The sequence below is a fragment of the Cupriavidus pinatubonensis genome (assembly GCF_019602855.1).
Taxonomy (GTDB): Bacteria; Pseudomonadota; Gammaproteobacteria; order Burkholderiales; family Burkholderiaceae; genus Cupriavidus; species Cupriavidus pinatubonensis.
Map to the genome: position 1 here is coordinate 2,990,623 of NZ_CP080767.1, position 56,673 is coordinate 3,047,295.

51 protein-coding genes and 2 pseudogenes (1 of these 53 only partly in view) are annotated in these 56,673 nt (G+C 63.6%); 37 read left to right on the forward strand and 16 right to left on the reverse strand.

Annotation, left to right across the window (positions count from 1 at the left end; all coding sequences use genetic code 11):
• Window positions 1-9 precede the first annotated feature (9 nt).
• Window positions 10-969, forward strand: coding sequence for a PDR/VanB family oxidoreductase (locus tag K2O51_RS26550; protein ID WP_220630988.1), 960 nt, complete (start codon window positions 10-12; stop codon window positions 967-969).
• Window positions 970-1,013: 44 nt separating this feature from the next.
• The gene (locus K2O51_RS26555; protein WP_220630989.1) at window positions 1,014-1,859 is read left to right on the forward strand and encodes a cupin domain-containing protein; all 846 of its coding nucleotides are present in this window, start codon (window positions 1,014-1,016) and stop codon (window positions 1,857-1,859) included.
• 241 nt (window positions 1,860-2,100) lie between these two features.
• Here the strand turns inward: K2O51_RS26555 and mhpT are convergent, their stop codons facing one another.
• Window positions 2,101-3,318, reverse strand: a complete 1,218-nt coding sequence (gene mhpT / locus K2O51_RS26560; RefSeq protein ID WP_220630990.1) for a 3-(3-hydroxy-phenyl)propionate transporter MhpT — start codon at window positions 3,316-3,318, stop codon at window positions 2,101-2,103.
• 234 nt (window positions 3,319-3,552) lie between these two features.
• Here mhpT and K2O51_RS26565 point away from each other — a divergent pair, with 234 nt between their 5' ends.
• From K2O51_RS26565 to K2O51_RS26575, 3 genes are all read left to right on the forward strand, one after another.
• A complete protein-coding gene (locus K2O51_RS26565) occupies window positions 3,553-3,981 on the forward strand; it encodes a cupin domain-containing protein (RefSeq protein ID WP_220630991.1) in 429 nt (142 codons plus the stop codon).
• A gap of 77 nt (window positions 3,982-4,058) precedes the next feature.
• The gene (locus tag K2O51_RS26570) at window positions 4,059-4,853 is read left to right on the forward strand and encodes an aspartate dehydrogenase (RefSeq protein WP_245001882.1); all 795 of its coding nucleotides are present in this window, start codon (window positions 4,059-4,061) and stop codon (window positions 4,851-4,853) included.
• 488 nt (window positions 4,854-5,341) lie between these two features.
• Window positions 5,342-6,898: a methyl-accepting chemotaxis protein gene (locus K2O51_RS26575; protein WP_220630992.1), complete on the forward strand. Its 1,557-nt coding sequence runs from the start codon at window positions 5,342-5,344 to the stop codon at window positions 6,896-6,898.
• Window positions 6,899-7,359: 461 nt separating this feature from the next.
• On the opposite strand, the gene K2O51_RS26580 is transcribed toward K2O51_RS26575, so the two are convergent.
• Complete coding sequence (locus K2O51_RS26580; RefSeq protein WP_220630993.1) at window positions 7,360-7,818, reverse strand: Rrf2 family transcriptional regulator; 459 nt, start codon at window positions 7,816-7,818, stop codon at window positions 7,360-7,362.
• Window positions 7,819-7,902: 84 nt separating this feature from the next.
• Here K2O51_RS26580 and K2O51_RS26585 point away from each other — a divergent pair, with 84 nt between their 5' ends.
• The 10 genes and pseudogenes from K2O51_RS26585 to K2O51_RS26620 all read left to right on the forward strand — a co-directional run bounded on the left by K2O51_RS26585 (window position 7,903) and on the right by K2O51_RS26620 (window position 17,723).
• On the forward strand, window positions 7,903-8,877 hold the full coding sequence (locus K2O51_RS26585; RefSeq protein WP_220630994.1) for an alpha/beta fold hydrolase: 975 nt from the start codon (window positions 7,903-7,905) through the stop codon (window positions 8,875-8,877).
• Between the two features lie 701 nt (window positions 8,878-9,578).
• Window positions 9,579-9,995: a helix-turn-helix domain-containing protein gene (locus K2O51_RS26590; protein WP_220630995.1), complete on the forward strand. Its 417-nt coding sequence runs from the start codon at window positions 9,579-9,581 to the stop codon at window positions 9,993-9,995.
• A 161-nt stretch (window positions 9,996-10,156) separates the two neighbouring features.
• Entirely contained in the window at window positions 10,157-10,789 is a 633-nt protein-coding gene (locus K2O51_RS26595) for a TnsA endonuclease N-terminal domain-containing protein (protein ID WP_220630996.1), read from the forward strand.
• Complete coding sequence (locus tag K2O51_RS26600) at window positions 10,770-12,725, forward strand: Mu transposase C-terminal domain-containing protein (RefSeq protein ID WP_220630997.1); 1,956 nt, start codon at window positions 10,770-10,772, stop codon at window positions 12,723-12,725. The genes K2O51_RS26595 and K2O51_RS26600 overlap by 20 nt, the downstream gene beginning before the upstream one ends.
• Entirely contained in the window at window positions 12,722-13,582 is an 861-nt protein-coding gene (locus K2O51_RS26605) for a TniB family NTP-binding protein (protein ID WP_220630998.1), read from the forward strand. The genes K2O51_RS26600 and K2O51_RS26605 overlap by 4 nt, the downstream gene beginning before the upstream one ends.
• 89 nt (window positions 13,583-13,671) lie before the next feature.
• A pseudogene (locus tag K2O51_RS35275) lies at window positions 13,672-13,929 on the forward strand (TniQ family protein); the annotation flags it as partial.
• A gap of 231 nt (window positions 13,930-14,160) precedes the next feature.
• Window positions 14,161-14,571 (forward strand): hypothetical protein, encoded by a 411-nt coding sequence (locus K2O51_RS35280; RefSeq protein ID WP_245001966.1) that lies wholly within the window; start codon window positions 14,161-14,163, stop codon window positions 14,569-14,571.
• Window positions 14,555-14,947, forward strand: a pseudogene (locus K2O51_RS35815) (TniQ family protein); the annotation flags it as partial. The gene K2O51_RS35280 and the pseudogene K2O51_RS35815, both read left to right, overlap by 17 nt.
• Window positions 14,948-15,094: 147 nt before the next feature.
• Window positions 15,095-15,661, forward strand: a complete 567-nt coding sequence (locus tag K2O51_RS35285) for a hypothetical protein (RefSeq protein WP_245001883.1) — start codon at window positions 15,095-15,097, stop codon at window positions 15,659-15,661.
• A 49-nt stretch (window positions 15,662-15,710) separates the two neighbouring features.
• Window positions 15,711-17,723 carry a phage integrase family protein gene (locus K2O51_RS26620; RefSeq protein ID WP_220631001.1) on the forward strand — a complete coding sequence of 671 codons (2,013 nt, stop codon included), beginning with the start codon at window positions 15,711-15,713 and terminating at the stop codon, window positions 17,721-17,723.
• Between the two features lie 350 nt (window positions 17,724-18,073).
• Here the strand turns inward: K2O51_RS26620 and K2O51_RS26625 are convergent, their stop codons facing one another.
• Both K2O51_RS26625 and K2O51_RS26630 read right to left on the reverse strand, forming a co-directional pair.
• The gene (locus K2O51_RS26625) at window positions 18,074-18,406 is read right to left on the reverse strand and encodes a hypothetical protein (RefSeq protein WP_220631002.1); all 333 of its coding nucleotides are present in this window, start codon (window positions 18,404-18,406) and stop codon (window positions 18,074-18,076) included.
• Between the two features lie 161 nt (window positions 18,407-18,567).
• Complete coding sequence (locus K2O51_RS26630) at window positions 18,568-18,816, reverse strand: hypothetical protein (protein ID WP_220631003.1); 249 nt, start codon at window positions 18,814-18,816, stop codon at window positions 18,568-18,570.
• 557 nt (window positions 18,817-19,373) lie between these two features.
• Between K2O51_RS26630 and K2O51_RS26635 the strand changes: the two genes are divergently transcribed.
• Window positions 19,374-19,778, forward strand: a complete 405-nt coding sequence (locus tag K2O51_RS26635; RefSeq protein ID WP_220631004.1) for a hypothetical protein — start codon at window positions 19,374-19,376, stop codon at window positions 19,776-19,778.
• 173 nt (window positions 19,779-19,951) lie between these two features.
• Window positions 19,952-21,478, forward strand: a complete 1,527-nt coding sequence (locus K2O51_RS26640) for an MltF family protein (RefSeq protein WP_011298807.1) — start codon at window positions 19,952-19,954, stop codon at window positions 21,476-21,478.
• A gap of 50 nt (window positions 21,479-21,528) precedes the next feature.
• Here K2O51_RS26640 and K2O51_RS26645 read toward each other — a convergent pair whose 3' ends face one another.
• The 3 genes from K2O51_RS26645 to K2O51_RS26655 form a co-directional block, all read right to left on the reverse strand.
• A complete protein-coding gene (locus K2O51_RS26645) occupies window positions 21,529-21,816 on the reverse strand; it encodes a helix-turn-helix domain-containing protein (protein WP_011298808.1) in 288 nt (95 codons plus the stop codon).
• 234 nt (window positions 21,817-22,050) lie between these two features.
• Window positions 22,051-24,315 carry a xanthine dehydrogenase family protein molybdopterin-binding subunit gene (locus tag K2O51_RS26650; RefSeq protein WP_011298809.1) on the reverse strand — a complete coding sequence of 755 codons (2,265 nt, stop codon included), beginning with the start codon at window positions 24,313-24,315 and terminating at the stop codon, window positions 22,051-22,053.
• 15 nt (window positions 24,316-24,330) lie between these two features.
• A complete protein-coding gene (locus K2O51_RS26655) occupies window positions 24,331-24,789 on the reverse strand; it encodes a (2Fe-2S)-binding protein (protein WP_140953336.1) in 459 nt (152 codons plus the stop codon).
• A 209-nt stretch (window positions 24,790-24,998) separates the two neighbouring features.
• Here K2O51_RS26655 and K2O51_RS26660 point away from each other — a divergent pair, with 209 nt between their 5' ends.
• On the forward strand, window positions 24,999-26,105 hold the full coding sequence (locus tag K2O51_RS26660) for an acyltransferase family protein (protein ID WP_245001884.1): 1,107 nt from the start codon (window positions 24,999-25,001) through the stop codon (window positions 26,103-26,105).
• Between the two features lie 4 nt (window positions 26,106-26,109).
• On the opposite strand, the gene K2O51_RS26665 is transcribed toward K2O51_RS26660, so the two are convergent.
• Together K2O51_RS26665 and K2O51_RS26670 are read right to left on the reverse strand one after the other, a co-directional pair.
• On the reverse strand, window positions 26,110-26,994 hold the full coding sequence (locus K2O51_RS26665) for a c-type cytochrome (RefSeq protein WP_011298812.1): 885 nt from the start codon (window positions 26,992-26,994) through the stop codon (window positions 26,110-26,112).
• A 118-nt stretch (window positions 26,995-27,112) separates the two neighbouring features.
• Window positions 27,113-27,520, reverse strand: a complete 408-nt coding sequence (locus K2O51_RS26670) for a nuclear transport factor 2 family protein (protein WP_011298813.1) — start codon at window positions 27,518-27,520, stop codon at window positions 27,113-27,115.
• 306 nt (window positions 27,521-27,826) lie between these two features.
• Between K2O51_RS26670 and K2O51_RS26675 the strand changes: the two genes are divergently transcribed.
• From K2O51_RS26675 to K2O51_RS26695, 5 genes are all read left to right on the forward strand, one after another.
• Window positions 27,827-31,216 carry a diguanylate cyclase gene (locus K2O51_RS26675; RefSeq protein WP_011298814.1) on the forward strand — a complete coding sequence of 1,130 codons (3,390 nt, stop codon included), beginning with the start codon at window positions 27,827-27,829 and terminating at the stop codon, window positions 31,214-31,216.
• 438 nt (window positions 31,217-31,654) lie between these two features.
• On the forward strand, window positions 31,655-32,965 hold the full coding sequence (locus K2O51_RS26680; protein ID WP_041679692.1) for a dicarboxylate/amino acid:cation symporter: 1,311 nt from the start codon (window positions 31,655-31,657) through the stop codon (window positions 32,963-32,965).
• Window positions 32,966-33,121: 156 nt separating this feature from the next.
• Complete coding sequence (locus tag K2O51_RS26685; protein ID WP_140953333.1) at window positions 33,122-35,038, forward strand: sensor histidine kinase; 1,917 nt, start codon at window positions 33,122-33,124, stop codon at window positions 35,036-35,038.
• A complete protein-coding gene (locus K2O51_RS26690) occupies window positions 35,028-36,347 on the forward strand; it encodes a sigma-54-dependent transcriptional regulator (protein WP_011298817.1) in 1,320 nt (439 codons plus the stop codon). Before K2O51_RS26685 ends, K2O51_RS26690 begins: the two co-directional genes overlap by 11 nt.
• A 441-nt stretch (window positions 36,348-36,788) precedes the next feature.
• Window positions 36,789-37,388, forward strand: coding sequence for a helix-turn-helix domain-containing protein (locus K2O51_RS26695; protein ID WP_041680037.1), 600 nt, complete (start codon window positions 36,789-36,791; stop codon window positions 37,386-37,388).
• A gap of 36 nt (window positions 37,389-37,424) precedes the next feature.
• Here the strand turns inward: K2O51_RS26695 and K2O51_RS26700 are convergent, their stop codons facing one another.
• Both K2O51_RS26700 and K2O51_RS26705 read right to left on the reverse strand, forming a co-directional pair.
• A complete protein-coding gene (locus K2O51_RS26700; RefSeq protein WP_220631005.1) occupies window positions 37,425-38,513 on the reverse strand; it encodes an ornithine cyclodeaminase in 1,089 nt (362 codons plus the stop codon).
• A gap of 22 nt (window positions 38,514-38,535) precedes the next feature.
• Window positions 38,536-39,426: a dimethylarginine dimethylaminohydrolase family protein gene (locus K2O51_RS26705; RefSeq protein WP_220631006.1), complete on the reverse strand. Its 891-nt coding sequence runs from the start codon at window positions 39,424-39,426 to the stop codon at window positions 38,536-38,538.
• 163 nt (window positions 39,427-39,589) lie between these two features.
• Here K2O51_RS26705 and K2O51_RS26710 point away from each other — a divergent pair, with 163 nt between their 5' ends.
• Window positions 39,590-40,012, forward strand: coding sequence for an Lrp/AsnC family transcriptional regulator (locus K2O51_RS26710; protein WP_011298821.1), 423 nt, complete (start codon window positions 39,590-39,592; stop codon window positions 40,010-40,012).
• A 15-nt stretch (window positions 40,013-40,027) separates the two neighbouring features.
• On the opposite strand, the gene K2O51_RS26715 is transcribed toward K2O51_RS26710, so the two are convergent.
• Window positions 40,028-41,782, reverse strand: coding sequence for a chloride channel protein (locus K2O51_RS26715; RefSeq protein WP_220631007.1), 1,755 nt, complete (start codon window positions 41,780-41,782; stop codon window positions 40,028-40,030).
• Window positions 41,783-41,919: 137 nt separating this feature from the next.
• Here K2O51_RS26715 and K2O51_RS26720 point away from each other — a divergent pair, with 137 nt between their 5' ends.
• The 6 genes from K2O51_RS26720 (at window position 41,920) to K2O51_RS26745 (ending at window position 48,123) form a co-directional block, all read left to right on the forward strand.
• Window positions 41,920-43,059: an HPP family protein gene (locus tag K2O51_RS26720; protein ID WP_011298823.1), complete on the forward strand. Its 1,140-nt coding sequence runs from the start codon at window positions 41,920-41,922 to the stop codon at window positions 43,057-43,059.
• A 216-nt stretch (window positions 43,060-43,275) separates the two neighbouring features.
• On the forward strand, window positions 43,276-44,442 hold the full coding sequence (locus K2O51_RS26725; RefSeq protein ID WP_011298824.1) for an AI-2E family transporter: 1,167 nt from the start codon (window positions 43,276-43,278) through the stop codon (window positions 44,440-44,442).
• Between the two features lie 7 nt (window positions 44,443-44,449).
• Window positions 44,450-45,121 (forward strand): paraquat-inducible protein A, encoded by a 672-nt coding sequence (locus K2O51_RS26730; RefSeq protein WP_220631008.1) that lies wholly within the window; start codon window positions 44,450-44,452, stop codon window positions 45,119-45,121.
• Complete coding sequence (locus K2O51_RS26735) at window positions 45,118-45,876, forward strand: paraquat-inducible protein A (protein ID WP_011298826.1); 759 nt, start codon at window positions 45,118-45,120, stop codon at window positions 45,874-45,876. The genes K2O51_RS26730 and K2O51_RS26735 overlap by 4 nt, the downstream gene beginning before the upstream one ends.
• A complete protein-coding gene (locus K2O51_RS26740) occupies window positions 45,863-47,503 on the forward strand; it encodes a PqiB family protein (RefSeq protein WP_011298827.1) in 1,641 nt (546 codons plus the stop codon). The genes K2O51_RS26735 and K2O51_RS26740 overlap by 14 nt, the downstream gene beginning before the upstream one ends.
• Window positions 47,500-48,123, forward strand: coding sequence for a PqiC family protein (locus K2O51_RS26745; RefSeq protein WP_140951114.1), 624 nt, complete (start codon window positions 47,500-47,502; stop codon window positions 48,121-48,123). The genes K2O51_RS26740 and K2O51_RS26745 overlap by 4 nt, the downstream gene beginning before the upstream one ends.
• 14 nt (window positions 48,124-48,137) lie before the next feature.
• On the opposite strand, the gene K2O51_RS26750 is transcribed toward K2O51_RS26745, so the two are convergent.
• From K2O51_RS26750 to K2O51_RS26760, 3 genes are read right to left on the reverse strand one after another with little or no spacing between them, the layout of a single operon-like run.
• Entirely contained in the window at window positions 48,138-48,665 is a 528-nt protein-coding gene (locus K2O51_RS26750; protein ID WP_011298829.1) for a hypothetical protein, read from the reverse strand.
• Window positions 48,662-49,096: a DNA polymerase III subunit chi gene (locus tag K2O51_RS26755; protein WP_011298830.1), complete on the reverse strand. Its 435-nt coding sequence runs from the start codon at window positions 49,094-49,096 to the stop codon at window positions 48,662-48,664. Before K2O51_RS26755 ends, K2O51_RS26750 begins: the two co-directional genes overlap by 4 nt.
• Before the next feature lie 22 nt (window positions 49,097-49,118).
• Window positions 49,119-50,651 (reverse strand): leucyl aminopeptidase, encoded by a 1,533-nt coding sequence (locus K2O51_RS26760; RefSeq protein WP_011298831.1) that lies wholly within the window; start codon window positions 50,649-50,651, stop codon window positions 49,119-49,121.
• Between the two features lie 158 nt (window positions 50,652-50,809).
• Here K2O51_RS26760 and lptF point away from each other — a divergent pair, with 158 nt between their 5' ends.
• From lptF to K2O51_RS26790, 7 genes are all read left to right on the forward strand, one after another.
• Window positions 50,810-51,931, forward strand: a complete 1,122-nt coding sequence (gene lptF / locus K2O51_RS26765; protein WP_140951116.1) for an LPS export ABC transporter permease LptF — start codon at window positions 50,810-50,812, stop codon at window positions 51,929-51,931.
• Window positions 51,928-53,079, forward strand: a complete 1,152-nt coding sequence (gene lptG / locus K2O51_RS26770; protein ID WP_011298833.1) for an LPS export ABC transporter permease LptG — start codon at window positions 51,928-51,930, stop codon at window positions 53,077-53,079. Before lptF ends, lptG begins: the two co-directional genes overlap by 4 nt.
• Before the next feature lie 16 nt (window positions 53,080-53,095).
• A complete protein-coding gene (locus tag K2O51_RS26775) occupies window positions 53,096-53,509 on the forward strand; it encodes a sirohydrochlorin chelatase (RefSeq protein ID WP_011298834.1) in 414 nt (137 codons plus the stop codon).
• A 182-nt stretch (window positions 53,510-53,691) separates the two neighbouring features.
• Complete coding sequence (locus K2O51_RS26780) at window positions 53,692-53,955, forward strand: BufA1 family periplasmic bufferin-type metallophore (RefSeq protein ID WP_011298835.1); 264 nt, start codon at window positions 53,692-53,694, stop codon at window positions 53,953-53,955.
• Window positions 53,956-53,979: 24 nt separating this feature from the next.
• Complete coding sequence (gene bufB, locus K2O51_RS35290) at window positions 53,980-54,873, forward strand: MNIO family bufferin maturase (RefSeq protein WP_011298836.1); 894 nt, start codon at window positions 53,980-53,982, stop codon at window positions 54,871-54,873.
• On the forward strand, window positions 54,860-55,657 hold the full coding sequence (locus K2O51_RS35295) for an HvfC/BufC family peptide modification chaperone (RefSeq protein WP_245001885.1): 798 nt from the start codon (window positions 54,860-54,862) through the stop codon (window positions 55,655-55,657). Before bufB ends, K2O51_RS35295 begins: the two co-directional genes overlap by 14 nt.
• On the forward strand, window positions 55,654-56,118 hold the full coding sequence (locus tag K2O51_RS26790) for a DoxX family protein (RefSeq protein WP_140951124.1): 465 nt from the start codon (window positions 55,654-55,656) through the stop codon (window positions 56,116-56,118). The genes K2O51_RS35295 and K2O51_RS26790 overlap by 4 nt, the downstream gene beginning before the upstream one ends.
• Window positions 56,119-56,171: 53 nt before the next feature.
• Here K2O51_RS26790 and cobA read toward each other — a convergent pair whose 3' ends face one another.
• Window positions 56,172-56,673 carry the 3' portion of a uroporphyrinogen-III C-methyltransferase gene (cobA, locus tag K2O51_RS26795; protein WP_011298839.1) on the reverse strand. 302 nt of this gene lie beyond the right edge of the window, so only the last 502 of its 804 coding nucleotides appear in the window; its start codon lies beyond the right edge, outside the window — the gene reads right to left on this strand; it ends in the stop codon at window positions 56,172-56,174.

A 56,673-nucleotide genomic window follows, 5' to 3' on the forward strand; every position in this document is an offset into this window, starting at 1 on the left:
GGTTAGAAGATGGAACCCATTGAACTTGTAGTCTCCTCTGTCCAGCAGGAAGCCCCTGGCATCCGAGGCATCACGCTGATCCGTGCCAGCGGCGATCCGCTGCCCGGCTGGACCGCCGGCGCCCATGTCGATGTGGAGATTCCTGGCGGCGGTCACCGCTCATACTCTCTCGTGAATACATCGGATCAAGCCGATGTGACAACATCTCCCTCGTCCTATCGCTTGGGCGTGCGTTTGGACGAAGCCGGCAGGGGCGGATCAGCATTCATGCATTTGCTGAAAAAGGGAGACACCCTCCGCGTGTCGCATCCGAAGAATAATTTTGCCTTAACCCCCACAGATGACGAGGTAGTTCTTCTCGCTGGCGGGATAGGTATCACACCCATTGCCTCCATGGCTGCCGAACTCCGCGCGCAAGGCAAGCGGTTCCGCTTAGTCTACGCGGCCCGCAATCGGATTGGGCTAGCCTTCTTTCAAGAGCTCACGAGGCTCTGTTCACCGACGTTGTGCGTGCATTGTGATGATGAGGGAGGCATGTACGACCTGCGTGCATTGATGGTTTCTCTCGAAACTCAGCCGCTCTATCTTTGCGGCCCGACGGCTTTGATCGATGCCGCAATCGCACTGGCGAAAGAACTGGGTTGGCAAGAGGGTCGCTTACGATTCGAACTCTTTAGCGCTGCGGCCCCCTCTGAAGGTGACACTGCTTTCGATGTCATTCTTTCCCGAAGTGGAAAACGGGTCCACGTCCGCGCTGATCAAACCATTCTTGACGCCCTGACAGATGCTGGCGAAACCCCTAATTGCGATTGTCGCTGTGGGGACTGCGGTCTTTGCCAAGTCGGTGTCATCGATGGCTTACCGGATCACCGGGACTATTACCTTAGCGAGAAGGAAAAGTCGAGCAACAAGTTCATCCAGATCTGTGTATCTCGGTCGAAAACCTCCGAGTTGACTCTGGATATCTAACATTCTACCGAATGACTTCCTATAGCCCCATCCTGGCCTGACCGATGAACACTAAAGAAGTTGCGAAGGCAACGTTTGACGCCCTGCATCAACGACCGTTCGATAAGGAGGAAATACGAGGCCAAACGTGGCTAACTCGTGGCACCAATTTCGTAATTGCCGTCACACCGATAGCCGGCTCTGCCCTACTTGTTCGCGATAGCAACCCGGATGAGTACATGGTGCTATTGAGTAACGTCAGCGGCAGCATTTGTACGACCGAGGAAGTGACGGAAGTCGATCCCGACAGTCTTGTCATCGTTCCTCCTGGACAAAGTTCGATTCGAATTTCTGGTATCGGTTACGTCGTTCGGGTCTTTTCGAATCGAGCGGAGGATCTTGCCAATCTCGCGGAAAACCACCACAAGTATTGCCACGTCGACGGCTCGCCACCGCTCGTTGACATCGGTCCTGCGCCTCTCGATGGATCGCGAGTTCGTCAATACGGTCTGGATGCACATTTGCTGGACGGAAGCAACATGCGTGTTTTCCGCAGCTCCAATCTCATGATTAACGTACTACGAAAGCGATCTGAGCCTCGTGACGTTACCAATCTCGGGCCACATGCCCACGAGGACTTTGAACAAGCATCGCTCACGCTCGAGGGAACTTACGTGCATCATCTCCGCTATCCTTGGAGCACTGACATGACAACCTGGCGCGAGGACGAACATGTATCTTTGGCAAGTCCCGCGGTCGTAATCATTCCCCCAACCGTGGTTCATGCAAGCCAAAACACTACGGGCGGCATCAGCTGGATGATCGATGTTTTTTCGCCCCCAAGAGCCGATTTCTGCCGCGCACCGGGTCTTGTTCGTAACAGTAACGAGTACCCTGCCGTAGCAACGTGAAGTTAAAACGGCGCGCCTAAACCGGCGCGCCGCTGTCGTTAGCTGCTCCGTCGACATTCGCGGCCGACCACCTTACGCAAAGCGAGAATTGGACGACAGCCTCGCCGGCGCCGCTGTCCACTCGGGCGTCGAACTTTCCGATACCACAAGGTCCTACTCATAAACTGACAAGCTCCTGAAGCAGGCGCATTGGCACCTGCGCGAGCTCGGGATTGCTCGCCGGATTCCGAGCTCGCGCGATTTAGTTTCTGGCGTCCGGCTTCAACGTGGCAAAAAGCGAGCTGAATGCGGCCACCACCATGAGCGGAATGCTAGCCAGCACGATCTGCACCGGAGACAGACCAAGCGCAAGCAGTTGGCCTGCTACGAGGGGGCCAACGATGGCGCCAACACGACCAACAGATACCGCAGCGCCAACACCGGTACCACGCACTCGAACCGGATACTTTGTGCTCGTCACCGAGTACAACAGCGATTGGGCCGCATTCATCAACATCCCCACCAGAAACGTTCCTACAAAGACGAGGGCCGCTGTGCGCATTGTCGTAAGTGACCACAAAAAGAAGGCTGCGCAGCCAAAAGTCGCTAGCACTGCCCAGGTCCTATAGCGACTATCCATCAAGCGCCCAATACACACCGCACCGATTGCGCCGCCCACGTTGTAGAAAACCTGTGCCGCACTCGCGTCGACCCGGGACACTCCAAGCTTCAACATGAAGGACGGAAGCCAGTTGAGGAGGAAATAGAAGACCGTAATCGTGCAAAGAAAGCTACCCCAGATCGCAATCGTTGTGACTGCTCGGCCCTCACCCCACAGTGCGAAAGAGACCGCCGACGATGCCCGGCTTGTAGCCGGATCAGTGGCCTTGGCCGCAATGAAGTGAGCCGACTCGTTCATGCCCCATGCGATAACCGGAATCAACAGGATCGGACACAGTCCGCCAATGTAAAACACATCCACCCAACCGCTATCCGACGGACTGAGCACACCAATAGCGGCCGCCACCGCCGCTCCAACCGGTAGGCCGGAGTACATGAAGCTGACGGCGGAGTTACGTCTTTCCGCTCCTACGGCCTCTGCACAAAGAGAAATCAGATTCGGCATAGCGGCACCGATGCCAAGGCCAGTAAAGAATCGCGCAGCGAGCAAACTGTGGAAATCCCAAATATGCGCGGTCGCGATGGAGCCGATGCCAAATAAGGCCACTGAGAGCATAAGAACATTCTTTCTCCCGAGCAGATCCGACGCCCGGCCACCAATGGCTGCCCCAGGAAGCAGGCCGATCGAACTGGCCGTAAATGCCCACCCCATCTCCACAAAGTTGAGCGAGTACTGCTGAGCAATACGGGCTGCGGTGACTCCCATCGATTGAAGGTCAAATCCTTCAAACAAAGCGATTGAAAAGCACAGGAAAAGCGTTGTGTACGTCGTGCTCCTGGATCCTACAGTTGTGTCCATTTTCTTCCTCCAATGTGAAGCCGGGTATTCGCCGCCCTTTCCTGCGGCTCATCCTCGAGATGCATGTACGTCCCCCAGTGCTTGGAATGCCTCCTTGCACCATCGGCAGCTGTTGACTTCTGAACCGCTCGATTGCTAGTATTCTAGAGTAGTATGCTAGACGGCGGTAGTAAGGTGAATCCAGTAGCCGCTACGTCGCGGGCGAAATGACCATCGCAGTGCAAGGAGAAAGCCATGAGTGGATTCAGGACTCGCAAACTTAGCGAGACAGAAGTGATTTCGTACGGGCCGGCCAGTGACCTGAGTCTCATCATTGGCGACGAAGAGGGCACAACACCGATCCGCGCCGCACTTCAAACTTGCCAGCCCGGTTATGAGGTGCCGATTCATTGCCATCCATACATTGAGTATCTGATCGTGCTCGAAGGCTCCGCGGAGTTCACGATCGAAGACGGTGGCACGCAAAAGGTGTTGCTAGGAAAAGGCGATTGCGTCGAACTCTTCCCAGGCATTTGGCACTCGTTTGCCACCAACAAGGAAGAAGTCACCCAACTGATGGGCATCCATGTCTCCCCAGACCGTATCGTGAATTACAAGCCTGGCGTGAAGACGGACTCGCGCGGCTTTCGCATTCAAGATGACGGCACTACTGCTGAGTACTGATAATGAGCGCGTCGATGGCATTTCACATGCGCCCTTCCATTCGCCCTGATAGTCGACCTAATGTTGTAAGGTTGGCCATGATCGGCTTCGGCGCAATTGGCCAGGAAGTTGTTCACCTGCTCGGAACGGATCAAAGACTTGCAGTCGCACAAATCGTCGTCCCGCCGACTGCTGTAGCTGAGACACGTGTCGTTGCGGCCCGCCTCGCGCCGCAGGCCCTTGTCGACTCACAGCTCGATTTTCGCGAAACCCATCGCCCCGATCTTGTGGTTGAATGTGCTGGTCACGGTGCTGTGCACAACCATGTACTACCTGCATTGCGCTTCGGCATTCCTTGCATCGTTGCTTCCGTCGGCGTCCTTCACGATACCTCGACATTCGAAAAACTGGACGCCGCCGCTCAAGAGGGACGAACCTGTGTCAGACTAATTCCGGGTGCGATTGGTGCAATCGATGCACTCGCAGCGGCCAGTATCGGCGGTTTGCTGTCGGTCACCTATGTGGGTAGGAAAGCACCACGAAGCTGGGTCGGCACGCCTGCCGAACAGGTCTGCGATTTGACAGCAATTGACAGCCCACATGAGATATTCAGTGGTACAGCGCGTGAAGCGGCTTCGCATTTTCCCTTGAACGCTAACGTCGCGGCCACTGTTGCAATTGCCGGGCTAGGTCTCGATAAGACAATGGTGAAGCTTGTTGCGGATCCCAACGTCGACCGCAACGTGCATACAGTCTACGCATCCGGTACGTTCGGGCGTTTCGAGATATCGATCGAAAATCGCCCGCTGCCGGGCAACCCAAAGACTTCAGCATTGGCAGCTTATAGCCTAGCAAAGGCGGTCCGGGACGCGTGTTCTACCATTGTTATGTAGTCGAGTTTGCATGACCGGTGGGCTGTCAAGAGGCAAGCACTCTGCCGCTGAACGCTCAGCGGCACTGCTAGTTTTTTAGAGCAAAGCCGGTGCTTCTGGCCGGTGATGCAACACAGCGAGTTCGCGGGAGCCGACGAACACAACTAGAGGCGACGTCAAGCCGTCGTGGATAAGAAACGGACCGTGTCTCAATGCGACAGAGCGCTGGTCATATGAGCTACGAGCCCAACAGTTGAACCCGTGTCCCGGTCGATCGTAGATAAAGACCTCGGAATCGCGCACCAACTTTTCTGGCAAACGTGATGGTGTAGCGTGCTGGCCCTGCCCTAAAAAATTGCATGATGGGCGAGAAGCTCTCATGCATTACTAGATGCTATGAAGGGCCGCGGAGGCAAGCCCCAATCAAATTAGACAAATGGGCCGCCGATATGGCGGGGGCGGACGCCCAATATCCGAATGCACCCAGCGTTTGAGGAGGAAGGAAGGCAATGCTGCAAAACATGACCCTGAGGAAAAAGCTCTTGCTGCCACTGGTGCTGAGCTGGATATGCCTGCTAGGCATCACGCTGTGGAATGCCTGGCAGACGCGCGCGCTGCGCCTGGAGGAACGTCGCCTCGACCTGATCCATGTTACAGACACAGCCATGTCGGTAGTAGCCGAGTACGAGGCGCTGGCCAGGGCAGGCAAGATGTCACAAGCCGAAGCCCAGCAGCAGGCGATGGGGCGCGTGCGCGCCATGCGCTTTGGCGCCGATGGCTACTTCACGCTGATGCGCACCGACACCGAAGTTCTGATGCATCCGCTCAACTCCGAGATCAACGGCAAAAAAATGGAGGAAATGAAGGACGCCAACGGTACCTCCCTGGGCCGCGAGATTGCCGACATCGCCAAGGGTCCTGGCAAGGGCTTCGTCGAATACCTATGGGCCAAGCCTGGCGCCGACGAGCCTCAGCCCAAGCTCGGCTACGTCGCCAACTTCGGGCCATGGGACTGGAACTTCATCGGTGGCCTGTACCTGGACGACATCCGGGGCGAGTCCCGAATCGCGCTGTACAAGGCCCTTGCCCTGCTGCTCGGCGTGGGCGCGCTGATGACGGTTGTCATGCTGCGCGTGGCGACCAGCCTTCAGAAGCAGCTTGGCGGTGAACCAGCGCTGACATCGCAAATTGCCGCCCGCATCGCCGAGGGCGATCTCGCCACTGTCGTTGAGCTGCGTCCCGGCGACGAGCACAGCGTCCTCTTCGCCATGCAGCAGATGCATTCGCGCCTGACGGGAGCGATCGGCAGCATCCGGGGCTCGGCCGATTCGATTGCCGGTGCGGCTAAGCAGATTGCCGCCGGCAACTCCGACCTGTCGCGGCGTAGCGAGGAACAGGCGGCCTCGCTGGAGGAGACCGCTGCCAGCATGGAACAGCTCACCAGCACGGTGCGCCAGAGCGCGGACAATGCACGCCAGGCAAACTGCCTTGCCGAGGGTGCGTCAGAGATCGCCGTACGCGGCGGCAGCATCGTCAGCCAGGTCGTGACAACCATGGGCGAAATCAAGGAAGCGTCGGGCAAGGTGGTCGACATCATCGGCGTGATCGAGGGCATCGCCTTCCAGACCAACATCCTTGCGCTGAATGCAGCGGTAGAGGCCGCGCGCGCCGGCGAGCAGGGCCGCGGCTTTGCCGTCGTGGCTGGCGAGGTGCGCACGCTGGCGCAGCGAAGCGCGACGGCGGCAAAGGAAATCAAGGCGCTGATCGGCAATTCGGCGCAACGCGTGGAAGTCGGCGCGGTGCTGGTCGAAGATGCAGGCAAAGCGATGGACGAGATCGTCGAGGCGGTCAAGCGCGTCACGGACCTAATGGGGGAGATGCGCGCAGCCACTGAAGAGCAGACCGGCGGCATCGAGCAAGTCAACCAGGCGGTTTCGCAGATGGACCGGATGGCGCAGCAGAACGCGGCGCTGGTCGAAGAAGCCGCCGCCGCGGCCGCATCGCTGGAAGACCAGGCGGCCGCCCTGCACCACGCCGTGGGCCAGTTCCGGCTCGCCGGCGGCTAAGCGGCGCGCCCCGTGGCAAGGTCATACCACCTGCCATGGCCCAGCGCTGAATCGTTGCTAAGCATGAAGCGGTCGTGCACACACTTCTTGCGGAATTGCGGATAGCGGGCACGGCCCGTAAAGAAATTGCCGCGCCAAGGTCGGCGATGACCTCGAACGTCCAGCCCTAGCGGGCGCAATATCGCCCCAGCACCTGCTTCTGCCGCTCAAGGTCATCCTTCTGGTAAAAGCTGATGGCATCACCGACGCGCTGGCATGTGCCCTGCGCGCGTTCGCTGGAGCGGCTCTTGCGGTAGCGGCCATCCGACACGCAAGTGATGGGCTTCCTATCGCCGGATTCACCGGCTCGGTTAGCTGGCCGAGGTCGGCCCCTTACATTCAACAGATCAAGGGCCGGCACTCCGCCCAAAGCGGCCGCTTAACATCGCAGCATTCAACGAGCTGCCAGTTGGCCGCAGATTTCAATTCATGTGGCGTTTGACTTGGCCACTGGATTCTCCTGATGTCGACAAAGTGACATCTCTGGCGATTTTGGCCAGGCTCTTCTTTCCAAAAATCCGAAGCATCGTCGTCTCCGCAGAACTCAGTCCCTCATTGATGTGGCGATTCACGGCAGCCTCTACCGGGCATGCCGGATTGTCATCAGCGGGGCCGAGTGCGAAAAGCGCCGTGTGTGCAATCGCCACGTAGACATCCTTTACCGTGAAGTCCTCCAGGTCTCGCGCAAGCTCCCACCCGCCCCCCCGTCCGCCGGCGGATTGGACGTAGCCGGCGTCGCGCAGCGCCGCCATCGTTCTTCGAACCACAACCGGGTTGGTGTGCAGCATCAGTGCAATGTTCTCAGACGTAGTTGAACCACCGCGTAGATGCATGTGCACCAGAACGTGCAGGAGTCGAGCCAATCGAGTGTCGAGTCGCATGAAATCAGAGTTATTGATGTTCCGTAATGTTTGATGTTACGCTAACGCAATCAGTGCTGTAAACGACCATAATAGCGAGCCAACATGAGCGCCTACCATCATAGCTTTATTGAAGCCAATGGCATCCGATTGCATGTCGCAGAGCAAGGCAAGGGGCCCTTGGTGCTCCTTTGCCATGGGTTTCCAGAGACATCGCATGCTTGGCGGCATCAACTCGCAGCACTGGCGCAAGCCGGTTTTCGCGCTGTCGCGCCAGACTTGCGCGGATATGGGTTGAGCGACTGTCCCGAAGGGATCGGGCAATACACGACGCTCGACGTTGTCGGCGATCTTGTTGCGCTCGTTGGCGTACTCGGCGAAAGCGAAGGAGTCATCGTCGGAAACGATTGGGGTGCAACTATTGCGTGGCAGGCGGCAATGCTTCGGCCCGATCGATTTCGGGGTGTCGTGGCGCTCGGCGTTCCGATGATGGGCCGCGCACCACTTGCGCCAAGTCAGCTCTTTCCGCAGAACGACCAAGCGTGGTTTTACACCCATTACTTCTCCAAACTTGGACTCACCGAAAGTGAGCTTGAGCTTGACATTGCTGCGACCCTGCGCAAGATCTACTTTTCGGCCTCGGGCGATGTCGGCGTTCGCGACGCTAGCTCCCCGAACCCTTTCGGAATGGTGCCTCGGGACAAGCAATACCTCGATGCCCTCGATGATTTCCCATCGTTGCCGGATTGGCTTGGTTTCGCCGATCTGGAAGCGTTCGTGCGCGCCTTCGATGTCTCTGGATTTCGAGGCGGCCTGAACTACTATCGGAACCTCGACAGAAATTGGGAAATGCAAGCCGCGTTTGAGGGGCTTCGAATCGAAGTGCCTGCGCTTTACCTTGTCGGCGAAAGAGATACGGGGCTCGCTATGCCCGGCATGCGTGAAATTATCGACGCCATGCCAAAATTCGTGCCAAATCTGCGTAAGTCTGATGTGGTTTCGACGGCAGGACACTGGTTGCCCCAAGAAGCACCGGGCGTCGTCAACGCAGCGTTAGTCGAATTTCTCCGGGGGCTTTGAAGCCATCGATCATCGCTGTCCCTTCCTGGCTCGTCACCGGACATTGCCCCGGGGAGCAGTAAGGGACCGCAACGGGTCGGAAATTGCCCTTGACCGCGCAGACGACGGCACCCGTTGCAATATCGCTCCAGAGACTTCGCTCGCTGCGGTGACTCAACCACCGGCCATACGACGCACCAACCTGTAAGGCCTGAGTTTTAATGCGCGAGTTCGACCACAGGGAACTGCCTTGACCTGAGGCCCGCCGGATTGCCTCAGCCCTTGCCGTCCGCCAAGCAGATGTGCGGTTATCGACACCACGCACTTTCCGGGAAACTTTGCCTACCAGGGTCCCTTACCGAGGAACAGTGCACAACATGCGCCTGTAGAGTTCGGTAAGGCTAGTTTTTTCGTCCACTCCGGCATAACCAATCAATCAGCGAAGCTACCGGATTTATGGTATAAATTTATGCAAATTTCTGCACCAACGGTTGGCGTGGAAAAATGTATAGCACACACTATACCAACTTAAAGTCCAACCCCTTGTTTTTATTATACATATCATCATCGCCGTTTTATTTTCTCATTGCATGCGATTTATGTATGCATGCAAGAAAATACGCGCGGTCGATCTCATTCCAATCAGCCGTCAAAGCAAAATATTCTTGAAAATGGCGTGTTGATTTCTTAGTCTTAGCGGAGATCAATTCAGCCGTTTTCCGATGAGCCCATTCTCCATAGCTCTACGAACGTTGCGCGCGAGATTCGAACTGGCGCAGGGAGAGTTCGCAGCACGGTTGGGCTACCGCCAGGCGTACGTCTCGGCTCTCGAATGCGGCTCCAAGCTTCCCAAGGAAGCGGACCTAGTAGACAAAATCGTCCAAGTCTTGAATTTGGGCCCCGAGGAAGAGGCTAACCTGCGCGAAGCCTTTGAAATGTCGCGGCACTTCAACCTTCCACCCCGCGGCGCGCCTGCAGCAGCGTATCGCTTGTGCGCACAGTTCTCCGAGGTACTACCCACGCTCTCTCCGGCCGACGCGAAAGCCCTGTCGGCAATGTTGGAAGTGTTCCAACGCAATAGACAACCATCCACCCGCCTCAACCGCCCGCCGGAAGCTGCCAAGGAGATTCCAATGTAGAAAACAAAAACGCCACCTAACCCCGGAGGACTAGGCGGCGTGGAGATATCTTTCGATACCTCTGGTGGCACAGTCAGTATCGAACGCGTTCTCCCACCTGTCAAGTCCTCGTCCTGCTTTCCTGCCTGGAAGGAGGGAAGCCTATTCCCCGGAGAGGACAAATGCCAGCCAGAAATGTAGTTACGCGCTCGCCACATCGGCGAGTGGGGCGTATTGCATGCCCATGGTTCCAGCCAACCGCAATCGAGTACGAAAGCCTTTTGGAGCGCGATTTCGTTCGACTCGCCCTCCTGGATCTGAGAGTCTCGTCGATTTCCCATCAGCCGTTCTTCGTGGACCTTGGAGATCTGGGCAAATACGTTCCCGACTTCCTGCTCATCGGCCCAAATCAAAAGCTTGTTGTTGAAGTAAAGCCAGAAGTCTATGTAGCCAGCGCCAGGAACAAGCCCCGGCTGGCTAGGGCGAAGGAACTCCTGCTTGAGCAGGGATACCGCTTCACCCTCGCAACGGACAAGCACATTCACAAGAACGGCCGCCACCACCGTGCCAGCATCCTCTTACGACATGCGCGTGGCCAAATTACAGCCGCGACCTTGACTCGAATTGAGGAAGTCGCGGCCCGCCACCCTGGCGGCACTGGCATTGGCAGTTTGGCAAAGGCAGCGGACGCACCGCTACACGCAATCCTTCACCTAGTCGGCCGCCGGCGCCTTCGATTGAATGCAATGCTAGGTATGGGTGAGTCCGACTCCGTATATCCACTTGGAGACGACCATGTCCGTGTACAGACTTGATTGCGGACTGATCGTCCAGAATGGGCTGGCGCAATGGCGTGTTCATCGACTCCTTGATGACGGTTTCATTCAACTCGAGAACCAAGCCACCCGATCGATTCGTCGGATGAAAATCTCGAAGCTTTCGGCGGATATCTTGCAGGGGAAGCTGACAGTTGTTCGAGACGCCGGCACACCGGCGATGAACATGGACCGTCGCCCCGACCGGTCTCTGATGTGCAGCTCGACCCTACCTGAGCGGTATAAAGCAGATCTCGAGCGCAAATACGCTTATGTAAGACACATGCGGAAAGTAGGCCTTACAAAAGGGCAACGTGCTCGCATCTCGGATGCCATTATCTCGTGCGCAATCCTACTGAAGGACGACCATCCTCCCAAAGTTACGACGGTTATGCAATGGATGCGCGACTACGAGATGAGCGGAGAGAATCTGGCTAGTTTAGTTTCAAAAAATGTAAAACGCCGCACGTCGCCAAGGCTTCATCGCGACCTCAGACTCATTGTTGAAAAAATTCTTACCAAGTACTACTTCGTCAAGAACGGGTGCTCGATGCGAACAGCTCATGATCGAGTCATCCGAGCACTTAGCCAGCAGGCAAGCGCCGCGTCAACGCCTGCCAATCCCGATGTCAGCCTATCTACCGTCCGACGCATCATCCTCGAAACATCCCCATTCGACCGAGACAGAAGCCGCTTGGGGGCGGCAAGAGCTCGGGCCAAGTGGCGGTACTCAAAGCCAGGCCACGCGTCAACGCGCCCGCTTGAACGGGTCGAGATAGATCACACGTTGATGGACGCGACAGTCATTGACGATAGATTCATTCTTCCGCTAGGTCGGCCAGTTATTACCTTGATCGTATGTACATATAGCGGCTACATCCTGGGATTTTTCATTTCCTTTGAAGGCGAGACTGTCGGGCGAATGGTCCAGTGCATCAAGATCGCCATACAACCCAAAGACAAGATCACAGCAGGACATTCACTGTCTAACGCATGGCACTCTATGGGCGGGTGGGAAACCCTTTGCTTGGACAACAGCCTCGCAGGTCATACTTCGCCTTTTCAGCACATAGCAATGGACCTCGGAATGGACCTTGAGTACTGTCCAGTCCGTATGCCTTGGTTCAAACCTAGTGTCGAGCGGTGCCTCGGAGAACTGACCCGTCAATTACCCGCAAACGGTCGTCCAAGGAAGCCTGGATCGGGACCGGACCCGTTCAATCCCAATGAGGATGCGTGCATAACGTTCAGCGATCTCTGCCACGGCATCCTCAAGTGGATCGTCGACGTACATCCGTTCGAAATAAACGAACGGAAGTTGGCGCGGCCTATCGACCTCTTCCTGGAGGGTCTTGATAGTTGCCCGCCGCCAACATTGCTAGACAACACGACGTGTCTTGATGTCATGGCTGGCGTAGGCACGACCGCAACGGTGGATCATGGGGGAATGGTGCGCCAATACCTGCGATACACAAACGACGAGCTGGTATCCCTTCGAAGGGAAATCGGGGTGAATTTCAAGGCCAACGTCAAGTATGACCCATACAATCTGGGGCACGTCTATCTCCAAGATCCCCGTACCGGCAGCTGGATCACCGTTGGAGCGCGGGATGAAGAGTACGCCTCTGGCCTGACGCTCACTCAGCATAAGCTTATTCGAAGGGCTGCGGGCAATAAGCTCACATTACGCAACGCGGAGACAGTCCTAAGAAAGGCGCGCCTGGAACTCCAAGACCACTGGGCGAACGCTATCCGTGGTGGGAAGAGGCTCAAGAAGAGCTCACGCGATTTTGGCCTCTTTCAGGGGCTAAGCTCTATTTCCCGGTCACACCATCCTGGAAATCAAGCGTCAATGCAAGTCGTCACCGACGATGACCCACCGGTAGTAGATGCGGCAATCCCGAGTTTTGAAGTTTTCACCGGAGTTCAGCCATGAGCTACAGCGCAAAAGCCATACAGATCGGTATCAGCATCAGCGACATTCGGATCCATCATCCGGCGTTCAAGGGTGCTCTAGAGGGCGTTGGCCGAATCATTCAACTGGGAAACAAGCTGCGTCATCCGTTCGGAGCTTGCATCATCGCACCGGCTGGTGCCGGAAAGACTCTGCTCATCGATTCTGTTCAGAGAAATGAATGCGGTTGGCCATACCTCCGGCCGCAGAGCGTTTTAGTTGTGTCGCTTAAGGAAGCTCCCACTGTGGCTCAGATTCAGGAGGATCTGCTGGCAAGCTTTGACTATGTCATTCCCCCCCGCACTGGCCGAAAGACTAATGCAGTGCTCTTCAATGTCCTGGTGGCTGCGATCGAGCAGCACGACATCCTGCTCATTGTCATCGACGAATTTCAGCACGTTTTTCACTCTCAAAAGGAGGAAGTGCGCGCCGCCATCGTCGATTGGGTCAAGCGACTGATGTCCGTAACCCAACGTCCCGTACTCCTTTCTGGGACAGAAATGCTGCGTTCCATAGAGCGGGCCGATCCTCAACTGACCACTAGAATCGCATCCATTTTCACCATGCCGGATCTCAAGAACGATGAGAACTGGAGAGGTGTCTTAGGTGGCTTTGCATCCGCCACAAAGGATCTGGTGGATCTGACGGTGCTGACTACCCACGCGAACTTGGTCTTCAAAGCCACGCAGGGTGTCATGCGCACATTGAAGTCGTTGATCATGGAGAGTGCAATGATCGCCACTGATGCTCAGCGCACGGCCGTGGAACGGCAACATCTTCAGCTTGCCTTCCAACGCTTATTTGGAAATGGCTCTACCAAGGACAATCCGTTTGACTAAAGGTCCAAGAGCATATGAGCCCATTCCCTAAGCAAGATGAAATCGCACCCGGCGAGGATGGAATGGGGTACGCCTTGCGGATGGCAACCATGAATGGGCTTACATTTCATGACCTGGCACGACATCTTGCATCGCCAGGTCACCTTTCACTTCCCGTGAGCTCGATCAATGCCATCGCCTTCATGTTTGGCTGTCCACGTGAGCCGCTGCGAAATGCCTTTGTAGTTCGTCATTTCCGCGCTGGAAACCAAGCCGCATATTTCCTTGGCCACCTGTTCTTGAGAACCTATCTGCTGCGACAGGCCCGCCCCCAACTTTGTCCAGTTTGCGTGGGACGTCATGGTCGAGCTCGCGCTGCGTGGTCCATTTCGCTCTTGACTGCATGCGTCTTTCATGGGGTTCGCCTCATTGATCGATGCGTGTGCTCGCGACCAATCCTATGGAGACGACCTAGCATCGATCTTTGTGAATGCGGACTACGACTGACGGACGAACATCAGGGGGCAAGACCAGCGGACACTCGCGAGTTGTCGGTAAGCGGCCAAATCGAGTACTTGCTTGGATCTGGTGACGTTGACGTGTCTGCGCCGCCTATCCACGCCTTCCCGGAGGGCTTTGACAACGTGACGATCGACACGTTTGTCCGACTGATCTGGATTTTCGGAATCGTGGACGACCTGCAAATTGATGAGCACCCGAAGAGTACTAATCGAAGACTGCAGACCGTCGATGCGGGTGTCGTGGCGTGCCTGGCTTACGACCGACTGTCGGCGGCAATCTCCAGTTCGTACCCTGCACGACGAATGCGGCTCGTCGGCAAGGCCCTTTGCAATCTTTACGATGATGTCAGTACACCAGCCGACGCAACGCTGATCTCTTCTCTCGCCTCCCGTCTACAAGAACTCTCCGCTTCCCCGTCCATACCTAGATTGATCAGGAAGAATCGCCAGCTTTCCTTGTTCGAGGATGATCATGACCCGATCCCTTAGCATTCTTTGTGTTCCATACCCGTTTCCCGACGAATCCGCATCCTCCTGGATTGTCCGTGTCTGCCAGTTTCATGACATTAGCTACAAAGATCTCACGGCCTCTCTCGGGATGAATCCAGTTCGCGATCCCGATATCACGGCGGATCGGGATCATATATGCCGAATCGGATCTGGTACGTGTGTTTCTCCGAAGCGCCTACGGGAGCTGTCCGATTCATTTCACGCCGTTCAATTGCACCCAGCGTTAAAGAAGCTACTGACTTTCGACAATGATAAGGCGCCGTCATATCGATATTGTCCGGAGTGTCTTGCTAGCGATCCCATTCCATACTTGCGGAACGGCTGGCGGCTCAGGGACTGGATGGTCTGCCCCGATCACCTGGCACCCTTGCTCCACGGATGCCCGCATTGCGGAGCACCCCTTCACTGCGCCACTTCATCGCGGGACCGTGCGCGGAAGAGGCTTCCAGGGATCGGCCAGTGTCCCGAGTGTAAGTTGTCAATGGTAGTTGAATCAAGGCAGGTGGATTCCACCATCGCATTCAGCAAGAATCAAACCAGCCTGCAGTATGCGATATTATCTGCCTTGCGCAGTGGATCCTTAACCCTTAGCGGCCTTCGTGTGATGGTTCCACTGGAGTTTCTTATATGGCTACGAGAAAATCATTCATCGATCAACGAATATAAAACGCACTGGCTCGCCACATGGACTTCCAAAAAGCGTTCTTACACCGCTGCGGAACTTGAAAATAGAGTCACAGAGGCTTACGACCTCGAAAGACAAAATTACTTCAACGGTGACTATACGGTCGATTCGTATATCAATTTTTATAAATCGTATCTCGCCGACTCCGCTACAACGGTGGACGCTTGTAGCGAATACGTGGAGCAGAATCGATTTAGTTACTTAATGTCACGCCTGGTTTCCGCTTACCACTTCCTAGGAAATAGGAAGGTGACATTCAAAAGTCTTTGCGGGGTGGGGAGAAAGCGGAGGAAGCGAAGTGGCTCGCAGTTGCTGGAAGCATGCTGGAATGCCAGCTCGCTTTACCAAGGGTGCCCTGCAAGAACGTTCAAAGATCGTCTTTGACTGCCGCCGCTCCACTAGCACACTACCCAACGTCTGAGATGGAGGCCACATGTCCCCTCAAACGCTTCTTCCACTAGTCGCCTCAATGGGATCGGAGAATGGTAACAGGCAACTGCCGGTCGAATGCCAGAGCGACCATGAGACCCCACAGAGCATCGTACCGGATGGCGTCCGGCGAAGGCTGTGTCAGCAGCATTTCGCAGTCTATCGCGGGTACCTGGAAGGCTTGCCAATAGAAGAACTGGTCGACCGATACTTAGAGCCGGCGGAGGTCGCGTCTCCCCGCGAGGCACTGCGCGCCATTCGTGACGAAATTTCGATGGCGGCTGCGCGCTTGGGGCGACACAAGACGGTAAAGCTGCTGCGAGAGTCGCGTCATAGTTCGCATTCCGCCCCGCCCGGGGCCAAAGGGCTACCAACGTTAGATGAATTCCGCGCGCGCTTTGATCCGGATGGGGTGCTCGGCGAAATGGATTTGCTTATCTGCTATCGCGAAGCGTATGACCCCATTTCGCAAGATGACGATGCTGTACGCCGCACTCGCCGACAATCGGACATACGGCGGCGTCAGTTTACCGCCCTAAATGAATTGGCCAAGGTGCTCGCCGAGTCGCCGTTAGCACGGCATCGACTGGCTGGCTGGGTCGAGTGGATTGGTCCGCGCGTGGCGGAGCGACTTGCAAAAGCTTCCCTCAATACGGTGGGCGAGCTAGTCGACTACATCAATTTGCACGGGTATCTCTGGTTCAAGCGGGTGCCACGGTTAGGCGAGAAAACCGCTCAGCGCCTCGTCTGCTGGCTAGACCGGCATGCTGACACCATTGAGCGCTCCCTCACACTCGTCGCACGTCGGCCCCAGCGTAGCCTTGGCCCGACGGAATTGGCCGCACAACGTACCCCTAACACGGGCGTGGCACCATTGGAATACTACCGGCCTCCGGCCGCGCTCGATGGTACCGCCGGCTCCAACCGCGCGCCAGCAGAACTGAACCGAATCGGCGCAAGCAACGACTACGACGCTATCCAGCTCTGGGCAGCCCTTGAAGGAACCAGCGCCCACACCCAGCGTGCGCGGCGGAAAGAAGCGGAGCGCTTCCTGCAGTGGGCAATCATTGAGCGACGAAAGCCCCTGTCATCACTAACGACTGGCGATGTGGCCGCCTATGTCAAATTCCTCGCTGATCCGCAGCCATCCGAGCGCTGGATCGCCACGCGACGGATACCGCGCTGGCACGCTGACTGGCGTCCATTCGACGGACCGCTTTCAACGGCCAGCCAAGCTACGTCATTTGCGATACTCAGCAGTATGTGCGCGTGGCTCGCGCGTCAGCGCTACCTCTACACCAACCCGTTTGATGGGGTCCCCAAACCTCTAGCCGCCGTGAAGGACCCGCGGAAGCGTAGTTTTAGCCGCCAGCAGTGGAGCGAACTTCTGAACCACGGCCTGCCTGCAGTTCCGGAGGAAGCTCGCCCGCGTGCGCGATTCGCGCTATGGCTCGCCTATGGTACCGGCCTACGCCTCGCCGAGCTTACGTGCGCTCGCCTGGGGGACCTACAGCACTGCGCATTCGATGGCACTCAGCAGGGTGCCTGGATGCTTAAGGTAGTGGGAAGGCGACAAAGGATACGGTATGAGCCGTTCCCACCAGCGCTCTTCGACGCGTTGGTCGTATATCTGACCAGTCGTGGGCTAAGCGCCGCGCCTGCGTCATGGCCGGCCGAAGCGCCGCTCCTGGCGTCGCTTTCAGGCGATACTCCGCTTACCCACGGCGCAGTGGCTGCACTCTACAAGAGCATCTTTACGCGGGCCTTTGATGCGCGCACAAAGGAGGGCACCAGCGGTAGCCCGCAGCTGCGCCGGGCCAGCGTGCACTGGTTGCGCCATACACACGGATGCCACGCGGCCGAAGCGGAAACGCCGGCCGAATTCATAGGGGCCAATCTTGGACATTTCAGTCTGGCGTCTACAGCGGCTTACCTCCACGCCGACTTTAGACGCCAGTTGAAGGAAGTCGAAAAAATTCTCTCCAATTGCGCGACTGATGAGGCGCCGCCCACGTAGAGGTAAGGAGGGAATGCCGAGTTGGATAATTAGATCGCATTCAGGTGGATGCATGCTATGGGCAAGAACTCACCCTCTCACCGAGGACACTGCTGCGTAGGTCGGATACCAGGAATCCTCCAACGATCCAACGACCCGGAGGAGCGATTGAACTCGCCCCCCGGGCCTTAGATCGACTGTTTCCCCATAGCACTGAGGCTAGCATCGACGCGACACCATAGAGTCCCGTGATTCCGTCTCTAGTGACGCAACACGTCGATTCCCCGAAGCAGCCATTCGCCTTTGCTTCATCGGCCGAATCGGTCTATACGCCAATCCGTTTGATAGGCTGCCGAAGACAGTGCTGGAAGTTACCGACGCTCCCCTGCCATTACGTTGAATGGCAATTCAACATCTTGCCGCGGAGCCGAGCTAATGCGCTGACGGATAGCGTCTGTCTCCGTGTTCCGCTGAGCAAACTGCGCCTCGACGCGGGCGCGCGCCGCGTTCAATTCGGCTTTTACTTCGTCCAGTCGCTTCTTGCGGCGCCCAATGCGCACTATCTTGAGACTGGACACTTCCTTCGAAGAGGCAATGCCCAACAGGAAGTCAGCCTGCGCGCGCGCTTGGGCAAATGGAGAAAGCTTCGCTGGGGGCCGTTTCTTATTCGACTTAGGCATGGTCTGATTTCCCACAAGATCCATCAGTGCTCCCAAGACCACTAAATCCCCACTGGAGTCAGCCGGCAGAACCAACTGGAACATTCGAGGGGCCCGGAGAAGGGCTTCCCGGCATCTTGCCTCACCAGCATCTGTGCACGATACTGCCCTTTGACTAAAAGAAGCAAACCGCGGTCGCGGAAATGTCAGATGGCTCGCTCTACCACCAACTGGCCGCTGTCTATCTCAAGTCGCATCAGCTCCCGCCTGCCGTCTGGATGTTCGCGTACCGCGCGGCCAGGGTAGCGCGGATCCGATATGAAGATGGCACGACCTTCTCTCAGGTGGCGTGCGGCCTCCTCGCCATCATCATTGGCAAGCATGCGCTCAAAGATGGCGAAGAATTGCTCCTCCTCGGCAGGCGAGGCAGTATCCAACATATTCAGATCAATCATGGCTGCTCCAGTGTACTTTGCTTTGTACATTGGCGATGGTCCACCACGATTCCTTGCCGCTTGGCCGGATAGTTCAGAATTGAATGAAGCACACGCCGTAAAGTTCAAAGTTGTGTAAAGCAACGGTACGACACTCAATGAGTCAATCGCCCGGAAACGGCGTGTCCGCGTCCGCGGCAGTTCAGCATTGAATGAATCTCGACACCGGGCATCCGCGACCTAAGCACCAATCCGCCCACCCCTCCGCGCGCCCAATCATGCACATAAAGTCTGCCGGGGGAATCATGCCTTCGTCGTCATTGGTCGGCGCCAAGCATGCCCGGCCGCGCCAAGGCATCCCTTCAATGAAGGGAACCCGATCAGCCATTCGCGATAGGCGCCCTCTGGGTCGCTGTAAGACATCCTCCCCACCCCATTCGGCGTAACCCCGACATCGCCCACCCACCCCGGCCATTAGATTGAACCCTACGCCCGCCGCTCCGCTAGCCAGGTGAGATATGCGCTTAAGCCGGCAAGCGACCGTGGCGATTCCGACAACAACCCTGATGAGGTTCCAAATGGATCTGAAAAAGCCCGTCCGTCCGACCCATGTGGCCGGCGCACTCGCCGCGGTCCTGGCCGGTCTGAGTTGTGCCGTTGCCTTTGCCCAGACTCCCACTGCGCCCGCCACATCGGCCACGCCCGCCACTCCGGCCATCCCCGCTACTCCGGCCACTCCGGCCGCCCCCGCTGGCGCGCAAGGCGTCCCCCCTGCCATGACGCAGCAGATCGAACCACCGAAGGACCCGCTGGTGGAACGCCGCGAAGCCCGCAAGAAGGCGGCCGATGAGTACAAGGCCACCAAGAAGGCCGCCAAGGGCGAGTACAAGCAGGACGTGAAGGCCGCCAAGCAAGAACGCAAGGCGGAAAACCAGGCTGCGGACAGCACGGCGCGTCAGGAACTCACTGCGCCAAAGCAGTAGCGAGTAGCCAGTAGCCAGTAGCAAATCGCTACCTCGTCGCTGGCGGCAGGCTGGCAAGCCGCCGCCAGTTCTGACCTTCGCCGGCGGGCTTACGCACGGCTTGTACCGTGCCGTATCCGCGCTAGACTCAATGAGCATGCGCCGCAGGCAATCCGGCAGCGGCGCTGCGCGAGATGCCCGCTTTCCGCTTGCCGCCCACGCTGCCAGGCCTCCTTGTGCAAGGCCTGGTGGGCGCTGCATGCCTCTTCGGCCCGATTGCCGCCGCGCAGCAAAAGCCCACTCCCGCCTCGGCACCCGTGGCTGTCGCCCCGGCCAAAGCAGATTCCGCAGCCGTACGCCGGCTCAACCTGGGCAACAAACCCTGGAAAGGCGATTTCGACGCGATGCTCGATCGCCGCGTCATCCGCGTCCTGGTGCCATACAGCCGTACGCTGTATTTCAGCGACAAGGGCCGTGAATGCGGCCTGACCGCCGGACTGGTGCGGGACTTCGAGCGCTATCTGAACAAGACCTACGCCAGCCGCCTCGGCAAGCGGCCGCTCACGGTCATCGTCATTCCCACGACGCGTGACCGCCTGCTGCCCGACCTGGCCGCCGGACTGGGCGACATTGCGGCCGGCAACCTGACAGCGACCGACGAACGTCTGAAGGTTGCCGACTTCTCGGCGCCGCGCGACCGCAAGCCGGTGCGCGAACTGATCGTGACCGGTTCGAAGGCGCCTGCCCTGGCCAGTCTGGACGACTTGTCCGGCAAGACGGTGCATGTACGGCGCGCCAGCAGCTACTACGAAAGCCTCACGGCGCTCAATGACCAGTTGCGCAAGGCCGGCAAGGCACCCATGCGCCTGGTGCTGCTGCCCGATGCGCTGGAAGACGAAGACGCGATGGAGATGGCCAATGCCGGCTTGCTGCCCATCCTCGTGGTGGATGACTGGAAGGCCGCGATGTGGGCGCAGATCCTGCCCAACATCAAGGTACACAATGACCTCGTCGTCCGCGCGCAAGGCTATGTCGGCTGGGCCTACCGCAAGGACAGCCCGCAGATGCGCCAGGCGCTGGACGATTTCTACGTGAACTACCTGAAGAAGCAGGGCGTCGCCGAATACCGGCTCAAGCAGATGATGAAGAGTGTCCGGCAGATCCGGAACAATACCAACGACGCCGAGTACAAGCGCTTCGAGCAGACCATTGCCTTCTTCCAGAAATACGGCAAGGACTACAGCTTCGATCCGTTGATGCTGGCAGCGCAGGGCTTCCAGGAATCGCAGCTGAACCAGAAGGCGCGCAGCCACGTGGGCGCCATCGGCATCATGCAGGTCATGCCAGCCACCGGCAAGCAACTCAATGTGGGCAATATCCAGGAGCCCGAATCAAACATCCACGCTGGCACCAAATACATGGACCAGCTGATGACGCGGTATTTCCCCGATGCGCGCTTCTCGGAATCCAACCGGCCGCTCTTTGCATTCGCCAGCTATAACGCGGGCCCGGGCAATATCGCGAAGATGCGCACGGAAGCCGCGGCGCGCGGGCTGGATCCGGACCAGTGGTTCAACAATGTGGAGATTGTCGTGGCCGAGAAGATCGGCATCGAGACCACGACCTATGTGCGCAACATCTACAAGTACTACGCTGCGTACCGGCTGGCGCAGGACATGGAGGACACGCGCGCACGCGCGCTGAAGGAAGTCGGTAAATAGCCGGCCGGTCGCGCGCGCATCGCGGTGGTGATGCGTGCCGCCGGACGGTGCTAGTCGGCCAGGCCGCTCGCGTCGATATAACCGAGCGCTGCGCTCACCGCCAGCCTGGCCTTGAGCACGTAGCAGACGCGCCGGTCGCGGATTGACAGCACGATCAGGTCGGCCTGCAGCATTTCCTCGAACATGTGGCCCGCACGCTTGATCGGCAGCCCCGCCAGTTGCGCGAGGTCCGTCGCGGGCAGCCCCTCTTCGCCTGCCTGCAAGAGCGCCCGGCAGATCTTCACGCGCGCCGGTTCGGTCATCAGCGCCATTGTCAGCGCGCTTTCCTGGGTCTCCATGGCCACCCCTCGGGTTATTCGGGCGGGCGCGCCGCCCTGGCTGATTTTTCCCGTTCTACGCGGGGCTGCCCGCAAAGGCAATAGGGCTCCACCCCGGCTGCGCGATTACAACACGCAGCCGTCCCGCCCGCAGACGGGTGATGCGCAGCCCGCGCCGCTGGTGTTGGCGCGGGCGTCCAGGCAGCGAGGCCCGGAAGCGCCGGAGGCGGCATGCTCCTCCGGCGCGGGGCGCGCTCAGGTCAGCACGAACGGCAGCTGGCGCTGGCGCTTGCCCGTGAGCACGAACAGCGCGTTGGCGACGGCCGGGGCGATCGGCGGCACGCCCGGTTCGCCAAGACCCGTGGGCGGGTCCTGCGATGGCACGAAGAACACGTCCACCACGGGCGCATCGGTGATGCGCGGCGGCGGATAGTCAGGGAAGTTGCTGTTCTTCACCACGCCGTTCTCGATCTCGATGGCGAACCCGGGCCGCGTCATCGCCAGCCCGAAGACGCAGGCGCCCTGGATCTGCGCCTCAGCCGACAAGGGATTGACCACGCGGTTGGCATGCACGCCGGCAGTCACGCGATGCACGCGCGGCTCGCCCTTGACGAGCGAAACCTCCGCCACATAGGCCACCACCGAGTTGAACGACTCATGCACCGCCACGCCCCACGCTTGCCCCTTGGGCAGCTTGCGCTTGCCATAGCCCGACTTCTGCACCGCGAGCTGCAGCGCGGCGCGATGGCGCGCGTGCTTGCTTTCGTCGAGCCGCGCCAGGCGGAAGGCCACGGGGTCCTGCTTCGCGGCCGCGGCCATTTCGTCGACCAGCGTTTCCTTGACGTAGGCCGTGTGCGTGTTGCCGACCGAGCGCCACCACAGCACCGGCACATCGACCTGCGGGTGATGCACCGCAAGCCGCATCGGCAGGTTGTAGTCATTCTCGACCAGGCCTTCGCTCATGGTCGCGTCCACGCCGTTCTTGACCATGAACGGCTCGAACGGCGTGCCCTTCAGGATCGACTGGCCGACGATGGTGTGCTGCCAGCCCACCACTTTGCCCTGCGCATCCAGGCCGATACGTGCGCGGTGCACGTGGAGCGGCCGGTAGTAGCCGCCGCGGATATCGTCCTCGCGGCTCCACACGATCTTGAGCGGCTCGGTGTGGCCGTTCGCCACCCAGGTGCGCAGCACGTTGGCGGCTTCCACGAGGTAGTCCGACGTGGGCACCGCGCGGCGGCCGAAGCCGCCACCTGCCATCATGGTGTTGAGTGTCACCTTGTCCGGGCTCAGCTCGAGCACGCGCGCGATGGCGGCCTGGTCCACGGTCTGGAACTGCGAGCCGACCCACACCTTGACGCTCTGCACCTTGTTCGCCAGCACTTCCGGCTGCAGCGTGCAGTTCAGCGGCTCCATCGGCGCATGGGCCAGATACGGGAAGCGGTACTCGGCGTCGATCTTGCGCGCCGCGCCATTCACGGCTGCGGCCACATCGCCTTCGCCGGCGCGCGCCACGGTGCCGGGCTGGGCGGCGAGCTTCGCGTACTCCTCGAACAGGGCCTGCGTCGACACCTTCGAGCCGGCATCCTCCCATTCGATTTGCAGCGCATCGCGCGCCTGCTTCGCGGGCCAGTAGCCGTCAGCGACCACGGCCACGCCGGTGCCGCCGCGATCGACCGGTACCAGCATCACGTCGCTGACACCCTTGATCGCGCGCGCCTTGTCGGCATTGAACGACTTGACCTTCCCGCCAAAGCGCGGTGGACGCGCCACCACGGCCACCATCATGTCCTTCAGGCGCGTGTCGATACCGAAGGCGGGCTTGCCTTCGAGCTTGCTGCGCGCATCGAGCCGCGGCGTCGGCTTGCCGATCAGCCGGAATTGCGAAGGGTCCTTCAGGCGCACGTCTTTCGGTACGGGCAGTTCCATGGCCGCCGGGGCCAGTTCGCCGAAGGTGGCACGCTGGCTGCCCGAGGTCACCACGCCCTGCTCGACCTTGCAGCTTGCGGGATCCACTTTCCACTGCTGCGCCGCAGCCGTGACCAGCATGGCGCGGGCACGCGCGCCCAGCTCACGATATTGCTGGAAGGAATGGTTGATGGCCGTGGAACCGCCGGTCATCTGCATGCCGAAGCCCGGGTCCTTGTACGCATCACCGGCGGGCGCGAGCGCTGCGCGCACGTTGCGCCAGTCGACATCCAGCTCTTCGGCAAGCGCCATGGGCAGCGCCGTGTGTACGCCCTGGCCGAACTCCAGCCGGTTCACCGCGATGGTTACCGTGTTGTCCGGCGAAATCACCACGAACGCCTGTGGCGCCGAAGGCGGCGCCTTCGGTGCGCCGCCTTCTTGCGCCTGCGCAAGCGGCGTCACGCCCAGTGCAAGGCCGCCGCCGGCCAGGCCGGTCAGCTTGAGGAAGCTGCGGCGATTCAGCGTTGCCACGCCGTGATCACCGGCGCTGCCAGTATTGCTTCCCTGCGCGCTGCTGGCGCCGGCGAGTGCTTCGAGTCCACGAATACGCATGTCAGGCACCTCCGCTCAGGCCAGCGCGCGGGCCGCGTCTTTGATCGCGGCCCGGATGCGTTGGTAGGTGCCGCAGCGGCACAGGTTTCCGGCCATGGCCTGGTCGATGTCGGCGTCGGTGGGTTTCGGCTTGTTCCGCAGCAGGCCCACGGCACTCATGACCTGCCCGTTCTGGCAGTAGCCGCACTGGGCCACGTCATGCTTGATCCATGCATCGAGTACAGCGCGCCCGACTTTGTCGCCGCTCACGCCTTCGATCGTAGTAATGCGCGCGCCGGCCGCGGCCGAGATCGGCGTCACGCAGCTGCGCGTGGCCTGGCCGTTGATATGGACCGTGCAGGCGCCGCACGCGGCCATGCCGCAGCCGAATTTGGTCCCGGTCAGGTCAAGGTTGTCGCGCAGGGCCCACAGTAGCGGCGTGGACGGATCCGCGTCGACTTCCTGGGCCTTGCCGTTGATATTGAGGGTTGTCATGGGGAGGACACTCCTTGGGTACATTGCCCGATGTTCTTGTTCACACGCCACAGAAGCGGACAATAGCCTGCCGCCGCGGACAAATGAGCATAGTGCAATTCCGGTCACCTTGCCGGATGCCGGCGCGGGGCGCGCTCCATGCACGAACTTTGTGCAATGGGACGCGGTCAGTCTGAAGATCAGGGCTCCGGCCCGCTGCCGCAGCAACAGTGACAACGACTATTCCAGATTCCCGCGAGCGCGCCGTCGCTACGCTCGACAGCATCCAGGCTCTGCGCGGCCTGGCTGCCGCGTACGTGGTGCTCTACCACTCCGGTCTGACGCTGGGCACAGCGCAGACGCCCGTGCTCGGCTGGATCACCGCGAACATCATCAAGCGCGGCCATGTGGGCGTTGACGTGTTCTTCGTCATCAGCGGCTTCATCATCGCGTGGGTCGCGGTGCTGGCGCGCCCGCAGCCCGAGACGCCGGTCAGCTTCGTGATCCGGCGCTGCTGCCGGCTGGCGCCGCCGTACTGGACCATGTCGGCCATCCATGCGCTGTTGCTGAACCCGGTCACCCCGGCGGTATTCGCGGCCTCGCTCGCGTTCGTTCCCACCAGCACCGCGCATGCGCCGTACTACGGCTATCCGGCGTTGTATGTGGGCTGGTCGCTTAACTACGAGATGGCGTTCTATGGGGCGTTCGCGCTGGGACTGTGGCTGGCGGGCCGGCGCGCGCTATGGGTGGTGCTGGCGCTGTTCGCCGTCTTCACGCTGGCGCTGCCATGGTGGCGCTTCGGCGCGCCGGTCGCCGATCCCGCGCAGGGCTACCCGTTCACGTGGCCGTGGATGGCGATGGCAAGCAACCCGCTCGTGCTGGAGTTCGTGCTTGGCTGCCTGCTCGCGTGGGCGTATGCGGCCTGGCGCCATCGGCTGTCTCGCCGCGTGGCGTGGGCCATGCTGACCGTCGGCACCGGCTGGTTCCTGGCATCACTCCCGCTGGTCGGCCCCGATTTCAGCCTGGCCGGCCGTGGGCTGCCTGCCGCCGCCTTGCTTGCAGGCGCCGTCGCGGCCGAACACACGGGCCTGCTGCGCGTGCCGCGAGCGCTGGTGTGGCTCGGCGAGCTGTCCTACGCGCTGTACCTGGTCCATCCGACAGTGATCGAAGGCATCAAGCGATTGATGCCGGAACTCGCGCCCGACCAGTACGGGTTGCAGCTTGCGCGCTTCGCCATCGACGCGGCGCTGGCACTATTGCTCGCGATGCTGCTGCACCGCTGGGTCGAGCTGCCCGGCATCGCCGCCGGCCGGCGCTGGGCGCGCCGGCAAGGCTGAGCATTCAGCTGCGCAGGCTGGCCAGGTACAGGTACAGCGCGGTCAGGTCGGTGTCGTTCATGCGGCCAAAGGAATCGAACGGCATCACGGTACTGATGGCCGATCCGTCGGGCCGCTTGCCGCTGCGCATCATGGCGATAAAGGCGGCGGCCTTGTCGTAGCGCGCCATCGCGCCGCCGGAAACGGGACGCAGGTCGGCCGCGGGCGGCCAGTCGGGCGGCGCGCCGGGGATCTTGCCGCCACGCAGGTCCGCGCGGTGGCAGCCGAGGCAGGCATTGGCCACGTAACCGCCGTACTGAGCGGTCACCGACGGCACGACTGCCGGCGACGGCGGCAGCTTGTGGTCGATCTTGGACGCCGCATCGCGGATGAAGCCGGCGCCGTACATGGCGCGCACGAACCACGGCATGCGGATTTCGGCGGGCGCGCCGAGACCCGGCGGCAGGCTGCGCAGATACGCCACCAGTGCGGCCAGGTCTTCGTCGCTGAGCCGGTTGTAGTCCTCGCTGGGCATGACCAGCAGCGGCCGGCCGGAAGGCGACACGCCGTGGCGGATGCTGCGGACCCAGTCGATCGGCTGGTAGTGCGCAATCTCCGGGTTGCCGCGCGTCAGGTCTGGCGCACGGACCTGCAGACCACCGGGATCGTCAAAGACCTGTTTCCCGCCAGCCGCGGCGCCGTGACACTCCATGCAGCCGCGCGATTCGAACAGATACTTGCCGTGGGCGATGCTGGCCGCGTCTTCACGGTAGGCCACCGGCGCCACCCTGACGTCGATGGTGCGGCCGGCCTTCTGATCGCCGATCAGGAAGGCGCCATAGACGACCCCGGCCGCGGCCACGACCGCCCCGGCCAGCGACCAGGCCGCCATACGCAGATAACGAGCCATGCTGCCTTCCCCCGTGCGGAGATCGCGCCGCCCATGCGGCGCAGACGTCTCCGATTCCAGCCGGCCGGCACCGCCGTGTCTGTGGGGAAAGGCACACTTGAACGGGGCGACGCGCGGGTCAGCCCAACCCTTGCGGCGCGCGATCGATAAAGCCGGTCATGCTCTGCAGCCGGCCGTCGGCGCCGACCGTGGCGAAATCCGTGCCGACCACCAGTGCGGCGTCGCCGTCCGGGCCCAGCTCCCAGGTAAAGCGCAGATGCGGGCCGTGCGCGTCCACGGGCGTGACGCGTCGGAAGCGGAACCCCGGAAAGCGCGACTGCACGCCGGCGATCATGGCGTCGATGCCGGCATGGCCGTCGCCGCGCATGAGCGGGTCGACATAGGTTGCCGATTCGGTCCAGGCCAGCGCGATCAGCTCGCGCCGGCGCGCGGCATCGGTCTCGTTCCAGGCGGCCAGGTAGCGGTCGGCCAGCGTGCTCGGGTCGTTGGCACGGGCGACGTGGGCGGCGGGGGTCGTTGCGGACATTGCATACTCCTAAAGTGGGGCAGGTTAAGACCGGGACGGAAACGATGGCGGGCTGCCATGGATGCATAATGGCCGCGCCCCGGCGGCGGTGCGATTACCCGTGAGGTCATCGCCGCGACGACCTTGGGGCCCATGCCAGACTTCGCGCCATACCAAAAAAAACCTGCCAGCACCAGTGGCAACAGGCACGGTACCTGCCTGCTGTCCCGGCGCTGCCGCCCGACCCTGAACCGATACAGTGGCGCTACGCTGGGCCACGGTCCGCCCTCACGACGTTGAACCTCCGCACTGCCTGCTGAACCGTCCATGACGCCCCATCCGGTCGATACGGCCGCTCCCTCCATTGGCGCCCCGCTGCGCCGCTGGCTGCCCATGCTGATCTGCGGCATCGGCTACTTCGCGCTGGCCGCGCTCGGTATCTGGCTGGCGCGCCTGCCCGGCAGCGTGGCCACGCTGTGGTTGCCCAACGCGTTCTGCCTGGGCCTGGTGCTGTACCGGCCGCGCGCGGAAGCGCCGTGGCTGCTGGCCAGCATGGTCGGCGGCAACCTGGCGGCCAACGGCCTGTTCGTCGACGGGCCGGGCACCGCCGTGCTACTGGCCGGCGCGAACCTGTTCGAAGTCGCCTGTTCCGCGCGGCTGCTGCGCTTTGTCGCCGCCCATGCCGGCGCGGAGCGGCTGGCTCCGCTCGGCAATTTCGCGCTCACGCTTGGCGTAGCCGGCGTGCTTGGGCCCGCGCTGGGCGCCACGGCCGGCGCGGCGGGGCTGACGTGGCTGGGCGACACGCGCTTTGCCAGTATCTGGTGGGCCTGGTGGCAGGCGGGCGCGCTGGGCATGGTGGTGGTGCTGCCGCTGGCGCTGACCATCACCAGCGCGCGCGTGCGCGCGACGTTTTCGCGCTCCATGCTGATGCCCCAGGCGGGCCTGCTGGCGCTGTGCCTGGCCATTGGCGTATTTGCGCTGTGGCAGGGCCATGACCCGTTCGTCGCCATGTCACTGCCGCTGGTGCTGGCAGCCATGTTCGCCAACCCGTTCGGCACCGCCCTGCTGACGTTGATGGCCACACTGACCATGGAGCTGGCCGCGGTGGCGGCGCACCTGCAGCAGTCGGTACCGCTGTCGGCGGCGCTGATCATGGTGTTCCCGGTCTGCATTGCCTACCTGGCCGAGCAGAACCGCGCCGGCCGCGCCAATCTGCACAGCAGCGACCAGCGCTTCCGCCTGGCCATGGAGCATTCCGCCATCGGCATGGCGCTGACGGGTCTGGACGGCCGCTGGCAGACCGTGAACCGCTCGCTGTCCGAACTGCTCGGCTACAGCGCGGCCGAACTGCGCCAGCAGCGCTTCCAGGACATCACGCATCCCGACGATCTCGATGCCGACCTGGGCCAGATGCAGCGGCTGCTGGCTGGCGAGATCGAGTCGTACCGCCTGGAAAAGCGCTTCCTGCACCAGGACGGCGAGTACCGCTGGGCACTACTGGCCGTGTCGCTGGTGCGCGACCAGCAAAGCGGGCACCCGCTGCATTTCATCGCGCAGATCGAGGACATCCACACGCGCAAGCTCGCGCAGCAGCAATTCGAGCAGCTCTCGCGCCGCACGCAGCTCGCGGTGGAGGCCGGCGGCGTCGGCATCTGGGAATGGGACTTCACCAGTTCCGGCATCACCTGGGATGCGCGCATGCATGCGCTGCACGGCACCGACGCCGCGAACGGCGCGCCGGTGATCGCGCAGTGGATTGCCATGCTCCACCCCGAAGACGTGGGCCGCGTGAATGGCGAGATGCGCCGCGCGATCCGCGGCGACAAGCCATTCGACACCGAATACCGCGTGGTGCGGCCCGATGGCCAGGTCCGGCACGTGCGCGCCCTGGCCAATGTCACGCGCAGCGGCGACGGCACCGCGCTGGCGCTGGTGGGCACCAACTGGGACATCACCGAGCAACGCCGCCTGACCGAGGCGCTGTTCGAGGAGAAGGAGCGGCTGCACATCACGCTGCAGTCGATCGGCGACGCGGTGATCTGCACGGACGCCGGCATGCGCGTGACCTTCATGAACCCGATCGCCGAACAGCTCACAGGCTGGACCATGGCGAGCGCGAGCGGGCTGCCGCTGGAACGCGTGTTCCGCATCGTCGATGAAGTCACGGGGCTGCCCATCCCGAGTCCGGTCGAAGCGTGCCTGCAGACGCTCACGCCGGCCTACCTGCAGGAAGGCGCGGTGCTGCAGAGCCTGACCGGCGAGCGCCACGACGTGCAGGACTCCGCCGCCCCGGTGCTCACCGCCACCGGCACTGTGCTGGGTGCGGTGCTGGTGTTCCAGGACATCACCACAGCGCGCGCGATGCAGCGCGAGCTCGCCCATTCGGCCATGCACGACGCGCTCACCGGCCTGCCCAACCGCACGTGGTTCGAAAAGCGGCTGCGCGAAGCTTGCGACGCGGCGCGCACGCAGGGCCATCACGGCGCGCTGTGCTTCATCGACCTGGACCGCTTCAAGATCGTCAACGATACGGCCGGGCACGGCGCCGGTGACATCCTGCTGCGCGAGCTGGGCTACCTGATCCGCAACCACGTGCGCCCCGACGACCTGCTCGCGCGCCTCGGCGGCGACGAATTCGGGCTGCTGCTCAAGGACTGTACCGTCGACCAGGCCGAAACCATCGGCCACGGTGTCATCGACGCCATCCGCAGCCGGCGCTTTCCATGGGACGGCCGCGTGTACGACGTGGGCGCGAGCATCGGCATTGCCGCGATCGACCAGGACGTGCCGCCAGTCGGCGAACTGATGAGCCGCGCCGACGTGGCCTGCTATGCCGCCAAGGCTGCGGGCCGCAGCCGGGTATCGGTGTATCGCCGCGACGAGAGCGATGCGCGCCGCCACCATCGCGAACTCGAGATTGCCGCGGGCATCCACACTGCGCTGGAAGGCAACCACTTCCGCCTGTTCGCGCAGGAAATCCGCGCCCTGCAGCACCATTGCGGCGACCCGCGCGACGAACGCCATGTCGAGATCCTCGTGCGCATGGTAGACGAACACGGCGAGATGGTCATGCCCGGCGCCTTCATCCCGGCCGCGGAGCGCTATGACCTGATGGGCCATGTGGACCGCTGGGTGATCCGGAACGTGCTGCGCGAATACGGCGAGCGGCTGTGCGCGGTGCCGGGCCTGTCGGTTTCGATCAACCTGTCGGCCAACTCGCTGGGCGAGCCCTTCCTGCTGCCCTTCCTGCATGCCGAACTCGAACACTCCGCGTTGCCCGCGAACCGCATCCGGCTCGAAATCACGGAAACCGCGCTGATCAACAACATGGCTGCGGCCAATCGCGTGGTCACGGAAATGCGGCGCGCGGGCTGTACCGTCGCGCTGGACGACTTCGGCTCGGGACTGTCGTCGTTTGCCTATCTCAAGCAGTTCCCGGTGGACTACCTCAAGATCGACGGCAGCTTTATCCGCAATCTTGCCGACAACATAGTCGACCGCGAGATCGTCAGTTCCATCAACGACATCGGCCACCGGCTCGGCGTCAAGACCGTGGCCGAATGGGTCGAAGACGAGCGCACGCTGAACGCGCTGCGCGCGATCGGCGTTGATTACGCGCAGGGGTATGCCATCGGCCGCCCCGTGCCGCTCGATGCCTACCTGGCCGAGTGCGAAATGGTCAGCACCCACGGATCCTCCGTCGCGCCTGGCGTCTGACCCGACCGCCCAGTCGTTCGGAAACCCGAACGACTGGCAAGGACAATCGTCCGGACGCCCGAACGCCGGCGTCGGAATCACATTTTTTCTCCTTTGTTTTCATAGCCTTAGCGAGCCCTTTCAGGCATGCGGTCCTGGCACGCCTTGTGCGATGTAAGCGCCGCCGACAGGGCCAACAGGAAGGCCGGCGCCCGCTCAGGACGCGCCAGCCAAGCCAAAAACCAAGGAGGAGACATATGACGGAACCCGCCCATCGATGTGCCCGCGCCGCCCCGGCGCGAATGCGGCGCCTGTTGCCCCGCTAACGTCCCCGGCGTCCGCCGGCGCGACAGCCGCCTCACCGGCGGCATGGCGTTCCGGCCGAGCCGATCTCGCAATACAGCCGTCCGGCTTCTTCCCGTCTTGCGGAAGAAGCCGGGCGCACGGCCTGACCCCACGATGAAACTGAACCGACTACCCACTCTGATCTTCATTGCGATGCTGCTTGGCGTGCTGGTCGGCACCGCCGCGCACAATCTGTCGCCGGACGCTGCCACCACCAAATCGATCGCGGACCATCTGTCCATCCTCACCGACGTGTTCCTGCGGATGATCAAGATGATCATCGGGCCGCTGGTGTTCGCCACGCTGGTCGCCGGCATCGCCAGCATGGGCGACGGCCGCGCCGTCGGCCGCATCGGCATGAAGGCCATGGCCTGGTTTATCGGCGCGTCGATCACGTCGCTGCTGCTGGGCCTGGTGATGGCCAACCTGCTGACGCCCGGCCAGGGCATGAACCTGCCGCTGCCGGCCGCCGACGCCGCCTCCAGCGTGAAAACCGCGTCGCTGAACCTGCGCGATTTCATCGCGCACATGTTCCCCAAGAGCATCGCGGAGGCCATGGCCACCAATGAGATCCTGCAGATCGTGGTGTTCTCGCTGTTCTTCGGCTTTGCCCTGGGCACCATCAAGGACGGCGTGGGCAAGCCCGTGCTGGACGCCATTGAAGGCCTCGGCAAGGTGATGCTGAAAGTCACCAATTACGTGATGGCGTTCGCGCCGGTGGGCGTGTTCGGCGCGATCTCGGCCGTCATCACCGCGCAGGGTCTGGGCGTGCTGGTGGTCTATGCCAAGCTGCTGGGGAGCCTGTACCTGGCGCTGGCGTTGCTGTGGGCGGCGCTGATCGCCGGCGGCTACTACTTCCTGGGCCGCGACGTGTTCCGCCTGCTCAAGATGGTGCGCGCGCCGCTGATGATCGGCTTCGCCACCGCCAGCAGCGAATCGGCCTACCCGAAGGTCATCGACCAGCTGACCCATTTCGGCGTCAAGGAACGCATCACCAACTTCGTGCTGCCGCTAGGCTACTCGTTCAACCTGGACGGCTCGATCATGTACACCTCCTTCGCGGCGCTGTTCGTCGCCCAGGTGTACGGCATCCATCTGTCGCTGACCCAGCAGATCACCATGCTGCTGGTGCTGCTGGTCACCAGCAAGGGCATCGCCGGCGTGCCGCGCGCCTCGCTGGTGGTGGTCGCGGCCGTGCTGCCGATGTTCGGCCTGCCTGAGGCCGGCATCCTGCTGGTGCTCGGCATCGACCACGTCCTGGACATGGGTCGCACCGTGACCAATGTGCTTGGCAATGCGATTGCCACGGCTGTCGTCGCCAAAAGCGAAGGCGCCATCGGCGCGCCCGTGCCGTCCGACGAGGATGAACCCGTCGCGGACAGCGCCCCTGCCCTGGCACCCGCCCAGGTGCTGGCGGGCAAGTAAGCCGCCCTGTTCCGACAGGGCACGCGCCGGAGCCCGGCTGCCGATCAGGCAGCCGGGCTTTTTTGTTTTGACGTCGCGCGGGTGTGGTAAAAGTAGGCGCCCGCTGGCCTCCCGCGGGCCGCACATCGTCAGCCTCACTGCCTTAGCCAGCACTTCATGACCGGCCAGCCTGACCCCTTTCGTGACCCTGCCGGCGACTCTGCCAGCCATCCCGGCCATCCCGTTCCCCGCCCCGCCGCCCTGCGCGGCGCCGCGCCGTTGCTCGCGCTGCTGGCGCTGGCGGCACTGGTCAGCCTGGCGGGATGGCTCGGCTACCGCTACAGCTTCGACACGGCGCTGGCGCGCCAGGCCGAGCGCGGGCAGGTGCAGCTGCGCCTGTACGCGCAGGCCCTCGAAAGCGAACTGGCGCACTACGACTACGTTCCCGGATTACTGACGCTGGACGATCGCATCGGCACGCTGCTGCGCCAGCCCGGCAATGCCGACGCCGTCGCGCGCGCCAATGATTACCTGTCGGCGCTCAACACGCGCGCCGGCACGCGCGTGGTCTATGTGCTCGACGCCCGCGGCAAGGTGCTGGCCACCAGCAACTGGCAGCGTCCGGACAGCTACCTCGGCGAGGACCTGAGCTTCCGCCCGTACTTCCGCGCCGCCATGGAAGGCCAGCTCGGCCGCTTCTACGGCGTGGGCACCACGCGCAGCGAGTCGGGCTATTACCTGTCCGCTCCGCTCGGCGAGCGTGACAACCCCGACGGCGTGGCGGTGGTCAAGATCGGGCTGGAGCCGCTGGAGAACCGCTGGCAAGGCGCCGACAGCCAGATGCTGCTGGCCGACGAGAACGGCGTGGTGATTCTGGCTTCGGACCCATCGTGGAAGCTCGCGGCATTGCGCCCGCTGTCGCCCGAGGCACGCGCTCGGTTCGCTCGCGACCTGCAATACAACCGCGCGCCATTGCCCCAGCTGCCGCTGCAGGACTTCCGCGTGCTCGGCAACGGCAGCGACCGCCTGGTGCGGCTGCGCCAGGGTCCGGCGATGCTCGCGCAGCAGTCCGCGCTGCCCGGAACCGACTGGCACCTCACGCTGCTGTCCAACACGTCGGGCGCGCGCGTGGTAGCGCTGAACAGCGCCGCGCTGGCCGGCGTGCTGACGGCCTTCGTGCTGCTGCTGGGCGCCGCGTGGAATGTGCGCCGGCGCATCATTGGCGAACGGCTTGCCGCACGCGCGGCGCTCGAAGCCGCCAACAGCGAACTCGAACGCAAGGTGGCTGAGCGCACCGGCGACCTGTCGGCCACCAACCAGCGCCTGCAGGCCGAGATAGCCGAGCGCATCCGCACCGAAGCCGTGCTGCGCCAGGCTCAGGACGGCCTGCTGCAAGCGGGCAAGCTCGCAGCGGTCGGGCAGATGTCGACCGGCATCGCTCACGAGCTCAATCAGCCGCTGGCGGCGCTGCGCACGATCTCGGGCAATACCGGCAAGTTCCTGGAACGCGGCGACTACGAGACGGTCCGCGCCAACCTCGGCACGATCATCGGCCTGGTCGAGCGCATGGGCCGCATCACCGGCGCGCTCAAGTCCTTTGCGCGCAAGCCCGGCAACGGCCTGCGCCAGGCGGACATCGCCCAGGCCGTGGATAACGCACTGTTCCTGCTCAACACGCGTATCGAAGACGTGCAGCCGCAGCTGCAGCGCGAGATCGAACCCGGGCTGGTGGTGGCATGCGACGCGAACCGGCTGGAACAGGTGCTGGTCAACCTGGTCGGCAATGCGCTCGATGCCGTCGCGGGGCGCGCGCAGCCAATGGTGTCGCTGCACGCCCATGTCAGCGGCAGCATGGCGCACCTGACCGTGCGCGACAACGGCGCAGGCCTGTCCGAGGACGCGTTCTCCCAGCTGTTCGAGCCGTTCTTCACGACCAAGCCGGCCGGCGAAGGCCTTGGCCTGGGTCTGACCCTGTCGGCAGGCATCCTCAACGAGAACGGTGGCAGCCTGTCCGCGTCCAATCACCCCGACGGCGGCGCGTGCTTCACGCTGGTCCTGCCCTTGGTCCGCCAGGAAATCCCACATGCCGGCTGAACTGACTGTACTGATCGTCGAAGACGACGCCGACGTGCGTCTGGGCTGCGAGCAGGCACTGCGGCTCGAAGGCATCGCCACGCAAGGCGTGGCAAGTGCCGAGGCGGCCCTGCGCGAGATCACGCCGGGCTGGCCCGGCATCGTAGTCAGCGACATCCGCCTGCCGGGCATCGATGGCATGGCCTTGCAGGCGGAACTGCGCGGGCGGGATCCGTCGCTCCCGGTGATCATGATCACCGGCCACGGCGATGTGAGCCTGGCCGTGCAGGCCATGAAGCAAGGCGCCTACGATTTCCTCGAAAAGCCGTTCTCGCCCGAGCAGCTCGTCGACACCACGCGCCGCGCGCTCGAGCAGCGCCGTCTGACGCTTGAAGTCGAGGAACTGCGCGAGCGCCTGGCCGGCCGCGACAAGCTCGCGGCGCAGCTGATCGGCCGCTCGCCGGCGATCGAACGCCTGCGCCGGCTGATTGCCGATCTGGCCGACACGGCCGCCAACGTGCTGATCCATGGCGAGACCGGTACCGGCAAGGAACTGGTCGCACGCTGCCTGCACGATGCCAGCCGGCGCCATGCGCGCAATTTCGTCGCCATCAACTGCGGCGGCCTCCCCGAACAGCTGTTCGAGAGCGAGATCTTCGGCCATGAGGCGGGCTCATTCACCGGCGCCGCGCGCCGCCGCATCGGCAAGGTCGAGCACGCCGAAGGCGGCACGCTGTTCCTCGACGAAATCGAGAGCATGCCGATGCCGCTGCAGATCAAGCTGCTGCGGGTCCTGCAGGAACGCGTGGTGGAACGCCTGGGGTCGAACGAACCCGTGCCCGTGGACACGCGGGTGGTCGCGGCCACCAAGGCCGACCTCCGCGCGTTGTCCGACGCAGGGCAGTTCCGCTCGGACCTTTATTACCGCCTCAACGTCATCACGCTGGAACTGCCGGCGCTGCGCGACCGGCGCGAAGACGTGCCGCTGCTGTTCGAGCATTTCGTGGCGCAGGCCGCGCTGCGCTTCGGGCGCGACGCCGTGCCGGCCACGCCAGCCGAACTGGCCACGCTGGTCGCCTACCCCTGGCCCGGCAACGTGCGGGAACTGCGCAACCTGGCCGAACGCCACGTGCTCGGTCTCGGCTGCGATCCGGGCCACGGCACCTCAGCGCCGGAAGCGCTGCCGCTCGCGCAGGCAGTCGAGCAGTTCGAGCGCGCGCTGATCGCCGACGCGCTGCGCCGGCACGACGGCAACCTCAGCCGCGCCAGCGAGGCGCTGGGCGTGGCCAAGACTACGCTGTTCGACAAGACCCGCAAGTACGGCCTGTAGCCGGCACCCGCTCCACACCGGGGGAACTGCTTGCGATGGCGGAGGTCTGCTGTGCAAGCACGGCCCACGATTTTGGTCGAGAGCCGCGAATTGCAAGAATGTGTGTCAAAGAACAAAAATGCCACTCGATTATTGTTCCAGGCCAGTGAAATTCTGCTCTTTCCGGCATATTATTGGGTTCCGGCATTGCCAGCGCGGACCGGCAAGAGCGCAAAGCCAACACGGTCCCGCAGGTGCTAGTGCAACGGCACGTTCGACCGCATACGCACCGGCATGGCAAACCGGCCAGCAACGAACAACCATAGCAGCAGGAGCTGCAGTCCGGCCAGGGAGCGGGCCGGCCAAAAGGGTCAGTCAACCAGGGGGAGGCGGCGACAGGCCGTGCGGCGCAGGTTTCCCGCGCAGCGCGTGACTGTCACCGGGATGATTACGGGTGAGTGGATGAAACTGGATCCGGAACTGGCTGAAAAGCCGTACTACAGCACGCGTACAGCTGCAAAACTGCTCAATGTATCGTTGGGCACCGTACAGAAGATGGTCGAGCGCGGAGAGCTCGGTGCCTGGAAGACCAATGGCGGCCACCGCCGCATCCACAAGGAAACCGTGCACCGGCTGCTCGCGACCCGCGTCGGCCATGAAGCTCCCGCAAATGGCAACGCGCTGGACCTCGTGGTGTTCCATCCCAATCACCAGGAAGCGCAGCGTATCCATGGCCAGCTCGGCAAATGGGGACTGCCACTGCGCACGGCGGTGGTTGATGACCTGCTCGACACCGTCATCGCCTCGGTCAGCGCGCATCCGCGCGTGGTGCTCTACTACGTCGACGAACTGAACGACGCCGAGTCCGCCACCATCGAGAAGCTGCAGAACTTCTTCTCGAGCCTGCACGTGATCTTTGCCGTCATCACCAACCGCCAGGCTTATGACGGCGTGGCCGATGCACTGCAGCACTGGGGCATCATGGTGTTTCTGAAGACGCCGTCGCTTGAGGAGGTCAAGGGTTTCCTGCGCGCGCAACTCATGATGGGCCGGGCCGGTTGAACACGGCCCGTTCCTGTTGCATAGCCGGCAGCGCGGTCAGGCCAGCGCCGCTTCGTGCGATGCCGTCGCGTGCGGCGCCTGCTGCGCCTGCTGCGCTTCCATCATCCAGCCAAACAGGTTGCGCGGATCCGGCGGCATCGCTACCAGTTCCACATGCCGGCCGGCATGGCGAGCCCGCGCCGCGGCGTACAGCCAGCGCAGCGCCGAATAATCTTCTAGCGCAAACCCGACGGAATCGAAAATCGTCACCTCGTCCGCGGCCGCGCGCCCGGGTATCCGGCCTGACAGCACCTGCCAGAGCTCGGTGACCGGCGTATCGGATCCGAGCTGCTGGATCTCGCCTTCGAGCCGCGTCTGCGGTTCGTATTCCACCACGATGCGTGCCTTGCGCAGGATGTCCGGATGCAGCTCGGTTTTGCCCGGACAGTCGCCGCCCACGGCGTTCAGGTGCACGCCCGGCCGCACCATGTCCGGTGTCAGGATGGTCGCGCGCGTCTTGTCGGCGGTCACGGTCGAGACGATGTCCGCACCGGCCAGCGCGGCGTGCACGGTCTCCACCGCGACGATGGACAAGTCCGGCACGCCCGCAAGGTTGCGCGCGAGCCGTGCCGTGGCTTCGGGGTCGATGTCGTAGGCGCGGACTTCGCGCACGCCAAGCAGGGCGTGGAACGCCAGCGCCTGGAACTCTGCCTGCGCGCCGTTGCCGATCAGCGCCATCACCGCACTGTCGGGCCGCGCCATGGCGCGCGCCGCGAGCGCGGAGGTAGCCGCCGTGCGCAGCGCCGTGGCCAGCGTCAGGTCCGTCAGCATCAGCGGGAAACCGGTCTCGACCTCAGCCAGCATGCCGCAGGCCATCACCGTAGGCATCGAGACGCGCGCGTTACGCGGATGGCCGTTGACGTACTTGAACGCGTACTGCACGCCGTCGGTCACCGGCATCAGCTCGATCACGCCGACTGGCGAATGGCTGGCCAGCCGGGCCGATTTCTCGAACTGTTCCCAGCGCAGGAAATCCTGCCGCACGTGGTCGGCCAGTTGCATGATGGCAACGGGAACCCCGATGGCGCCGACCAGTCGGGCAACGTCGGTGGCATCAAGGAAGCGCGTCATGGCGGTGTCTTTCATGGTGGACTCCTGTAGCGGCCGATCATGCTGCGGCGCGAGCAGTCGGGGCCCTGGTCGAGGCGCCGCTGCTGCGGTCCAGTCGCAAGGTCATGCAATAGGCGCCGCCGCCGGACAGCATGAACGGCGACAGGTCGACTTCGCGCAACTGGTAGCCGCGTCCGCCCAGCTCCGCGCGCAGGTGCGGCGTGGTGCGCGTCATGACGACCTGGTCATGCAGGTTGACGGCGTTCACGCTGAAGTGGCGCAGGTCGTCCTCGGTCGCCTCGATCCGCAGGCTCGCCGGCACGCGCGCGCGCAGTTCGCGCAGCGCAGCTTCGCTGAAGGCCGGCGGGTAGTACAGCACCTCGCCACCGGATAGCGGGCAGAAGCACACATCAAGGTGGTAGCTCTGCTCGGTGGCCAGTTCCAGCGCCACGACTTCGCGGCCAAAGTGCGCGGACATGGCGTCGGCGGCTTCGCGCGAGGAACGCGGGCCGAAGCCGGCCCAGAAGTGTCCGCGGCTCGCGTCCCAGATGCAGTCGCCCGCGCCTTCCTGGTAGCACCCGTCGGGCAGCTGCATGACTTCATCGACCTTTCCGCGCTGGCGCAGGCTTTCAAAAATGCTCGCGAACGGCGCTTCTTCGCCGCGCCGCTGCGGATAACGGAAACGCGCGAGCACGGCGCGGCCATCGAGCACCACGGCGGCATTGGCGGGGAAGACCATGTCGGGCACGCCGGGAAAGCCCGGCGCGAGTTCCACCGTGAAGCCGGCCTGCTGCAAGGCTTCGTGCAGGGCGTCGAAGGCACGGCTTGCATTGCGGTGCATGCCGCGCGGATCGCGCGCCCAAGCTTGCGGATCCATCCACGGATTGATGCTGTAGGACACGTCGTAGAACGTGGGTTCGACAAGCAGGATGGTAGGGGTGGTGATCACGGCGGCTCCTTTGGGTCGTCGGCAGCGGGTTGCGGCGGGGGTGTTGTTCGGTGGGTCGATTGCATTTTCGTGCGGCCCGGTGTTAACTAATAGCCAGCAACTTGCGCAGAATGCTGAGGCGAATGTACAAATCGCCAGCCATCGCAATCAAAACGCCAACCCAATGGATGCCATCGACCAACAACTGCTGTCCCTGCTTCGCGACAACGCGCGCACGCCGGTCACGGCGCTCGCGCAGGCGCTGCGCGTGTCGCGCGCGACCGTGCAGAACCGCATCGACAAGTTGGAGAAGGAAGGACTGATCGTCGGCTATACGGTGCGGCTGCGGCCGGAAGCCGAGCCGCACCGCATCCGCGCATGGATGACGGTGGCGGTGGAAGGCAACAAGGCCCGCGCCGTGCTGCAGGCCTTGCGCGGCGAACCGAATGTGCAGGCGCTGCACACCACCAACGGCCGCTGGGACATCATTGCGGAACTGCGCGCCGACACGCTCGAAGCGTTCGACCGCACGCTGGACCGGATCCGGCTGATCGACGGGATCAGCGCCACCGAGACCAGCATCCTGCTGTCGACTTACAAGCTGTAGCGGTTGCGAAGACGCTTAGCTTGCGAGTTGTTGTTGCGAGCCGCGCAGGCGCTCCCGCCGGAATTCCTCGTGGAAGACCTGGCCGCTCGGCTGCAGCAGGTCGCGCAGCGAGACTATGCCGACCAGCCGCATGGTGTCGAGGCTCTCCACCACCGGCAGCCGCGCCACGCTCGACGCGGCCATGCTGCCTGCGGCCGCGCGCGCAGTCTGCGCCGGCACCAGGACTTGCGCTTGCGCCACGAGCAGGTCGCGGCAGCGCAGGTTAGCCGGCGCCGAGCCGGCCGCGGCGCCACGCACCGTGGCACGATCCAGCATGCCGAGCACGCGGTCGCCCGATACCACGGGGTAGGCGCGGTGCGCGGCGTGTTCACCGAAGTAGCGCGCGGTCGCCTCGGACACGCCGAGGTCGGCGTCGATCGTGATGACATCGCGCGTCATCAGCTCCGCCACATGGGCACGTTCGAGCGGATCGACGCTATATTCGCGATAGATATGCAGGCCGCGCCGCGCGATCTTCTCCGTCATGATCGAACGCTTCATAGTCAGCACCGAGAAGCCGTACGCCACCGCGGTGGTCAGCAGCAGCGGCAGCAGCGCCTCGGTATTGTGCGTGAGCCCGAACGCGAACACGATGGCCGTGAGCGGCGCGCCGAGCACGCTGCCAAGCACGCCGGCCATGCAGACCAGCGCCCACAGTTGCGGCGAGCCGCCTGGCAGCCATGGGGCCAGCACGGTGCCAAGCCCCGCGCCGAGCATCAGCAGCGGCGCGAGCACGCCGCCCGACGTGCCGGAACCGAGCGCTGCGATCCAGATCAGCGCCTTCACCACCAGCAAGGCCACCGCGACACTGATCGCGAGATGATTGTTCAGCAGGTCGCCGATCACGTCATAGCCAACGCCAAGCGCGCGCGGCTCGAAATAGCCGCCGATGCCAACCAGCAGGCCGCCGATGGCAGGCCACCACATCCAGTGCAGCGGCAACCGCGAGAAGGCGTCTTCCGTGCGGTACAGCGCAAGCGTCAGCGCAGCGCCCAGCGCACCGCACAACAGCCCTGCCACCACGCACGAGCCGAGCGCTACGGGGCCGGCCGGCGCCGTTTGCAACGGGAACAGCGGACCCGCTTCAAAGAAGAACGGCCGCAGGAAACCCGCCACCGCGCAGGCCAGCGCTACCGGCAGCAGGCTGCGCGGGCGCAGTTCGAACAGCAAAAGCTCGATGGCGAGCAGCACGGCTGCCACGGGTGTGCCGAAGATCGCCGTCATACCCGCGCAAGCGCCCGCCACCAGCAGCGACTTGCGCTCGCCAGCGGTCAGATGCAGGTACTGCGCGAGCAATGACGCCAGCGAACCGCCGGTCATGATAATCGGGCCTTCCGCGCCGAACGGCCCGCCGCTGCCGATTACGATGCCGGACGACAGCGGCTTGAGCACGGCCACGCGTGGCGACATCTTGCTCTTCCCGAACAGCACAGCTTCGATGGCTTCGGGAATGCCGTGGCCGCGGATCTTGTCGCTACCATAGCGGGCCATCAGCCCGACGATCAATCCGCCCAGCACGGGCACGACGATGACCCACGCGCCGAGCGTGTGGTGCGCCGGCGAACGTTCCGCGAGCGACAGCGTCTGGTAGAAGAACAGGTTGGTGAAGAAGCGGATCAGCTTCAGCAGCACGTCAGCGGCCAGCGTGCTGACGACGCCAATCAGCAACGCGATGCCGCACAGCAGCAACAGGCGCTGGCTGACGGCATAGTCGCTCTTTTCAGTATGCATGGGGACTCCTTGGATTCTTGTGCGATGCGGCAAGAATCAGCGCGGAACGTCCGTACGACAATGACTCTGCCAGAGGCCGCCAAATATATCACTCCGTGATATATTACGCCGACCATTCCAACGCGCCCCGCTCCAGAATGCCAACCGCCCCCGCCGTCGCTGCGCTCGCACATAGCACTCGTGCCTGGCTGCGCACTTTCGTACCGCTGCCTGTTTCCGCTAACCGCACCGAGCGCATCAAGAGTTGCCTCGGCGCGCTGCTAGGCCTCTTTCTCACCGAATGGATCAGTCACCAGACGCTGGGCGGCTTCAATCCCTGGTTTGTCGCGCCGATGGGCGCCTCGGCCGTGCTGCTGTTCGCGGTGCCTTCGAGTCCGCTTGCCCAGCCATGGTCGATCATCGGCGGCAATTTATTTGCAGCGCTGGTCGGCGTAGCGTGCGCACGCTGGATTCCGGATCAGGGGCTCGCGGCGGCCACGGCCGTCGCAGTCGCCATCGCCGTGATGTTCCAGTTCCGCTGCGTGCACCCGCCCAGCGGTGCCGTGGCGATCACTGCGGTGTTTGGGGGGCCCGCAGTCAGCGCACTCGGCTTCGGTTTCGTCGCGGTGCCGGTGCTGTTCAATTCGATGCTGCTGTTACTGATGGCACTGGCCTTCAACAACCTGTCGCAGCGGCGCTATCCGCATCGCCCACCCGAGCCGCCGGTACAGCACCATACTGCCGATGCCCCGCCTGGACAGCGCGTCGGCTTCACGCGCGCGGACCTGCATGACGCATTGCAGGCCCGCGGCGAATTCCTCGACATCGAAGAAGACGATCTCGAAGCGATCCTAGTGGCCGCCCAACTTCGCGCGTACCGGCGCCATTTCGGCAATGTGCTGGTTTCGGAAATCATGTCGCGCGACGTCGTGACGGTGAACCCGAGCCAGCCGGCATCGGAGGCTTCGCACCTGCTCACGCGGCACCGCATCAAGGCGCTTCCGGTGGTCGACGAACATCGCAAGCTGCTGGGCATCATCACCCAGAGCGACTTCTTCGCCGCGCAGCGCGACACGGGGGCGCGGCGCCTGGCCGGCACCGTGCGCGACCTGATGACGCGCGCCGTGGTCACCGCGCGCGCCGACCAGCCCATGGTCGAACTGGCCCAGGCCTTCAGCGACGGCGGCCTGCACCATGCGCCAGTCATCGACGACCACCACCGCGTGGTCGGCATGGTGACGCAGTCGGACCTGGTGGCTGCGCTGCTCAAGGACGGCGTGATGAGCGCCACGGCCTGATTTCCTTCGGCCTCCTCCCGGGCGTCGCATATCGGGCGCCTGCTACGCCCCTCGAACGCTGGCGCATGTCACATACCTGTGGCACTGTGGACTCATCCCCGGCTACGCGTTCACAGGTGCCTGCACAGCCACCTGAATCCCCCTCCTGCCGTCGCTGGGACTGACGTAAGCTATATTTACGCCGTTTCCGTCACTCCGGCGGAATTGGGAGATGTCATGAGTTCCGGCCAACTGATTGAAAAGATCGCCGCCGTGTTCGCACTGGTCGTGCTGATCGGCGGCTCATTGCTGGTGCTGGCGCCGTTCACCACGGCGCTGCTGTGGGGCGCGATCCTGGCATTCAGCTCGTGGTATCCCTACACCGTGCTGGCCCGCTGGCTTGGCAACCGGCGCAGCCTGGCCGCGCTGATCTGCGTGGTGCTGGCCGCCGTGATCGTGCTTGGGCCCTTCGTTTATGCCGGCGCGAGCTTTTCGGCACATATCGACCAGCTTTCCGCGCTGGTTGACCGCTACATCGACCAAGGCATTCCGCAGCTTCCGGACTGGCTCAGCAGCCTGCCCTATGTGGGCGGCTACCTGCAGACATCGTGGGAGCGGCTGATCCACGCCGATTCCGAAATGGTGGCCAATGTGCGCAAGCTGATCGCGCCGGTCGGACATGCGTTGCTCGGCGCTGGCCTGTCGGTCGGGGCCGGGCTGGGCCAGCTCGCACTGTCGATCATCCTGGCGTTCTTTTTCTATACCGGCGGCGAATACGCAATCGACTGGCTGCGCGCGGGCATGCGTCGTATTGCAGGCGAGCGTGCCGATCACCTCCTCGCGCTCGCCGGAAGTACGGTCAAGGGCGTGGTCTATGGCGTACTCGGCACGGCGTTCATCCAGGCCGTGCTGCAAGGCATCGGCCTGTGGATTGCCGGGGTGCCCGCCGCTGCCATCCTCGGTTTCGTCACGTTCTTCCTGTCCGTCATTCCCGTCGGCCCGCCGCTGGTGTGGCTGCCTGCCGCGCTGTGGCTGTACCACGGCGGCGAAACTGGCTGGGCGATCTTCCTGGTGGTATGGGGCGTGGCCGTAGTCGGCATGGCGGATAACGTCGTCAAGCCGCTGCTGATCAGCAAAGGCACGGGCATGCCGCTCATCTGGATCATGATGGGCGTGCTCGGCGGAGCACTGGCCTTTGGCTTCCTCGGCGTATTTATCGGCCCAACCCTGCTGGCGGTGGCCTATGCGCTGCTGCGCGACTGGACCATCGGCTCGCAGGTCGAAGCCGCACGGGCTGCTCAGGCCGCAGCAGCGGGGATCGCCGCGCCAGCGGACGGCCCCGCTCCCGCGCTCGTCGACAACCCCGATGCCCCGGCCGTCACGCCGGGCAAGCCCTCACGCTGAGCGGCCCATGAACGATGGTGATTCTGGCACGCCACTGGACACGCGCGCACTCCATAACCTGATCGCCTGCGAATACTGCGACGCCGTGTACCAGCGCGCCGAACTTGCCCGCGGCGAGCGCGCGCTGTGCCTGCGCTGCGGCGGCCAGCTTTACCGCGAAAGCGCACGCGCGTACCGGCGCCTGCTGCCCCTGGTCGTCACCGCACTGATCCTGTTCCTGATTTCCAACGCGTTTCCGATCGTCGAGATGGATCTCAAGGGCGTGCGCACGCAGACCACGCTGTGGGGCGCCGTGCAGGCGCTGTATGCCGACCACATGGCGCTGGTGGCGGCACTGGTATTCGCCACCACCATCCTGTTCCCGCTCTCGGAGATGCTGATGATGGCCTACCTGCTGGTACCGATGGCAGGCCACCGCATGCCGGTGGGCTTTGACCGCATCGTGCGCGGCATTTGCCAGACCCGCCCGTGGGGCATGATCGAAGTGTTCATGATCGGCGTGCTGGTCACGCTGGTGAAGCTGTCAAGCATGGCGCAGGTGCTGCCGGGCATCGCGCTGTGGTCGTTCGGGGCGCTGGTGGTGGTGCTGGCGGCCATGCTGTCATTCGACCCGCGCGACCTCTGGCATTACCTGGAATCGCCGGAAGACGCCGAGGCCACGGACGGAGCGCGCCGATGAGCGACAAGCCGCCAGCGCGCCGTCCGCGCCCCGGAATCGCCGGCGCGCGCGAACAGCTCGAACGCTCGCGCAAGCTCGCCGCCAGCGTGGTGCAGGAAATTACCGACGACGACGAGCGCACGCCGCTGCCGCAGGTACCCACTGCCTCGCGCCTGGGTCTCGTCTCGTGCCACGCATGCGACCTGGTCAGCCCGCGCTCGCTCGAGGGCGAGCCGTGCCCGCGCTGCGGCGCCACGCTGCACCACCGCAAGCCGGACAGCCTGGCGCGCACCTGGGCGTTCCTGCTGTCGGCCTACATCCTGTACATCCCCGCCAACCTGCTGCCCGTGATGGTCACGCAGTCCATCCTGGGCACGCAGCAGGACACTATCCTGTCGGGCGTGATCTACCTGTGGCTGTCGGGCTCCCGCCTGCTCGCGGGCATCGTGCTGATCGCGAGCATCATCGTGCCGCTGCTGAAGATGGCGATCCTGACGCTGCTGCTGGTGTCCGTGCACATGCGCTCCACCTGGCGTATCCGGCAGCAGACCAAACTGTATGGCCTGGTCGAGGTGATCGGCCGCTGGTCCATGCTCGACATATTCGTGGTGGCACTGCTGGCCTCGCTGGTGCGGGCCGGGGCGCTGGCCACCATCATTCCCGGCGGCGGCGCGATGGCCTTTGCGTCGGTCGTGGTGCTGACCATGCTCGCGTCGCTGAGCTTCGACCCACGCCTGCTGTGGGACTCGCTGGAACAACAAGATGCCCGAGACTGAAAACCTTCCGCCCACACCACCGGGACAGCCGGGCCTGCCGCAACCCGAACGCCGCCGGCGGGCGCGCTGGCTGCCGTCGCTGGTCTGGCTGATCCCGATCGTCGCGGCCGTGGTCGGCATTTCGCTGCTGGTCCACACCCTGACCTCGCGCGGGCCCGAGATCACCGTGACCTTCCGCTCGGCCGAGGGGCTCACGCCAGGCAAGACCGCGGTGCGCTACAAGGACGTGGATATCGGGCTGGTGAAATCGGTGCGGCTTGCGTCCGACCGCTCGCACGTGCTGGCCAACATCGACCTGACCAAGGATGCCGAGAACTTCGCCGTGGCTGACACGCGCTTCTGGGTCGTGCGTCCGCGCTTCGCCGCCAGCGGCGTATCCGGGCTGGAAACGCTGCTGTCGGGCGCCTACATCGGCGTAGACGCGGGCAAGTCCACCGAAAGCCGGCGCGAATTCAAGGGCCTGGAGGCGCCGCCGGTGGTGACGTCGGACTCGTCCGGCAAGCAGTTCGTGCTGCGCGCCTCGGACCTGGGCTCGCTAGATATCGGCTCACCGGTCTATTACCGGCGCGTGCAGGTCGGCCAAGTGGTAGCGTTCCAGCTCGACCCGAACGGGCGCGACATCACGCTGCGCGTGTTCGTCAACAAACCCTATGACCGGCTTGTGAATGCCGATACGCGCTTCTGGCATGCGAGCGGCGTCGATCTCAAGCTCGATGCGTCGGGCCTCAAACTGTCGACGCAGTCGCTCGTGACCGTGCTGCTGGGCGGCGTCGCCTTCCAGGCGCCCGAAGGCACCAGTGCGACGGATGGCGCCGCCGAGAACACGCAGTTCCTGCTCGCGGCCGACCAGGCCGAGGCCATGAAGGAACCCGAGGAACTGGCCCCGACGCTGGCTGTGCTCAACTTCGACCAGTCCGTGCGCGGGCTTTCGCCGGGCGCGCCGGTGGATTTCCGAGGTGTGATCGTGGGCCAGGTGCGATCCATCGGCATTGAATTCCAGCGCGACAAGAAGGCGTTCCGCATGCCGGTGGTGGTGGAGCTGTACCCGTCGCGCATGGGCTTCCGCGAACGCGACGTCCAGGACACCAACCGCCGCCACGAGATCATCGCGGGCCTGCTCAAGCGTGGCATGCGCGCGCAGCTTCGTACCGGCAACCTGCTGACGGGCCAGCTGTATGTGGCGCTCGACTTCTTCCCGAAGGCGCCGCCGGCCAATGTCGACCTGAATGCACCGATCCCCGAGTTCGCCACCACGCCGGGCACGTTCGATCAGTTGCAGGCGCAGGTCGGCGACATCGTCAACCGCATCGACAAGGTGCCGTTCGACCAGATCGGGCAGGATTTGCGCAAGTCCGTGGCCGCGCTCAACACCACGCTCGCGAGTGCCGACGAACTCGTGAAGCAGCTTAATGGCGATGTCGCGCCACAGGTGCTGGCCGCGCTGCAGGACGCGCGCAAGACGCTGTCCACTGCCAACGGCACGCTGTCGTCCGAGGCGCCGCTGCAGCAGGACGCGCGCCGCATGGTGCAGGAATTGACCCGCACGGCGACATCGTTGCGCAACCTGACCGACTATCTCGAACGCCATCCCGAAGCGCTGCTGCGCGGCAAGCCGGAGAAGGAATGATGAATCGCATCCACGCCTCGCGCGCATGCGCGCTGTCCATGCTGTTCGCCGCCACGGTGCTGGCTGGCTGCGCTTCGCCGGAACCGCGCTATTACACGCTCGCGCAGGGGCCGGCCGCCGATGCAAGCGCCGTCACCCCTGCCGTGCCGGCTAGCGATCCACTCTGGATCGAGGTCGCGCCAGTGCGCGTGCCCGAACGGCTGAACCGGCCGCAACTCGTGGTGCGCGACCCGCGTAACGGCAATGAGTCAGGCCTGCGGTTGCTGGACCTGTCGCGCTGGTCGTCGCCGCTTCCCGATGAGATGCGCGACGCACTGTCGCAGCGCTTGCAGGCCAGCCTTGGTGCGGTGGATACATACCAGCAAGGGCTGGCCGATGTAGCGCCCGTCTACCGCATCACGACGGAAGTGGTCCGGCTCGATGCCGACATCGGGCAGCGCGCCGGTGCGACGATCAACTGGACGGTGCGGCGGTTGCCGGATGGGAAGGTGGTGAGCGGGCGCACGCAGTCGGACCTGCCGGCGCCCGGCGAGGTCGATGCGGTGGTCGCGGCGTATCGCGAGATTCTGTCGGGGACGGCCGGGGATATTGCGGCCGGGGTCAGGTCGTTGGGGCGGTGAGGCCCGAAACCGATTCACATGCCGCCCGGATCCCGCTCGATCTCTTCGAGCGTGGCGTCCAGCCACTCCACCAACCGGGCTTCCAGCGCCTGCGTCAGCTCGGCAGCGAGTTGCGCCGTCAGCGGCGCCAGCCTCGCCTGCAGCGTGGCCTCGGTGTGCGCCTCGACGACCTGGGGCCACTCGGTCCGGAACCGCATCATGACCCGCGTCAGCAATTCGGTGCGCACTGCACGAAGATCGTCTTCACCGGGCGCATCGGACAGATAGCGGCCCGCAGGCTCGCTCAACGGCGATGCGGCATCGGCGTCATCGATCTCGTCAGTCAGCACCGGTATGTCCAGCACATCCGGCTCGCCCGTGTCACCGACATGCGTGACCACGCCTGATTCCGTCATGCCAGCGGTATCGATCACGCCGCTATCCGAAGGCATCGCCGAGACATCCTGCGTGCCATCCGGAAATTCCACCACCTCGGTCAGCAGCGGAATGCTGTCGTTCGGCCCCAGCCGCGGAATCACCCGCGAGGTCGTGCGTTCGGTCATTCGGATTCTCCGCGTGGCTGGCTGAGGTCGTGGTGCGTCAGCGGATAGCCGCGCTCACGGTAGAAGCGATAGCGCTCGCGCCCGGCCTCGCGATCTTCGGGGCCGGCGCCGACCACTTCGATCAGGCGCTCGAAGCTGGCGAACTGCGCGGGCGCCTTGGCATCGAGGTTGATCAGCAGCTGGTGGTGCGGCGCCTGGTCGAGGGTGGCGGCCAGCACGATCGGCGTGACCTCCGCGTTCGGGTGGTCCACGCCGCAGTGCGGCAGAAAGTCCAGCGGCGAGAACGTCCACAGGCGCGCGTCGAGCTCCGCCAGTTGCGCCGGCTGGCCGTGCACGACCACCTTCTGGCCGGCGCCGTAGGCCTTGCGGACCAGCCGGCAGATATAGCCGAGCTTGTCCGGCACGTTGCTGTGGAAATCGATGCGCGTCATGACTGCCTGCCTCTTGCGCCCGTCAGGCCGCGCGGTCCATCAGGAACTGCGTGAGCAGCGGCACCGGGCGGCCGGTGGCGCCCTTGGCCGCGCCGCTCTTCCAGGCCGTGCCGGCGATGTCCAGGTGGGCCCAGTCGTACTTTTCGGTGAAGCGCGCCAGGAAGCAGGCCGCGGTCACGCTGCCTGCCGGGCGGCCGCCGATATTGGCCATGTCGGCAAAGTTCGATTTGAGCTGATCCTGGTATTCGTCGTCCAGCGGCATGCGCCAGGCGGTGTCCATGGACTTGCGGCCGGCCTGCAGCAGCTGGTCGGCCAGCATGTCGCTGCGCGCGTACAGCCCGGTGTTGATATGGCCGAGCGCGATGATGCAGGCGCCCGTCAGCGTCGCGACATCGACCACGGCGGCCGGCTTGAAGCGTTCGACATAGGTCAGCGCATCGCACAGGATCAGGCGGCCTTCGGCGTCCGTGTTCAGGATCTCGATCGTCTGGCCCGACATGCTGGTCACCACGTCGCCGGGCTTGGTGGCGACACCGCTGGGCATGTTCTCGCAGGTCGGCACCACGGCGATCACATTGAGCTTCAGGCCCATTTCGGCCACGGCCTGCAGCGTGCCGAGCACCGACGCGGCACCGCACATGTCGTACTTCATCTCGTCCATGCCCTCGCCCGGCTTGAGCGAGATGCCGCCGGTATCGAAGGTGATGCCCTTGCCGACCAGTACCACCGGCGCCTGCTTGGCGCCCGCGCCGTCATAGCGCAGCACGATGAACTGCGGCGGCTCGACGCTGCCCTTGGTCACGGCCAGGAACGAGCCCATGTTCAGCGCTTCGATCTGCTTGCGGCCCAGCACTTCCACCTTGAGCTTGTGGCGCTTGGCAATCGCGCGCGCCGTGTTGGCCAGGTAGGTCGGGGTGCAGATATTGGACGGCAGGTTGCCGAGGTCGCGGGTCAGTTCCATGCCGTTGGCAATGGCAGTGCCGCGCACCACGGCCTGGGTCGCCGCCTTGGCGTCGTTGGCGTCCACGGCCAGCACGACCTTGCGCAGTGTCGCCTTGTCGGCGGCGCCGGGCTTGCCGTTGGCGCGCTTCAGGCCCGGGTGGCGCTCCAGCAGGCGGTAGCCCGCATCGCGCACGAGCGAGATGGTGGTGATGACCGCCCAGCCGATATCGCGCTGCTGCGGCGGCTGCTGCGACAGGCACCACAGCGCCGAGGTGGCGCGCGTGGACGACAAGGCACGCACGGCCGTGCGCACGGCTTCGGCAAAGGCCTTGTCGTTGAAATCCGCCTCCTTGCCCAGGCCTACCAGCAGCACGCGGGCCGCGCCCACGCCGGCCACCTCATGCAGCGTCAGCTGCGTGCCGCGCTTGCCTTCGAAGTCGCCCTGCTTCAGCAACCGTGCGACCAAGCCCTTGGTTGCCACGTCGAGGGCCTTGGCCACGCCCGCCAGATTCTGTCCTTCGAACACGCCGACCACGAGGCAGTCGGTCTTGGTCGCCAGGAAACCATTTTGGCCGGCTTTGCTCCAATCCAGGGCTTTTGTGCTAAATTCCATCGCGCTTCCTTCAGGGGCTCGTAGACACGAAAGCCTCCATTATCCGCGATTTTTATCCGCGACCTGCCGATCCGCCCCGCCTGCAGCCCGCTGTCCTGCGAGGCACTTCGCGCAAGGCACATCGCCCGCGCCGGCCGGCAGACCGGAACCGACACCGCATGATCTTTCAACAAGCCCTGCGACGCGAGCTCGCCTACACCGCCGGCGCGGTGTTCCTGGTGATGCTGACCTTCATGCTCACGTCGCTTGTGATCCGTATCCTGGGCCTGGCTGCCAATGGCAAGGCCAGTCCCAACGACGTGCTGATCCTGATCGGCCTGGCCACCATCGGCTACCTGTCCATCCTGCTCTCGGCCACGCTGTTCATCTCGACGCTGATCGTGCTGACGCGCTGGTACAAGGACTCGGAGATGGTGGTCTGGTTCTCGGCCGGCATCTCGCTGCGCGACCTCGTCAAGCCGGTGCTGCAGTTCGCGGCGCCGTTCATCTTGCTGTCCTTGCTGCTGGGCCTGTTCGCCTGGCCCTGGGCCAACCAGCAGAGCACGCTGTTCCGCGACCGCTTCGAGCAGCGCGGCGTGCTGTCGATGATCGCCGCCGGGCGCTTCATTGAACCGTCCAACGGCAACTATGTGCTGTTCATCGAAGGCATCGACGGCAACATGAAGTACGCGCGCAACGTCTTCGTCGCCAATGCCGAGGCCAACAAGATCGGGGTTGCGCTGGCACACCAGGGCACCTTCGAAACCATGCCCAACGGCGACCGCATGGTGGTCATGGAGAACGGCCGCCGCTATGCCGGCACGCCAGGCCAGATCGACTACCGCATCGTCGAATTCGAGCGCTATGCGGTCAAGGTGGACAACAAGCCACCTGAAAGCGCCAACGAGCAGCCGCCCAAGAGCCGGGACACCATCGACCTGTTGCGCAAACCCACGCTTGAGAACCTGGGCGAACTGCTCTGGCGCATTTCGCTGCCGATCCTTGCCTTCAATTTCGTGATGATCGCCATCCCGCTGGCCTACGTGAACCCGCGGCTCGGCCGCTACACGCCGCTGGTCTTCGCGGTGCTGATCTACCTGACCTACAGCAACCTGATCAACCTGGCCCAGTCCTGGGTGCGTTCAGGCTCGATCCCGTTCTGGCTGGCCTGGTGGCCGATCCACGCGGTGGCGTTCCTGGCCGCGCTGCTGATGTTCCGCTACCGGCAGAACCGCAGCCTCGGTGGCTGGCGCGCCGTGTTCGGCCGCCGCCCGGCGCCCGCCAAGGGAGGCACGGCATGAGGCTGCTGCGTGTTTATGAGCGCTACTTTGCGCGCCAGGTCTACGGGGTGTTCGTCTTCATCCTGTTCGCGGTGCTGTCGCTGTTCGTCTTCTTCGACCTGCTCAGCGAGCTCGAGAACGTCAACGGCAAGTACACCTCGCTGATCGCCTTCGTGCACGTCCTGCTGCAGGCGCCGACGCGCATCTACGAAGTCCTGCCGATTGCTGTGCTGATCAGCGCGATCTACGTGTTCTCGCAACTGGCCAGCCAGTCGGAGTACACCATCTTCCGCGTGGCGGGGCTCAATACGCGCCAGGCGCTGTTCTCGCTGTTCAAGCTCGCCGTGCCGCTGGCGCTCATCACCTTCATCTTTGGCGAGTTCATCGGCCCGCGGGCCGAGCAGTTCGCGCAGAAGATCAAGCTGGAGGCGATCGGTGCGACCGTCTCGTCAGGCTTCCGCTCCGGCGTATGGGTCAAGGACCGCGACAAGGATCCGGCCGGCGGCGAGATCACCCGCTTTGTCAATGTGGCCGGACTGCGGCCGGACCAGACCATCACGGGCATCACGGTCTATGAATTCGATGCCCAGTACCGTCTGCGCGTCATCCGCGTGGTGAAGGAAGGCCGGTACCAGGGCGCGCAGTCGTGGCTGCTGAGCGACGTCAACGAGACCCGATTCTCGGAACTCCGTCAGCCGGGCACCGCCTCGCGCGATGGCCTGGCACCGGAGTTCCGCGCCGAACAGGTTCGGTTCCCGAGCGTCACGATGCATTCCGAGCTGACCCCGCAGATCCTGTCCGTGCTGCTGGTCACACCCGAACGCATGTCGACGCTGGACCTGTTCCGCTATATCCGGCACCTGCGCGACAACAAGCAGGACACGCAGCGCTACGAGATTGCGTTCTGGAAGAAGGTGGTCTATCCGCTGACGCTGTTCGTCATGATGGCGCTGGCCCTGCCCTTCGCCTACCTGCACGCGCGTGCCGGCGCAGTGGGCGTCAAGGTGTTTGGCGGCATCATGCTGGGGCTGTCGTTCCACCTGTCGAATACGCTGTTCTCGCACGTGGGGCTGTTGCATACGTGGCCGCCTATCGTTTCGGCGCTGGTACCCGGCACCCTGTACCTGTTGCTGGCGTTGACGGCCCTGCGCTGGGTCGATCGTCACTAACGCAAGGGACACCGCCATGTCGCAGACCGACACCACGCCCGTCCGCCAGGCCCTGGTCCTGTTTGCGCATGGGGCGCGCGACGTGCGCTGGCGTGAACCGTTTGACCGGCTGGTGCAGAAGCTCACCGCGGCGCTGCCGGGCACACCTGTGCGGCTGGCATTCCTGGAACTGATGTCCCCGCAGTTGCCCGAGGCGCTGGCCGAACTGGCCGCCGCGGGCGTCGACGAGATCACTGTGGTGCCGGTATTCTTCGGGCAGGGCGGGCATCTGCGGCGCGACCTGCCCGCGCTCATCGATACATGCCGGCAGCAATACCCCGCGCTCTCGATCCGCTGCGCCACGGCCGTCGGCGAAGCCGACAGCGTCCTCGACGCGATTGCGGCGTACTGCGCAGCATCCCTCTCGCCTGCGGCATCCGGCCAGGCCTGACCAGCACCCACGCCGACCGCACCGCTCTCAGGTCCGGAAAGCATTCCCAAAAAAAATCTCTCCACCGCGTGTAAGGAACGCAGGGGCCACGCCGACTACCGTGCAGACCGTCGCTGACGGTTCGCCGCGCGGGACCAACGTGGACCATGCATGCGGCCATCCACCTGCACCAGGAGAGAACCATGAACAAGCAAACCGCACTCGTCGCCGTCGCGCTGGCCGGACTGTTCGCCTCGGGCATCGGCCATGCCGCCGATGCCATGGACAAGAACATGGACAAGGAAAAGTGCTTTGGCATCGCCAAGGCCGGCCAGAATGACTGCGCCAGCGCAGCCGGGAGCCACTCCTGTGCGGGCCAGTCCAAGAAGGACAACGACCCCAAGAGCTGGAAGTACGTGGCCAGGGGAAGCTGCGAAAAGATGGGGGGCACGGTCAAGGCGATGTAAGTACGGTCCGCGGCGGAGTCCATCATGCCCACATCCCTCGTTGAGCGGGACGGCGGCGGCGACCTTGGCACCGGTATCGGCCTGCGCGCCATGCACTATGCCGAGTTGCTCGCGCAGCGTCCCGCGCTTGGCTGGCTGGAAGCGCATACGGAAAACTACCTCGGCGCGGGCGGGAGGGACCTCCAGGTCCTGACCGCATTGCGCGCCGATTATCCGGTCAGCCTGCACGGCGTGGGGCTGGGCCTGGGCTCCGCCAGCGGCGACGCGTTCGCACCCCACCTTGCCCGCATCGCAGACCTGGTAGCGCGCATCGAACCGGCGTTGGTATCCGAACACCTGTGCTGGAACCGCATCGGGAGCCACCAGTTCAACGAACTGCTGCCGTTGCCGCTGACCGAGGCAGCGCTCGCCCTCGTATGCGAACGCGTGGACCGGATGCAGTCCGTACTGCGGCGACGCATGCTGGTCGAGAACGTATCGACGTTCCTGCGCTTTCGTGATGAACAGATGAGCGAGGCACAGTTCCTCGCCGCGCTCGCGCAGCGTACCGGTTGCGGCATCCTGCTCGACATCAACAACCTCTACGTGAACCAGTTCAACCACGGCGAGGATGCGCACGCCGCGATCGACATGCTTGCGCAATTGCCGGCGGGAACCGTTGGCGAGTTCCACCTTGCCGGCCATTTGGCCGATGGCAGCGTGCTGATCGACCATCACGGCGCGCGCGTCGCCCCGGAGGTGTGGTCGCTCTATGCATACGCCGTGCAACGCTTCGCAGGCGATGGCATGCCCAGCGTGCCCACGCTGATCGAATGGGACACGGACATTCCGGCGCTTGACGTGCTGCTCGACGAGCGGCAACGCGCACTGTCGCAAGCCGCATCGGCGCTCGCGGAGCATGACCATGCGTGCGCCTGACACGCTCCAGCAGGCGTTCGCCAACGCCATCATCGACACCGAGCCGACCGCGGCAAGCCTGTCGATATTTGCAGGCGACACGGCACAGGCGCGCGACCGCATCGGCTACTACCGCGGCAACCAACACGAAACGGCGCTCAAGGTATTGCGCGCAGCCTATCCGGTAGTCCTCGCCCTGATGGGCGACGCCTTCTTCGAAGGGCTCAGCCACGCCTACGGGCAAACGCATCCGTCGCGCGATCCGGACCTGCATCGCTATGGCGAATCCTTCCCGGCGTTCCTGGCAACGTTCGGCCCGGTGGCGCCCTACCCTTACCTGCCCGACGTCGCCCGGCTCGAATGGCTGTGCCACATGGCCTACTACGCCGCCGACGATGTCATGCTCGACGCCGCCATGCTGCAATCGATGGCACCCGCCGACGTCGCCGCGCTTGCCGTGACGCTGTGCCGTTGCGCACAGCCGTTCTCTGCTGCGTGGGCGGCTGTGCCGATCTGGCAGGCGCACCAGTCTGGCGGGCCGCCGCTCCCTGAGTGTCCCGACACGCCGAGCCACGGCATGGTGATCCGTCCGCGCTGGCGCGTGAGCGTCATCGCCATGCCGCCAGCGCAGGTGGACGTCCTTGACCGGCTGCGCGAGCAGCCCACAACCCTTGGCGACCTGCTCTGGCAAGCGGCCAGCGCGGACCCGTCGTTCGATGCCGCCAGCACGCTCGCGGCATGGCTGGAGACAGGCCTCCTGTGTCTGGCAAGTCCTCACCCCACCGAAGGAGATACCCGATCATGAAAGCCATCAGCCCTGCCCAGTTCGTGTCGGCGCCGCTGCAACGTACTGCCGGATTCTTCGGCGATTGGGGATTGTCGGCCGTCCTGCTGCTGATCCGCGTCTATGTCGGCTGGCAGTTCCTGGCCTCCGGCTGGCTCAAGCTGCACGACTGGGGCACGACGCTGGCCCTGTTCCGCGACGAATACCACGTCCCCGTGTTGCCGCCGGAACTGGCGGCAATGGCTGGCACCTTCGGTGAACTCGCGTTCCCGCTGCTGCTGTTCGCGGGCCTGTTCTCACGGCCAGCCGCACTGGGCCTGTTCGCGGTGAATGCCATGGCGGTGCTCTCTTACCCGCAGCTATGGACCTTTGAATGCCCGGCAGCGATCCAGAGTCACCTGTACTGGGGCATGCTGCTGCTGGTGCCGATGATGGCGGGTGGCGGACGCTTCAGTGTCGATGCGCTGCGCCAGCGGACCTGAATAGCAAAAAGCCGGGCATATGCCCGGCTTTCGCGGTTCCGCATAAACTGATTTCAGGCCGCCTTTGCCGAGATCGTCGCGGCTACATCGCGCGTCACCGGCTCGGTCGCGCGCGCCGCCAGCGCCGCGCCGATCATCAGCAGGCTCGGATGCGACGGGTCGATCCAGCCGGCTGCTTCGCCCGCCGCCATCTGCTGCAGCGTAAAGGCATGGCTGCGCTGGTGGGGCGTGCTGACCGCCTCGACCACCCATGCCGGCGTCGACGGCGCCTTGCCGTGGGCGATCAGCTGCGCGGCGATGGCCGCGGCCTGGTCGCGGCCCATGTAGTACACGAGCGTATCGGCGCGCACATCTGCTTCGATGTCCGCGGCGGATGCCGGCACTTCCGTGCCATCCGCGGCCTTGGCCTGCGTGGCGAAGGCCACGCTGCGCGACACGCCGCGCTTGGTCAGCGGCTTGGCGATGGCCGACGCGGCCGCGAGTGCCGCGGTAATGCCGGGCACCACCTCGTACGCGATACCAGCCGCTTCCAGCGCCTGGAGTTCCTCATCGGCG

Excerpts from the sequence above, each read along its gene's own strand:
- K2O51_RS26605 (WP_220630998.1), top strand. The coding sequence starts at position 12,722 with ATGAGCTACAGCGCAAAAGCCATACAGATCGGTATCAGCATCAGCGAC.
- K2O51_RS26625 (WP_220631002.1), bottom strand. The coding sequence starts at position 18,406 with ATGGATCTTGTGGGAAATCAGACCATGCCTAAGTCGAATAAGAAACGG.
- K2O51_RS26755 (WP_011298830.1), bottom strand. The coding sequence starts at position 49,096 with ATGACGCGCATCGATTTCCACAGCAACGTGCCGGACAAGCTCGGCTAT.
- K2O51_RS26730 (WP_220631008.1), top strand. The coding sequence starts at position 44,450 with ATGAACGATGGTGATTCTGGCACGCCACTGGACACGCGCGCACTCCAT.
- K2O51_RS26585 (WP_220630994.1), top strand. The coding sequence starts at position 7,903 with ATGAGCGCCTACCATCATAGCTTTATTGAAGCCAATGGCATCCGATTG.
- K2O51_RS26570 (WP_245001882.1), top strand. The coding sequence starts at position 4,059 with ATGATCGGCTTCGGCGCAATTGGCCAGGAAGTTGTTCACCTGCTCGGA.
- K2O51_RS26710 (WP_011298821.1), top strand. The coding sequence starts at position 39,590 with ATGGATGCCATCGACCAACAACTGCTGTCCCTGCTTCGCGACAACGCG.
- K2O51_RS26780 (WP_011298835.1), top strand. The coding sequence starts at position 53,692 with ATGAACAAGCAAACCGCACTCGTCGCCGTCGCGCTGGCCGGACTGTTC.
- K2O51_RS26680 (WP_041679692.1), top strand. The coding sequence starts at position 31,655 with ATGAAACTGAACCGACTACCCACTCTGATCTTCATTGCGATGCTGCTT.
- K2O51_RS26760 (WP_011298831.1), bottom strand. The coding sequence starts at position 50,651 with ATGGAATTTAGCACAAAAGCCCTGGATTGGAGCAAAGCCGGCCAAAAT.
- K2O51_RS26565 (WP_220630991.1), top strand. The coding sequence starts at position 3,553 with ATGAGTGGATTCAGGACTCGCAAACTTAGCGAGACAGAAGTGATTTCG.
- lptG (WP_011298833.1), top strand. The coding sequence starts at position 51,928 with ATGAGGCTGCTGCGTGTTTATGAGCGCTACTTTGCGCGCCAGGTCTAC.
- K2O51_RS26740 (WP_011298827.1), top strand. The coding sequence starts at position 45,863 with ATGCCCGAGACTGAAAACCTTCCGCCCACACCACCGGGACAGCCGGGC.
- K2O51_RS26690 (WP_011298817.1), top strand. The coding sequence starts at position 35,028 with ATGCCGGCTGAACTGACTGTACTGATCGTCGAAGACGACGCCGACGTG.
- K2O51_RS26645 (WP_011298808.1), bottom strand. The coding sequence starts at position 21,816 with ATGGAGACCCAGGAAAGCGCGCTGACAATGGCGCTGATGACCGAACCG.
- lptF (WP_140951116.1), top strand. The coding sequence starts at position 50,810 with ATGATCTTTCAACAAGCCCTGCGACGCGAGCTCGCCTACACCGCCGGC.
- K2O51_RS26555 (WP_220630989.1), top strand. The coding sequence starts at position 1,014 with ATGAACACTAAAGAAGTTGCGAAGGCAACGTTTGACGCCCTGCATCAA.
- K2O51_RS26590 (WP_220630995.1), top strand. The coding sequence starts at position 9,579 with ATGAGCCCATTCTCCATAGCTCTACGAACGTTGCGCGCGAGATTCGAA.
- K2O51_RS26735 (WP_011298826.1), top strand. The coding sequence starts at position 45,118 with ATGAGCGACAAGCCGCCAGCGCGCCGTCCGCGCCCCGGAATCGCCGGC.
- K2O51_RS26575 (WP_220630992.1), top strand. The coding sequence starts at position 5,342 with ATGCTGCAAAACATGACCCTGAGGAAAAAGCTCTTGCTGCCACTGGTG.
- K2O51_RS26620 (WP_220631001.1), top strand. The coding sequence starts at position 15,711 with ATGTCCCCTCAAACGCTTCTTCCACTAGTCGCCTCAATGGGATCGGAG.
- K2O51_RS35295 (WP_245001885.1), top strand. The coding sequence starts at position 54,860 with ATGCGTGCGCCTGACACGCTCCAGCAGGCGTTCGCCAACGCCATCATC.
- K2O51_RS26580 (WP_220630993.1), bottom strand. The coding sequence starts at position 7,818 with ATGCGACTCGACACTCGATTGGCTCGACTCCTGCACGTTCTGGTGCAC.
- K2O51_RS26775 (WP_011298834.1), top strand. The coding sequence starts at position 53,096 with ATGTCGCAGACCGACACCACGCCCGTCCGCCAGGCCCTGGTCCTGTTT.
- K2O51_RS26720 (WP_011298823.1), top strand. The coding sequence starts at position 41,920 with ATGCCAACCGCCCCCGCCGTCGCTGCGCTCGCACATAGCACTCGTGCC.
- K2O51_RS26675 (WP_011298814.1), top strand. The coding sequence starts at position 27,827 with ATGACGCCCCATCCGGTCGATACGGCCGCTCCCTCCATTGGCGCCCCG.
- mhpT (WP_220630990.1), bottom strand. The coding sequence starts at position 3,318 with ATGGACACAACTGTAGGATCCAGGAGCACGACGTACACAACGCTTTTC.
- K2O51_RS26670 (WP_011298813.1), bottom strand. The coding sequence starts at position 27,520 with ATGTCCGCAACGACCCCCGCCGCCCACGTCGCCCGTGCCAACGACCCG.
- K2O51_RS26745 (WP_140951114.1), top strand. The coding sequence starts at position 47,500 with ATGATGAATCGCATCCACGCCTCGCGCGCATGCGCGCTGTCCATGCTG.
- K2O51_RS26600 (WP_220630997.1), top strand. The coding sequence starts at position 10,770 with ATGTCCGTGTACAGACTTGATTGCGGACTGATCGTCCAGAATGGGCTG.
- K2O51_RS26630 (WP_220631003.1), bottom strand. The coding sequence starts at position 18,816 with ATGATTGATCTGAATATGTTGGATACTGCCTCGCCTGCCGAGGAGGAG.
- K2O51_RS26725 (WP_011298824.1), top strand. The coding sequence starts at position 43,276 with ATGAGTTCCGGCCAACTGATTGAAAAGATCGCCGCCGTGTTCGCACTG.
- bufB (WP_011298836.1), top strand. The coding sequence starts at position 53,980 with ATGCCCACATCCCTCGTTGAGCGGGACGGCGGCGGCGACCTTGGCACC.
- K2O51_RS26595 (WP_220630996.1), top strand. The coding sequence starts at position 10,157 with ATGCCAGCCAGAAATGTAGTTACGCGCTCGCCACATCGGCGAGTGGGG.
- K2O51_RS26700 (WP_220631005.1), bottom strand. The coding sequence starts at position 38,513 with ATGAAAGACACCGCCATGACGCGCTTCCTTGATGCCACCGACGTTGCC.
- K2O51_RS26655 (WP_140953336.1), bottom strand. The coding sequence starts at position 24,789 with ATGACAACCCTCAATATCAACGGCAAGGCCCAGGAAGTCGACGCGGAT.
- K2O51_RS26650 (WP_011298809.1), bottom strand. The coding sequence starts at position 24,315 with ATGCGTATTCGTGGACTCGAAGCACTCGCCGGCGCCAGCAGCGCGCAG.
- K2O51_RS26695 (WP_041680037.1), top strand. The coding sequence starts at position 36,789 with ATGAAACTGGATCCGGAACTGGCTGAAAAGCCGTACTACAGCACGCGT.
- K2O51_RS26790 (WP_140951124.1), top strand. The coding sequence starts at position 55,654 with ATGAAAGCCATCAGCCCTGCCCAGTTCGTGTCGGCGCCGCTGCAACGT.
- K2O51_RS26635 (WP_220631004.1), top strand. The coding sequence starts at position 19,374 with ATGGATCTGAAAAAGCCCGTCCGTCCGACCCATGTGGCCGGCGCACTC.
- K2O51_RS26715 (WP_220631007.1), bottom strand. The coding sequence starts at position 41,782 with ATGCATACTGAAAAGAGCGACTATGCCGTCAGCCAGCGCCTGTTGCTG.
- K2O51_RS26685 (WP_140953333.1), top strand. The coding sequence starts at position 33,122 with ATGACCGGCCAGCCTGACCCCTTTCGTGACCCTGCCGGCGACTCTGCC.
- K2O51_RS26640 (WP_011298807.1), top strand. The coding sequence starts at position 19,952 with ATGCCCGCTTTCCGCTTGCCGCCCACGCTGCCAGGCCTCCTTGTGCAA.
- K2O51_RS26665 (WP_011298812.1), bottom strand. The coding sequence starts at position 26,994 with ATGGCTCGTTATCTGCGTATGGCGGCCTGGTCGCTGGCCGGGGCGGTC.
- K2O51_RS26750 (WP_011298829.1), bottom strand. The coding sequence starts at position 48,665 with ATGACCGAACGCACGACCTCGCGGGTGATTCCGCGGCTGGGGCCGAAC.
- K2O51_RS26550 (WP_220630988.1), top strand. The coding sequence starts at position 10 with ATGGAACCCATTGAACTTGTAGTCTCCTCTGTCCAGCAGGAAGCCCCT.